At 55.0% G+C, this 57,378-nt stretch carries 53 protein-coding genes and 5 pseudogenes (1 of these 58 only partly in view); 28 read left to right on the top strand and 30 right to left on the bottom strand.

Annotation, left to right across the window (positions count from 1 at the left end; all coding sequences use genetic code 11):
* Positions 1-302: the 5' portion of a DotD/TraH family lipoprotein gene (locus tag KP707_RS14520; protein WP_215751722.1), read on the bottom strand. 151 nt of this gene lie to the left of the window's left edge; only the first 302 of its 453 coding nucleotides appear in the window; the start codon lies at positions 300-302; its stop codon lies beyond the left edge, outside the window.
* 225 nt (positions 303-527) lie between these two features.
* Between KP707_RS14520 and KP707_RS14515 the strand changes: the two genes are divergently transcribed.
* Both KP707_RS14515 and KP707_RS14510 read left to right on the top strand, forming a co-directional pair.
* Positions 528-824, top strand: coding sequence for a type II toxin-antitoxin system RelB/DinJ family antitoxin (locus KP707_RS14515; protein ID WP_077804200.1), 297 nt, complete (start codon positions 528-530; stop codon positions 822-824).
* The gene (locus KP707_RS14510) at positions 781-1,068 is read left to right on the top strand and encodes a type II toxin-antitoxin system RelE/ParE family toxin (RefSeq protein ID WP_252348897.1); all 288 of its coding nucleotides are present in this window, start codon (positions 781-783) and stop codon (positions 1,066-1,068) included. The genes KP707_RS14515 and KP707_RS14510 overlap by 44 nt, the downstream gene beginning before the upstream one ends.
* Before the next feature lie 44 nt (positions 1,069-1,112).
* On the opposite strand, the gene KP707_RS14505 is transcribed toward KP707_RS14510, so the two are convergent.
* The 10 genes from KP707_RS14505 to KP707_RS14460 form a co-directional block, all read right to left on the bottom strand.
* Positions 1,113-4,217, bottom strand: a complete 3,105-nt coding sequence (locus tag KP707_RS14505; protein WP_215751723.1) for an ATP-binding protein — start codon at positions 4,215-4,217, stop codon at positions 1,113-1,115.
* 13 nt (positions 4,218-4,230) lie between these two features.
* On the bottom strand, positions 4,231-4,878 hold the full coding sequence (locus KP707_RS14500; protein WP_252348896.1) for a hypothetical protein: 648 nt from the start codon (positions 4,876-4,878) through the stop codon (positions 4,231-4,233).
* 6 nt (positions 4,879-4,884) lie between these two features.
* Positions 4,885-5,316: a hypothetical protein gene (locus tag KP707_RS14495; RefSeq protein ID WP_099213461.1), complete on the bottom strand. Its 432-nt coding sequence runs from the start codon at positions 5,314-5,316 to the stop codon at positions 4,885-4,887.
* 103 nt (positions 5,317-5,419) lie between these two features.
* On the bottom strand, positions 5,420-5,953 hold the full coding sequence (locus tag KP707_RS14490) for a hypothetical protein (protein ID WP_215751724.1): 534 nt from the start codon (positions 5,951-5,953) through the stop codon (positions 5,420-5,422).
* A 10-nt stretch (positions 5,954-5,963) separates the two neighbouring features.
* The gene (locus tag KP707_RS14485) at positions 5,964-7,157 is read right to left on the bottom strand and encodes a hypothetical protein (protein ID WP_215751725.1); all 1,194 of its coding nucleotides are present in this window, start codon (positions 7,155-7,157) and stop codon (positions 5,964-5,966) included.
* A 67-nt stretch (positions 7,158-7,224) separates the two neighbouring features.
* Positions 7,225-8,511: a DotG/IcmE/VirB10 family protein gene (locus KP707_RS14480; RefSeq protein WP_064272963.1), complete on the bottom strand. Its 1,287-nt coding sequence runs from the start codon at positions 8,509-8,511 to the stop codon at positions 7,225-7,227.
* Entirely contained in the window at positions 8,508-9,485 is a 978-nt protein-coding gene (locus KP707_RS14475; RefSeq protein WP_061500999.1) for a DotH/IcmK family type IV secretion protein, read from the bottom strand. The genes KP707_RS14480 and KP707_RS14475 overlap by 4 nt, the downstream gene beginning before the upstream one ends.
* Positions 9,486-9,496: 11 nt before the next feature.
* Entirely contained in the window at positions 9,497-10,126 is a 630-nt protein-coding gene (locus tag KP707_RS14470) for a DotI/IcmL/TraM family protein (RefSeq protein ID WP_194258202.1), read from the bottom strand.
* 127 nt (positions 10,127-10,253) lie between these two features.
* On the bottom strand, positions 10,254-11,297 hold the full coding sequence (locus KP707_RS14465; protein ID WP_215751726.1) for a hypothetical protein: 1,044 nt from the start codon (positions 11,295-11,297) through the stop codon (positions 10,254-10,256).
* A 98-nt stretch (positions 11,298-11,395) separates the two neighbouring features.
* Entirely contained in the window at positions 11,396-12,172 is a 777-nt protein-coding gene (locus tag KP707_RS14460; RefSeq protein WP_215751727.1) for a helix-turn-helix domain-containing protein, read from the bottom strand.
* A 163-nt stretch (positions 12,173-12,335) separates the two neighbouring features.
* Here KP707_RS14460 and KP707_RS16880 point away from each other — a divergent pair, with 163 nt between their 5' ends.
* From KP707_RS16880 to KP707_RS14440, 4 genes are read left to right on the top strand one after another with little or no spacing between them, the layout of a single operon-like run.
* A complete protein-coding gene (locus tag KP707_RS16880; protein WP_252348895.1) occupies positions 12,336-12,752 on the top strand; it encodes a hypothetical protein in 417 nt (138 codons plus the stop codon).
* A 54-nt stretch (positions 12,753-12,806) separates the two neighbouring features.
* The gene (locus KP707_RS14450; RefSeq protein ID WP_215751728.1) at positions 12,807-13,193 is read left to right on the top strand and encodes a hypothetical protein; all 387 of its coding nucleotides are present in this window, start codon (positions 12,807-12,809) and stop codon (positions 13,191-13,193) included.
* Positions 13,190-13,732, top strand: a complete 543-nt coding sequence (locus KP707_RS14445) for a hypothetical protein (RefSeq protein WP_064272969.1) — start codon at positions 13,190-13,192, stop codon at positions 13,730-13,732. Before KP707_RS14450 ends, KP707_RS14445 begins: the two co-directional genes overlap by 4 nt.
* The gene (locus tag KP707_RS14440) at positions 13,732-14,568 is read left to right on the top strand and encodes a hypothetical protein (RefSeq protein ID WP_252348894.1); all 837 of its coding nucleotides are present in this window, start codon (positions 13,732-13,734) and stop codon (positions 14,566-14,568) included. The genes KP707_RS14445 and KP707_RS14440 overlap by 1 nt, the downstream gene beginning before the upstream one ends.
* A gap of 106 nt (positions 14,569-14,674) precedes the next feature.
* Here the strand turns inward: KP707_RS14440 and KP707_RS14435 are convergent, their stop codons facing one another.
* The gene (locus tag KP707_RS14435; RefSeq protein WP_215769428.1) at positions 14,675-15,757 is read right to left on the bottom strand and encodes an IS5 family transposase; all 1,083 of its coding nucleotides are present in this window, start codon (positions 15,755-15,757) and stop codon (positions 14,675-14,677) included.
* A gap of 236 nt (positions 15,758-15,993) precedes the next feature.
* Between KP707_RS14435 and KP707_RS14430 the strand changes: the two genes are divergently transcribed.
* From KP707_RS14430 to KP707_RS14405, 6 genes are all read left to right on the top strand, one after another.
* On the top strand, positions 15,994-16,524 hold the full coding sequence (locus tag KP707_RS14430; RefSeq protein WP_253490636.1) for a sigma-70 family RNA polymerase sigma factor: 531 nt from the start codon (positions 15,994-15,996) through the stop codon (positions 16,522-16,524).
* Positions 16,514-17,149 carry an NrsF family protein gene (locus KP707_RS14425; protein ID WP_211499417.1) on the top strand — a complete coding sequence of 212 codons (636 nt, stop codon included), beginning with the start codon at positions 16,514-16,516 and terminating at the stop codon, positions 17,147-17,149. Before KP707_RS14430 ends, KP707_RS14425 begins: the two co-directional genes overlap by 11 nt.
* Before the next feature lie 114 nt (positions 17,150-17,263).
* Positions 17,264-17,926 (top strand): hypothetical protein, encoded by a 663-nt coding sequence (locus KP707_RS14420; RefSeq protein WP_211499416.1) that lies wholly within the window; start codon positions 17,264-17,266, stop codon positions 17,924-17,926.
* A gap of 23 nt (positions 17,927-17,949) precedes the next feature.
* On the top strand, positions 17,950-18,609 hold the full coding sequence (locus KP707_RS14415; protein ID WP_211499415.1) for a cytochrome b/b6 domain-containing protein: 660 nt from the start codon (positions 17,950-17,952) through the stop codon (positions 18,607-18,609).
* Positions 18,602-19,384 carry a molybdopterin-dependent oxidoreductase gene (locus KP707_RS14410; RefSeq protein ID WP_211499414.1) on the top strand — a complete coding sequence of 261 codons (783 nt, stop codon included), beginning with the start codon at positions 18,602-18,604 and terminating at the stop codon, positions 19,382-19,384. The genes KP707_RS14415 and KP707_RS14410 overlap by 8 nt, the downstream gene beginning before the upstream one ends.
* A 100-nt stretch (positions 19,385-19,484) precedes the next feature.
* Complete coding sequence (locus KP707_RS14405) at positions 19,485-20,189, top strand: IS6 family transposase (RefSeq protein WP_211499413.1); 705 nt, start codon at positions 19,485-19,487, stop codon at positions 20,187-20,189.
* Positions 20,190-20,357: 168 nt separating this feature from the next.
* On the opposite strand, the gene KP707_RS14400 is transcribed toward KP707_RS14405, so the two are convergent.
* Together KP707_RS14400 and KP707_RS14395 are read right to left on the bottom strand one after the other, a co-directional pair.
* Positions 20,358-20,993 carry an NADPH-dependent F420 reductase gene (locus KP707_RS14400; RefSeq protein WP_211499412.1) on the bottom strand — a complete coding sequence of 212 codons (636 nt, stop codon included), beginning with the start codon at positions 20,991-20,993 and terminating at the stop codon, positions 20,358-20,360.
* Positions 20,994-21,007: 14 nt separating this feature from the next.
* The gene (locus KP707_RS14395; protein WP_063905444.1) at positions 21,008-21,802 is read right to left on the bottom strand and encodes an inositol monophosphatase family protein; all 795 of its coding nucleotides are present in this window, start codon (positions 21,800-21,802) and stop codon (positions 21,008-21,010) included.
* A 69-nt stretch (positions 21,803-21,871) separates the two neighbouring features.
* On the opposite strand from KP707_RS14395, the gene KP707_RS14390 reads away from it, so the two are divergent.
* On the top strand, positions 21,872-22,477 hold the full coding sequence (locus KP707_RS14390; protein WP_063905443.1) for a TetR/AcrR family transcriptional regulator: 606 nt from the start codon (positions 21,872-21,874) through the stop codon (positions 22,475-22,477).
* Between the two features lie 4 nt (positions 22,478-22,481).
* On the opposite strand, the gene KP707_RS14385 is transcribed toward KP707_RS14390, so the two are convergent.
* The 3 genes from KP707_RS14385 to KP707_RS14375 all read right to left on the bottom strand — a co-directional run bounded on the left by KP707_RS14385 (position 22,482) and on the right by KP707_RS14375 (position 27,022).
* Positions 22,482-23,261 carry an MBL fold metallo-hydrolase gene (locus KP707_RS14385; protein ID WP_256445643.1) on the bottom strand — a complete coding sequence of 260 codons (780 nt, stop codon included), beginning with the start codon at positions 23,259-23,261 and terminating at the stop codon, positions 22,482-22,484.
* 208 nt (positions 23,262-23,469) lie between these two features.
* Positions 23,470-23,976 (bottom strand): TetR/AcrR family transcriptional regulator, encoded by a 507-nt coding sequence (locus tag KP707_RS14380; protein ID WP_215769427.1) that lies wholly within the window; start codon positions 23,974-23,976, stop codon positions 23,470-23,472.
* Between the two features lie 88 nt (positions 23,977-24,064).
* The gene (locus tag KP707_RS14375; protein WP_215751729.1) at positions 24,065-27,022 is read right to left on the bottom strand and encodes a Tn3 family transposase; all 2,958 of its coding nucleotides are present in this window, start codon (positions 27,020-27,022) and stop codon (positions 24,065-24,067) included.
* 156 nt (positions 27,023-27,178) lie between these two features.
* Here KP707_RS14375 and KP707_RS14370 point away from each other — a divergent pair, with 156 nt between their 5' ends.
* From KP707_RS14370 to KP707_RS14360, 3 genes are read left to right on the top strand one after another with little or no spacing between them, the layout of a single operon-like run.
* On the top strand, positions 27,179-27,775 hold the full coding sequence (locus KP707_RS14370; protein ID WP_029329811.1) for a recombinase family protein: 597 nt from the start codon (positions 27,179-27,181) through the stop codon (positions 27,773-27,775).
* Between the two features lie 26 nt (positions 27,776-27,801).
* On the top strand, positions 27,802-28,269 hold the full coding sequence (gene repC, locus KP707_RS14365) for a replication initiation protein RepC (protein ID WP_373687808.1): 468 nt from the start codon (positions 27,802-27,804) through the stop codon (positions 28,267-28,269).
* A 52-nt stretch (positions 28,270-28,321) separates the two neighbouring features.
* Entirely contained in the window at positions 28,322-28,606 is a 285-nt protein-coding gene (locus KP707_RS14360; RefSeq protein ID WP_061490889.1) for a DUF2312 domain-containing protein, read from the top strand.
* A 168-nt stretch (positions 28,607-28,774) separates the two neighbouring features.
* Here KP707_RS14360 and KP707_RS14355 read toward each other — a convergent pair whose 3' ends face one another.
* Positions 28,775-29,440: a recombinase family protein gene (locus KP707_RS14355; protein ID WP_082790646.1), complete on the bottom strand. Its 666-nt coding sequence runs from the start codon at positions 29,438-29,440 to the stop codon at positions 28,775-28,777.
* Positions 29,441-29,990: 550 nt separating this feature from the next.
* Between KP707_RS14355 and drt3a the strand changes: the two genes are divergently transcribed.
* Together drt3a and drt3b are read left to right on the top strand one after the other, a co-directional pair.
* Positions 29,991-31,337 (top strand): antiviral reverse transcriptase Drt3a, encoded by a 1,347-nt coding sequence (gene drt3a, locus KP707_RS14350; protein ID WP_215751730.1) that lies wholly within the window; start codon positions 29,991-29,993, stop codon positions 31,335-31,337.
* Positions 31,330-33,402: an antiviral reverse transcriptase Drt3b gene (gene drt3b / locus KP707_RS14345; protein ID WP_215751731.1), complete on the top strand. Its 2,073-nt coding sequence runs from the start codon at positions 31,330-31,332 to the stop codon at positions 33,400-33,402. Before drt3a ends, drt3b begins: the two co-directional genes overlap by 8 nt.
* Before the next feature lie 245 nt (positions 33,403-33,647).
* On the opposite strand, the gene KP707_RS14340 is transcribed toward drt3b, so the two are convergent.
* Both KP707_RS14340 and KP707_RS14335 read right to left on the bottom strand, forming a co-directional pair.
* Entirely contained in the window at positions 33,648-34,037 is a 390-nt protein-coding gene (locus tag KP707_RS14340; RefSeq protein WP_215751732.1) for a PIN domain-containing protein, read from the bottom strand.
* Positions 34,037-34,303, bottom strand: a complete 267-nt coding sequence (locus KP707_RS14335; protein WP_061500426.1) for a hypothetical protein — start codon at positions 34,301-34,303, stop codon at positions 34,037-34,039. The genes KP707_RS14340 and KP707_RS14335 overlap by 1 nt, the downstream gene beginning before the upstream one ends.
* A gap of 268 nt (positions 34,304-34,571) precedes the next feature.
* Here KP707_RS14335 and KP707_RS17090 point away from each other — a divergent pair.
* Both KP707_RS17090 and KP707_RS14325 read left to right on the top strand, forming a co-directional pair.
* Positions 34,572-35,105, top strand: a pseudogene (locus KP707_RS17090) (recombinase family protein).
* Positions 35,106-35,311: 206 nt separating this feature from the next.
* Positions 35,312-35,740 (top strand): annotated as a pseudogene (locus tag KP707_RS14325) (IS6 family transposase); the annotation flags it as partial.
* 97 nt (positions 35,741-35,837) lie between these two features.
* Here KP707_RS14325 and KP707_RS14320 read toward each other — a convergent pair.
* Both KP707_RS14320 and KP707_RS14315 read right to left on the bottom strand, forming a co-directional pair.
* The gene (locus KP707_RS14320; protein WP_211582287.1) at positions 35,838-36,272 is read right to left on the bottom strand and encodes a hypothetical protein; all 435 of its coding nucleotides are present in this window, start codon (positions 36,270-36,272) and stop codon (positions 35,838-35,840) included.
* Positions 36,273-36,355: 83 nt separating this feature from the next.
* Positions 36,356-38,110: a tetratricopeptide repeat protein gene (locus KP707_RS14315; RefSeq protein ID WP_215751733.1), complete on the bottom strand. Its 1,755-nt coding sequence runs from the start codon at positions 38,108-38,110 to the stop codon at positions 36,356-36,358.
* An 863-nt stretch (positions 38,111-38,973) separates the two neighbouring features.
* Between KP707_RS14315 and KP707_RS14310 the strand changes: the two genes are divergently transcribed.
* Both KP707_RS14310 and KP707_RS17085 read left to right on the top strand, forming a co-directional pair.
* Complete coding sequence (locus KP707_RS14310; protein ID WP_211509069.1) at positions 38,974-39,333, top strand: heavy metal-binding domain-containing protein; 360 nt, start codon at positions 38,974-38,976, stop codon at positions 39,331-39,333.
* A 515-nt stretch (positions 39,334-39,848) separates the two neighbouring features.
* Entirely contained in the window at positions 39,849-42,296 is a 2,448-nt protein-coding gene (locus KP707_RS17085; protein ID WP_211582289.1) for an ABC transporter permease, read from the top strand.
* Between the two features lie 234 nt (positions 42,297-42,530).
* Here the strand turns inward: KP707_RS17085 and KP707_RS14300 are convergent.
* Positions 42,531-43,395, bottom strand: a pseudogene (locus tag KP707_RS14300) (IS5 family transposase).
* 222 nt (positions 43,396-43,617) lie between these two features.
* On the opposite strand from KP707_RS14300, the gene KP707_RS14295 reads away from it, so the two are divergent.
* On the top strand, positions 43,618-45,237 hold the full coding sequence (locus KP707_RS14295) for a hypothetical protein (protein WP_215751736.1): 1,620 nt from the start codon (positions 43,618-43,620) through the stop codon (positions 45,235-45,237).
* 668 nt (positions 45,238-45,905) lie between these two features.
* The gene (locus KP707_RS14290; protein ID WP_211509066.1) at positions 45,906-46,475 is read left to right on the top strand and encodes a hypothetical protein; all 570 of its coding nucleotides are present in this window, start codon (positions 45,906-45,908) and stop codon (positions 46,473-46,475) included.
* 109 nt (positions 46,476-46,584) lie between these two features.
* On the opposite strand, the gene KP707_RS14285 is transcribed toward KP707_RS14290, so the two are convergent.
* The gene (locus KP707_RS14285) at positions 46,585-47,184 is read right to left on the bottom strand and encodes a hypothetical protein (RefSeq protein WP_215769426.1); all 600 of its coding nucleotides are present in this window, start codon (positions 47,182-47,184) and stop codon (positions 46,585-46,587) included.
* 1,012 nt (positions 47,185-48,196) lie between these two features.
* A complete protein-coding gene (locus KP707_RS14280) occupies positions 48,197-50,866 on the bottom strand; it encodes a Hint domain-containing protein (protein WP_061509867.1) in 2,670 nt (889 codons plus the stop codon).
* Positions 50,867-51,947: 1,081 nt separating this feature from the next.
* On the opposite strand from KP707_RS14280, the gene KP707_RS16870 reads away from it, so the two are divergent.
* From KP707_RS16870 to KP707_RS14265, 4 genes are all read left to right on the top strand, one after another.
* Positions 51,948-52,370 (top strand): hypothetical protein, encoded by a 423-nt coding sequence (locus tag KP707_RS16870; RefSeq protein ID WP_244974575.1) that lies wholly within the window; start codon positions 51,948-51,950, stop codon positions 52,368-52,370.
* Positions 52,270-52,908 (top strand): transposase, encoded by a 639-nt coding sequence (locus tag KP707_RS14275; protein WP_231875037.1) that lies wholly within the window; start codon positions 52,270-52,272, stop codon positions 52,906-52,908. The genes KP707_RS16870 and KP707_RS14275 overlap by 101 nt, the downstream gene beginning before the upstream one ends.
* 47 nt (positions 52,909-52,955) lie before the next feature.
* Positions 52,956-53,093: a hypothetical protein gene (locus tag KP707_RS14270; RefSeq protein ID WP_156475452.1), complete on the top strand. Its 138-nt coding sequence runs from the start codon at positions 52,956-52,958 to the stop codon at positions 53,091-53,093.
* Between the two features lie 296 nt (positions 53,094-53,389).
* Positions 53,390-54,147, top strand: a protein-coding gene (locus KP707_RS14265) for an IS5 family transposase (protein WP_156475453.1) whose coding sequence is annotated in 2 segments (ribosomal slippage) — positions 53,390-53,711 and positions 53,711-54,147 — 759 coding nt in all. Because the reading frame shifts where the segments join, the coding sequence is not laid out codon by codon here.
* Positions 54,148-54,167: 20 nt separating this feature from the next.
* Here KP707_RS14265 and KP707_RS14260 read toward each other — a convergent pair.
* The 5 genes and pseudogenes from KP707_RS14260 to KP707_RS17225 all read right to left on the bottom strand — a co-directional run.
* Positions 54,168-54,497 carry a HigA family addiction module antitoxin gene (locus tag KP707_RS14260; RefSeq protein ID WP_061509869.1) on the bottom strand — a complete coding sequence of 110 codons (330 nt, stop codon included), beginning with the start codon at positions 54,495-54,497 and terminating at the stop codon, positions 54,168-54,170.
* Positions 54,487-54,777 (bottom strand): type II toxin-antitoxin system RelE/ParE family toxin, encoded by a 291-nt coding sequence (locus KP707_RS14255; protein ID WP_061509870.1) that lies wholly within the window; start codon positions 54,775-54,777, stop codon positions 54,487-54,489. The genes KP707_RS14260 and KP707_RS14255 overlap by 11 nt, the downstream gene beginning before the upstream one ends.
* Before the next feature lie 457 nt (positions 54,778-55,234).
* Complete coding sequence (locus KP707_RS14250; RefSeq protein ID WP_244974574.1) at positions 55,235-55,441, bottom strand: hypothetical protein; 207 nt, start codon at positions 55,439-55,441, stop codon at positions 55,235-55,237.
* A gap of 372 nt (positions 55,442-55,813) precedes the next feature.
* Positions 55,814-56,532: pseudogene (locus tag KP707_RS17230) on the bottom strand (transposase); the annotation flags it as partial.
* Between the two features lie 10 nt (positions 56,533-56,542).
* Positions 56,543-57,145: pseudogene (locus KP707_RS17225) on the bottom strand (transposase); the annotation flags it as partial.
* Between the last annotated feature and the right edge of the window lie 233 nt (positions 57,146-57,378).

The following is a 57,378-nucleotide window of genomic DNA, read 5'->3' as shown; positions in this document are numbered from 1 at the left end:
GCGGTCACGCTGTAGCCGATGTCCTTGCCGAGTTTGCGCACGGCAGGCTCAAGCGGCCCTTGCCAGACAAACCAGACCTGACGCTTGAGGTCAGCGGGCAGGCCGGGATCCGGCGTCATGGGCGGCGGGGTAGGGCGCAACGTGCCGAGCTGGGCCAGATCCGCGTCGGTCGTGGCAATGGCGCGTTGCAGCGCAAGCTCGGGATTGGCCATGCCTGTTGTCGCGACAGGCTCGGGCGGCTTGGTGGCGCAGGCCGAGAGGGCCAGCAGAAGAGCGGGTGTGAGAAGGTAGTGGTGTCGCATGGATCCCTCCAGATGTTGGAAGGATCATCGCGAGCCTATCTGCGACTTTCAGAAAAAAACTTTACGGCGGTTCATCGCCATTCAGGGATGAGTCTTGTTTACCCCGTTTTTTTTGTGTTGCTTTTGTTGGACATATGTTTGACAAATATTTCTAGTAAGTCGGTCCCATAGAGAAGATACGCGAGTGCCAGTGAGTGCCGCAGAGTAAAGAGAGATCCCGACACGATGCCCCAGATCACTGCAAACACAGCCCATTTCGGAATGCGGCTCGAAGCCGATTTCAAAGAAGAGTCCTTCAGGAAGGTCAAGGAACTCGGAACGACGCCTGCTGACCTGTTTCGGGACGTTCTTGAATATGTCGTCAGAAACAACCGTCTGCCGATCCGCAAAGAAGTCGTGAGCGACGATGACGCCGTTCTTCTTGATCTGGTCAAGAAACGCCTGAAGAACCCGGGGGAAATTATGAGGAACGTGAGCCTTGACGATCTACTCTCTGGACATCCCGGAAGTCGTAAGGGATGAACTGTACGCTCTGGATTATAGCGTTGCAGAACGGTTTTTAAAAAAACTTCGCAAGATCCTGCACAACCCCCATGTTCCAAAGAACAAGCTACGCGGTTTGCCGAACTGTTATAAAATCAAACTGCGTGATGATGGCATCCGGGGCGTTTATCAGGTGCATGATCAGGAGATCAGAGTGCTTTTGATCGCTGTCGGCAAGCGCGACAAAAGTGCAGTTTATGAAACTGCAAAAATCCGATTGTGAAAACAGGGGGGCTCTTGCCCCCCTTCTTTTGTCGGTGGTGTGTCCTAGGCCGCCGCCCGTTGTTGCTCGTCCATGGCTTCCAGGCGTTCGTACAAGCCGCCTGCAATGCCCTGACCTGAGAGAATTTCCTCGACCAAAGCGTCCATGACCCCCTGTTGGGCCTGTTCGTCCTGAAGAAACGAGCTTTTCATCGCCAGAGCCTTGCGGCGTGCCAGTTCCTTTTCCGCACTCCCGCCCGGAAACACGATGGCAAGGCACCGCAAGGCGCGGCTTGAGGGCATCCGGGCAAAGAGACGCGAGCGCAGAGCAGTATCGTTTGGCGTGCTGGAGAAGGCCCAGAGTTCAATGGGGCCGAGCACGTTGACCAGAAGCTGCTCATATTTGCCTTCGGCCGCGTTCATCACCACGAAGAACGGCGCACCGTTGCGGCCTGGACCGGGCAGGCGATTGCGGACGACATAGGCGCTGGCAGGCGTGAGCTTGAAGTTTTCGATCATCTCGTTGGCCTCGCGCTCGTCGCCGCATTTCAGGATCCAGCGGGCCGTGGACTGCCCCACGAGATCGGCGCTGAAGTCGCCGCTGCGCTGGCTGATGAACGAAAGCTGGACGTTGTGCTTACGGCCTTCACGAACGTCGCGGATCGCCTGCTTATCGACTTGCGGGGCCTCCTTGGGACGATGCCACTCTTCGAAATCGAGGCGCTTGATTGTCTCTTTCATCTCGGTGAAGCGGCTACGATGGTGCTCCCGCACATTCTCCGGCATGACCGGCAGATCCGCATATTCCGGATGCAGGAAGAAGTTCCGGCCGATCAGGTAACGGCCGAGCATATACATCAGGGCCGTCTGCCGGTTTGCACTCTCTGATCCCTGTGGCGCGACACGGGCCAGATCCAATACGATAATCCGGGCATCACCGAGATCAAGCTGGGTCGGCTCGGAGAGCGTCGGATATTTCTTGATCGCCGCCATGATGTAGCGTTCGAACGCATCAATCAGCGTCTCCTGCGTCGGCAGGATGATCTTGGAATAGCGATTGAAGATTTCCGGCGCACGGGCCGCTGCAATCAGATCCTGAAGAACCGGAACGGCATGACGTTGGGCAATCCCCGCCAGACGATGCTCGCCCGCAGCGATCAGGGCCGTTACCACGTCACGCCACCAGGTCGGATCCGCGCTGTCGAGATCGCCCTCGGCCGCCGCGTGGTGCGGGAGCTGGAGGCCGAGGCGATGGATAGCCTCATCCACACTGGGTTCGATGCCCTCGCGGTAGTGCTTCGGATTGCCGCCTGCAACACCCGTGCACTGACGATAGGCCTCCGCAATCACGTCGCCGACGAGCTGGTCCATCCCTTCGAAAGGCTGACCATCAAGGGGTGTGGCCAGCAGCGACACGAAATTGTCGATCGCGACCTCTTCGAGCGGCAGCGGATATTCAAGGCCGACCTGAAGGTCGAAGATATTGACCTCAAACCCAGGAGCCATCTGCATTTCCACGAAGATGGCCTCATGGGCACGATCCGGCCCGAGCGCGTTGCGGACCATTTCGATAAAGCCGAGAGACGCATGGCCGATGTCCAGCTTCGCCAGCAGCGGCAGCTTGACGCCATTATTGCCCATGGCCGCAGAACTCAGGAGCAGGCCGAGAAGAATGGTGTTTCCGAGCACGGTCTTACCGCTGCCTGGAGGGGCGACGATAATATCCGCGATATGCTCACGGACACCGCCGCCAGTCGGATCGAACGGCCAGATCCCGCCATCGGGCTTGCGAAAGAGGATGGAGCCTTGCGGGAAGGGTGAGGCGCTTCGCATCCACGGCATCATGCTCATGGCATCGCCGAGAGGCGCAAGAGACGGGGTGGCCGTAGAGCCCAGAGAGAGCACGGGAACCGATCCCATGGCGGCCTCAAGCGGATCACCCGGTACCCGGGTCGTTTTGCAGCCGCCCCAGCTTTCAATGCCCTGAGACAGATCGGCCGCACGGCGACGCAGCAGCTTGTCTTCGCCGACTGGTGCCCAGGTGCTGGCGGTCATCCGCATCCGGACGGAATTATGGTTTTCCGTCTCGCGCATACGTTTGATGGCCTGAAAGGCGCGCGTGATGTCCTTGTTGCCCGGAAACATGCCGAGCATGGTGGCCCCCGTTTCCTTGATCGCGAACGCAGCCTTGCCGCCGCCTTCGAGGATCATGGAACTCCGCCAGGGCAGACGCTTGCGGCCCAGAGTGTTGAGCAGTTCGGAGAACGGGCGCGGATCCTCGGGGCCGAGAAGCATGTCCACGGGCGCATAGGTATAATCGCCGACCGTCACGAGCTGACCACCCTGATTTTCGGCGTCTGCGTTAAAGATCTGGTCGCGCAGGGACGGCCAAAGCAGATTTTCGGTCTTTTTGCTCTGTTTTTCGTCATCCGGGAGACGGGGCATGACAGGGTCGCCTACCAGCGTCGGCTTCCAGCCGCTTCCGGCCGTCTCGCGGTAGAGCGTCTCACGCGCCAGCGTGATGGATTCATCGGCGCGCAGCAGCGTCGTGGAAATGCCGAGATTGGACATGCTGTCCTGCACGCGCGCGACAAAGGCGTCGTGACGACCGGCCATCAGTTCAGAGCGTAGGGTGAAGCGCTGACCGCTCCCCGCTTTTGGCCAGGCCTTGACCTGATCTTTCCGCTCCGCCGCCACCTGTTTCTTTTCTTCGCGGGTCAGCACGGCGGGTCGGGTCCACAGGATGTAGCAGGCATCTTCCCACCGCATCACCTGAGGCCACCGCAGGCGGCGCTCATTGATGATGTCGTGGAAGTCGGCGTTCATCATGCGTGAAATCTGCTCGCACCCGTTGAGCGCCAGCAGATCGACGGCCACACGGGCCTGATCGGGGTCGGAGATGTACCAGCCTTCGATCGCATGGCCGGTGCCTTCGAGAAGGCCTTGCAGCTCGATGCGCTGTTGCTCGGCGATGGCCTCAACGTCTGCACGCGAGCACATGGTGCGCAGACCGTTCACGCGCAGAACAGAGACGTACTCGCCCCGCAGCGTTACGAGCCGGTCCTGATGAACGGCATCCGTGTGATTGGTCTCGACATCACAAAAGGATTCGAGGGGCTGACGAAGAAAGAGGCTCGCGCTGGCAAGCAACTCGGTCAAAAAGCCAGACATTGGAAACTCCGCGTCAGGATGGGGTAAGAGCAAGGGCCTTGTCGAGGAAGGCCGGATAAACGTCAGCGCCAGCGTCGAGCAGTCTGCCGGTCGGCAGAATACGAAGGCCTGCGCGGAGCAGATCGAGATTGCGTCGGACGGCTTCATCGGCGCTGCCACACAGGCGCATGGCCGTTGTGACCTGACGGATGGAGCCCGATTGCAGCCGGTGCTCGGCTTCCGCGCGCCGACTTTCGAGCAGACGCAAGAGCGTCATGGGCGTGCGGAAAGAGGGGGAAAACTGCGTGCCGAGCAACGGGTCCGGGATAGCCTTGAGGATGGTTTCCCAGAACTGGCGGTCAGACTGACCCTGCTGGCGGGCCATCAGGCGGAGCGTCTGATGGGCGGTCCGGGCGAGAAACATCAGGCGCGACTGAGACATCTCGGGCCACCAGACGAGCATGGCTTCGGCGTCGATGGCTGCACGCGATGTGTCCTGAAGAAGATTGCACACCTGGCAGACCCTGAGACCGACCCCTGAGGAGGGACCGGTCCATGGGAGACCTGCACCGGGCGACGGCAGGCCGCAGCACGCGCAGGTAAACGCGCCATCCGACCCGTCTTTCCCGGGCCGGATCTCCTGGTCGAGACCAGGCTGGAGGAAGAACGGATCGGAGGTCATGTCGGCTTACTGGAACTGGTAGCTCTTGGCGGTATTGCTGATTTCAGCATTCCCGTTGGAGGCCGTGTTTGCAGAGTTGTTGATCCACTTCGGACCCGTTGCCGCCACACCGGCCAGAACGAAGCAGACGACGCCGGCGATTGCCATGCCAGGGCGCTTCGTCTCTTCCTTCTGGGACTTGTAGAACAGCACGATACCCGTCACGAGGGCGACAATGGCCAGAGCGTAAAGGGTTGCGGCAGACCCGACACCGATGGTGTCCGTGCCTTCCTGCGCCATGTTCTGGATCTGATGGCCAAGACCGTTGCTGGAGGCTGTGCCCCCTGCGGCAGCAAGGGCTGTGCCAGCCATCACCATCGGCAGCATGGTTGCTGTTGCAACGGTTGCGCCGATCTTGGTGAGGGCGCGGGAAGAAGACGGGGCTGTCTGGGATGTCATGAGTTGTTTCTCCGTTGTGAGGGACAATCCCCTCTGCCGACGACTCTGACCGCGTGATCTGCGACTGAGGCGGGAGAGGGGTATTTTTTTTCGTCAGCCCGTTTCAGGGCCAGAAAGAGAGGATCCAGGTCGCGTCCTTGACCGGATTGAGGAGCATGACGCCAAAGACGTACTGAATGCCGCAGCCAAGGCGCTCGCGGTTCGAGCGGCCCCTCTGGATGGCAAACCAGGTCAGGACGGCGAAAAAGCACGTCCAGGCCCCGAACATCTGAAAGAACAGGGCAAAGTCTTTGACAATCGCCATGATCGCGTCTTTGGGGCCGGTGCCGGTGATCAGGCTGTCCGCCGTGCTGTAACTGGTCGCCGCGTCGCCCAGAGTGACCTGCACGTCCGTTCCGGCCGAGGCGGTGCTCTTGGTGAGGATGACATTGAACGAGGCGAAGACACCGCACAGGACGAGGGACAGATAGGGCAGCCAGGGCTTGTCCTGCAGGGCCTGAATGGTCGGGTGGTAATACTGGTAGATCCCGATCAGGCTGAAGATCAGGCAGGACACGGCCGCCGCATAGCAGGCCGTGGGCAGGAGCCAGCCCATGCCAACGGCGATTTCGTGGACGAGATTGACAAGGCCTTCCATGGTGGCCTCCTCAGTTCAGGTCGCCATGAGCCGTGTGCAGAACCCAGGTGGCGCCCTGCTGGCTAATGGTCAGGACCGCGCCGTAGCCCGGGATGACCGTGCCAACACCCACCTCGAACTGGCGGGCCTGCCCGCTTGGGGCCGCACTGTCCTCAATCATGGCGAGTTGCGGCGAGGCCGCGACGATCCGGTAGTGATGGACCCACGCAGGCTTTGGAGCCGGCCCCGCCACGGCGGCCGGAGCGGGTGGGGCGGCTGAAGATGTTGCGGCCACTGTCGCAGGCTTGTTCATGGCGGCGCTCAGGGCCGCACGCGCCTTTTCGGCGGCGGCATGGGCCTGGGCTGCTTCATCCGCACCGGGGTTTTCAGCGCCTGTCACGGCATGGTTGGCTTCGACCAGAGAGACGCGCCGCGTCAGATCGTTCAGCCGGTCTTCTTCGGCCTTGCGCTGTCCGGCAAGGGACTGGCGCAGCTCTTCGACTTCGCCGCGCTCGCGTTCAATCACGCGGGCCTCAGCCGTGACGAGCTGAAGCACGTCGATCTGCTGCTGCGTCGCCATGGACGCGGCCTGAAGGGTCTGGGCTGTCTTGACCGGATCGGCAGGCGGTGCGGGCGGCACAACGGCCGGAGCCTCAGTTCGGGGGGCGTCAGGCTGGGCTGACGCAGACTGCGATGCGGCTGACGGCGTTGCAACGCCGGCCGCAGGCGGCGCTTTCGGGGACGTCGCAGTGTCGGGCGGGCTCGCAGCAGCTTTCGGATGGCCGAGGGTCTGCATTTCTGCAAGATCGGCGGTTGCAGGAGGGGCCGCTACCGGAGCCGGTTCGGGGGCCTGGGCCACGGGCGCTGCCGACTGATCCATGCCGACTTCCTGGCCAGGCGCGGAGACAGCGCGATGGTGGTGCCCACTTGTCGCCAGAATCCCCACGAGGAAAACGGCGCAGATCCCGAGGCCCGAACCGCCGTAGAGTTTCTGGCGGGGTGTCAGTGCCTCGTAGCGCGAGATGATGGGCGTGAGAAAAGAAGCAGAGCCGGACGATGCAGGGGCCGTCGTGTGATTGTCATCATGGCCCGTGGCTTCGGGGGTGTCCCCGTCCGGACCGTCAGACACCGTGTCGTGCTGGTGAGGCGGTGGGGGCGCTGCCGGGACGGGATCCATCCGGCGTGGCGTGACTTCGGTGTTCAGGTGGTGAACTGTGGAACTCATAAAAAAGATCCTTCTGGCTGAGACTGCCAGAAGGATCGGGGAACGATCTGCGACTGAGTGCGAAAAATCAGGGCTTGTCGAGAACAGGATCCATGAACATCACACCTACGTTCACGTTGGCGGCGAGGATGATCCGCGCGCGTGTTGGCGTGTCCTGTGTCAGGGCACTGTTGACGGCCGAGGCGGCACTTCCTGCGGCGACACCGAGCTGCTGACCCATGTTCAGGCGCTGGATATAGTTCATGCCGCCCAGGGCGCTGTAGCTGCCTTGGACATTGGACGTGGTTTCGATGGCCTGCCCAAGGCCCTGCACGAAGGCTGCGGCGGCAGGCATGACAAACCGCTGGAAAATCAGGGGATCAACGCTGGAGGCGACACCCTGCTTCATGGTGTCGGGCGCCATCACCACGCCGTTGGTTGCGAGAGTGCGGCCCTGATGAATGATCTTGTTGACCTGCACGACCAGGAGCTGCTCGTTTCCGGGTGCCCGCGCAACCGTTGCAATCATGCGGTCGCCCGCAATCGGGCCGCTATCGGCTTCCAGCACGATCTGCCCTGACAGGTCGCTGTCGGTCGCTGTGACGGTATGGGCATAAATCCCTCGACCGGCCGGAATGAGCGCTGGCGCGGCGGCTGTATCATGTGAGGCCGTGGCCGCTGCGGAGGCTCCTGCCGCACCACGCGAGGCCATGGCTTTCTCGGCCTGGGGCTGCGCCTCCTGCTCTGGCTTGAAGACGGCTTCCTGAAGATCCGAGACAGGCGGCCGGGTCTGAAGGCCGCTTTCGATGCGCGCGATCTCTGCGACATAGCGGGCACGGCGCTTCTCGCGCTCCTGCTGCTCGGCCTGAGACGTCTCACCATTCCCGGATGCGGAATAGGCGGGATCGGTCTGGACCAGCGGGGCTTCCGGCGCGTTTTCGATGTGTGGAGGCCTCGGTGGTGGAGCTGGCGACGGTATCGGAGCGCTGTATCCGACTTCCTGGGGGTGAGGCGCTTCGGCTTCATGCGGAAGAACCGCATCCGTCCGCTCGCCCTTGGTGTTGCGTGTTACTGCGGGAGCGAGATCCGGGGTGTAGGATTTCCCGTCCCCCTCGGATTGCTGTGCGGCCTCAGTGTTTTGCATCTGGCGCAGGCGATCCTGCTCAGGGTTGGTATTGGTCCCACCGGGCAGAGCGTTCATCTCCACGATCTGCCCTGGATTGGATTTGGGCATCTGCTTGGTCTCATGATGTGAGACGAGAAGCACCAGAGCGATCACGGAGACGGCCGAGGCACCGAGCAGAATCAAGCGGCGGTTTCCTCCGCGTGTTGCGCTCGACAGAACGGATTTGAATTTGGGAAGCTTCGGGATCATGGCGTCATGTCCTTGAGAGACGCGGACACGGTCCGACCGGAATCCGACAGGAGAATGTAGGGGGTCTGGCGGAAGGCATAGAGGGTGTAGCCGTCTTCGCCACGCTCTGAGCTGTCCCAGGCAGGCGTCATGAGCGCCAGCCGCGTGCGGATGTAGAGTTCATTGCCCATGCGCCACGCCCGCACATCATCAGGAGAAAGACCCTCGACGCTCTGGGGAACGGCGGAGGCCGGAGCGATCCCGGACAGCATGGCATTCATGAACGGCTCTGCCGTGCCGGGGGCGGCTTCCGGACCCATTTCCTGCTTTGCATTGGGGCCGTCTTCGTTCACGCGGACCGTCAGGTTGTCATCATAGGTGCCGCGCCCTGCCAGAAGCAGGAAAGAGATCGGCTTGATTGCGCCCTTCAACGTGACGAGCAGGCCGCCACGCGGTGACAGCGACAGTGGCTCGATGTTGATGGTGTTGCTGCCAGCATAAGGAACGCAGGTGTAAAAACCCGTGGTCTGCACGGCAGGGGAACCCCCTTTGCCCCCGTCAGACGAGCAGTTCTTCAGACCATCCGGATTGGCGGACGTGCTGGTCGTGTTCCACGCAATCGGCCAGGGTGCTCCGGAGCGGTCCACGAACGAGACGGCCGTGGGATAGCCCTTGGTCGTGAAAATCAGCGATGTCTGCTGGCCGGGTGCGAAAGACACGCGAATGGCCGGGCGGCTTGTCGGAGCCGCGACTTCCGTAGCGACATCCTCACGCGCTTTCTGGTTCTCCTTGAGACGGTTGCCGAGGCGACGGATCATCTCCGGCGTCAGGGGTATGGCCTCATCTTCGGCGGCCTGCTGATCCTGTTGCTCGGCAGAGAGAGGGGGAGACGCTGGTGGGGTCTCCGGACCAGGGGCGGCCGACTGTGCCAGCGCGGTGAAGGGCATGAAGCCCATGAGGCCAAGAAGGGCTAACGAAAAGGAACGGGTTTTCATGGCACGGATCCTTACTGCGGGCTGGCCACGAGCTGGGTGATGGCAATGCCGTCGGGGTGATCAGCGTCATCGACACGCTCGACATGCACGGTTGCAATCAGGGTCTGGGAGCTTTCCACATTGACGTTCTCGCAGGTCTGAACGAACGGGAACTGCACGACGTAATGGTGATGACCGTTGACCATGTTTTGCTGGCGAATGGTGGCGGCACGCGTCGGCTGCGCGTAGCAGAGCAGCTTGGCCTCTTTCATTTTCGCCAGATTGCCGTCCTGGACGAAGGACTGCGCGAACGTATTCCAGCCATTGATGGTGAAATGCGATCCGGCTGCGTTAAGCTGCGACGGATAATCCCGGTAATTGATGTTGTAGGGCTTGAGCGACCACTTGATGACCCACGACAGGAAATCTTCCTGACTGAGGATTGGGCTGTTTAGTGCGATAGCCGGGCGAGGGGCGTTGATCCCATCCACGAAGAAATACTTCGGGAGTGGATGATACGACCAGGCGCGGGCCAGAAGAACGGCCAGAACGACCACGACAGCCGCGAGGGCGATGGACGTCTGCAAGGAACGCTCAACGATCTTTCCCTGAAAATCAGGATCGGTCAGGCGTCGGCTCAGGGATCCCGAGGAGCGGCTCATGGCGCGATGTCTCCGTGGAACGACAGCGGGGCTGCGGATGGCATTTCAAACCTCATGATGACTGTGTCATCGTCACCGTGACCCGTTGATCTGCGACTGAAGCTGAAAAAATGGAGAAATTTGCGGATTAATCGCCCGAGCGCATGACGGCGGTCTGCTGGTGCAAGCGGCTGATACGGCGGCCGTTACGGCGGGTGGTCCAGAAATAGAACCCGGCCTTACCGAGGCATTCGCGGCGCACGTAATCCATCTTGTTCAGATAGACTTCATACAGGGCCGGTTCGAACGCCTTGCGCATGTCTTTCTTGGAACGGCGAGGCAGGTGCAGCCAGCCGGACTGACTGACGATAGTGCGATCCGTCAGGAGGAAGTCCTCTGCCACGGCATCAGGGGACTGGTGTGCAAAATGTCGCATGGCGAGCTCGTGCTGCATTTCTACGGACCAGCGTGTGGTGCAGGCGTTCCGGCTGAAGCCGATGACCAACCCGGAGGGTGAGCTTCGGACCTGCCATCTGCGGCCCCGACGCTCTTCCGGTGTCAGGCGGGACGCCTGTTCCCAGGTGAGAATGACGGATGGATCAGCGGGAATAGCAGTGGAGGCAGGGGTAGGGCGGAGACTAACGAGCTTACGCTGGAGACTACGGACACTGCGGCCCATCTGTTTCGCAATGCGTTGGAGCCCGATGCGCCGCTCACGGTGGGCCAGAAGAGTGGCAACGTCGGCGTCCGTCCAGACCACCTCGGCATAACGCTCCCGGGCAGGCAGGCCGAGGGCGGCGCGTTTCTTGCGCACGGCCATGACGGTGCGATCGAGGCGCTTTGCGATAGTGGGAAGGTCTTCGCCCTCGGCCCATGCGCGGCTGAGGCGGCTGATATCGAGGAGAGACCATGCCCGAGGGCCATTCCTGAGCGGAGTGCGCTTGAGAACAAGTCCTTCCTCTCGCGCAATGGCCTCTATTTCGAGACGGCTTATGAAAAGTGCAGCCGCGATGTACGCGACGTTCACACCGTTCATCGTCATCTCAATGACGAGTGTCCTGACTTCCTCGGGAGTTTTCCCGAGGGAAATCAGGGGCTGGCCTTTTTCAATTTCAGCATACGACGAATGAAAAATCGCTTCTGCTACAACGCCACAGGCGGGAAGCGAGGAGCGGAGGCTGCGTGCAAACATCGTCGGAAATCCCTATCGCGTTTCAACGTATAAGGACTTATCCAACGATAGATCATCGTTTTCAAGAGTTATAACAACAAACGAAGGAAAGTTTTTTGTTAGTTCATTGATTTTTGAACCGCGCTACCTAATGCGTTAAAGCTGTCGTTAAAAAATTCCACCTGCTCGCGTACGCTCTGGATGTTGCTGTAGAGGCCGAGCGTGCGAAGAGAATTAAAGATCTCTTTCTGATTGGGTAGGCCGGGAAATAAATCGGCTGTAGCCACCTTCAAGGCCGCTGCGATGCGTCGAAGAGACTCAATTGATGGCTTTCGCAGGCCAATTTCGATGAGCTGCATAGCAGGCGTCTGATGGCCGCTAGCTGCGCCCAGTTCAGAGACGCTCATTTGACGGGCAAGCCGGATGTCTCTGATTCTCTCACCAAGCTGCCTCACCACAGGCTCTCGTGGATCGGCTTCTGCAGCCGTAGCCTCTTTGCCGTCGGCAATATCGTGTTCGCTGGCTAGATGAAGCTTGCGGATTAGATGAGACAAAGGCTCAGAAGTTTTCTGGAAGGCGTTGACCAAGTCCAGATATTTCTGAGTCTCATCTTCACTGATTGTAACTTCGATCGGCAATATATCATGATCATCAGGTGGGAGTATTTCATCGGGAGGACTTTTAAGAGCTAGAAGTATCTTATGCAGAGTCACATAAGATACATTTTTTCCTCGTTCGATATTCGAAATTGTCCCGACAGCCAAATCCGTTACGAAACAGATATTTACAACATTCATCCCCTTGCCTTCCCGGACATCCTTAATTCTCTGTCCAAGGTTCACAAGGTATTCGTCAGATTGGCCGTCACTTACCTGCGTCTCTGTTTTCTTGTTCATGGCTAGTTCTCTCTCTCGGCAGGCTTACGCACCGGACTTCGGGTCCGGATACTGCAAAATACCCACGAGAGCGCCCCTGACAACTGAGTTCGAATTTAACATTTCTCGTCAGTCGCATGTCGATCTGCGATTTAGAATATTAAGTTATTTCAGGAGAAACCGAGTGTTTGTAATCTTGCCTCCCGCCCATGTGCAGCCGGCTCCAGCGACGCCTAAGTCTTTGCTGACGGAAGCGGCTTTTGAGATCAGTCATGCGCCCCCGCCCCTTCCTTCGTCAGCCCCTTCGGGACCAGTCTCTCTTGCACCTCCCGCAGAGCCATCCGTGCAGGCCGAACAGCCAAAGGTGGTTCATCACTTCCGCATGACGTCCGGCTATGGCCATCAGGTGCCACTCTCGTTTGCGATCAGGCAGATCGTGCCATCCGGTGTCCGTGTCACTTACGGCGCAGGCGTTGATCCAGGTGAGGCCGTGGACTGGCAGGGCGGCCGGGAATGGAACAAGGTTCTGGCCACCACAGTTGGCCCACTCGGCGAGCGTATTGAGGTCGGGCGTGCACACGTCACTATTTTGAAGAAATAAGCGTTAGTCGCAGATCGACCTGCTTCTCTGCTGGGACTTACCCAGGAGAGAGGCATGTCATCAGACGATCAAACACCGCACAGGGAAACCCCGCCGAGTTCTCTGGCTCCCAATCTCGCTCTCGCACGCCACAATCTGCTTGAGCATTTTCGTGTCCGGAATGGACACACTTCCGGCACCGACGGGGCGGTCGTCGCCTCTCTGGCCGACCTTCTTGCGTCCCTGCCCAATGAGGAGCGACGGACCCTTGTTGCCGAGGTGATCTCAACCGTGGCCGGTGGAGAGGATCTTGTGGCAGCCGCCGTTGCCAGCCGTGCCGACCTTGTCACCTGGACCGACAGTCAGAAGCGGGCAGAACTCTCTGGCCGGGTTTTCTCAGAGGACCGTCTGGCGCTTTTGCGCGATCTTCTCGCCCCTGAAGAAGAAAGGTCGGCCGCATGAAACGGGCACCCTTTCTATTTATCGCGGCTGCCTTGTCGCTTCCCGTAGGTGCCTCTGCCGCAACACAGGGCAGTCAGGCCTGCGCCACCCTGACACAGGCCGCAGCGGACGCCGTCAACGGGCGGATCAAGGCCAACAATGCCTATGAAAAGCAGCCTGAAAGCGTCAGTGGCCTGTCGTGTCTCGACAAATTCTTTAACGGGACCGGCCTCAATCTCCTGACAAACATCGCCAACCCTGCGGCACTGATCAACGATGTTGTCGGGCAGGTCGAAGGAGAGATCTGTTCTGCGGCCCAGAGTGAGTGGAACAACACCGTCGGAGCCGCGCAGCAGTGTGGCCTGAGTCTGAACGGTGTGAATGTCGGTCTTGGCCTGTCAGGCGGGAATGGCCTGATGTGCCCCTCTCTGAATTTTGGCGGCAATGGTCCCCAGCTCGCGGCCGGAAGTCTCGGGAATGGGGATTCCAATGGCTACGTGCGCGGTGAGCCACGCTTACCGACCGGGTACACAAGCACACCGTTGGATGGGGTATTCTGATGAAGATCCGCCTCAAGCCAACAATCGCAACGATGCTCCTCTGCACGACCGTTCTTATCGCGATGCCGAAGCCTGCGAATGCGTTCATCGGTGAAGCCGCCGTGGTCGCGGCCATCAGTGCCCTGCAGAAGTTTACGGGCAGTGCGCTGTCGTCGATGACCAAGACCCTGACTTCTCAGTTGAATAATTCGATGGACAGCCTGACGAACCCGAACTCCGTCAGTTCCATGCTGAACAAGGGATTCACCCAGCTCAGTAACTACGAGAAGGCAGGTGTTGCGGCCGAGCAGCGCATCGCGGATGCGTCCAATACAGCGATGGCGGAGTTCGCTCGCCGCCAGCAGGACACCACGATCCGCGATGAGCACATGATGAACCCCGAGTTCTGCACGGGGATCGACGGGTCGCAGGCCACCCAGGGGGCTTCACAGTCGGCAAGGACGGCGACACGGGCCATTGCGACGATTACGGACAGTCGGGGAGAAGCCGACGCAGGAACGCCGTCTTACTACGGCAAGGGCCAGGGCGTGGCATCGAGCATGGCGCTGCACGGGCGGCGGTATTGCTCACAGGAAGACGTCACGGCCGGTCTCTGCTCGGCTCTCTCTCGACTGCCCAATGCAGACCAGCGGGCCATTTCGCTATTTGGGCAGGACACCCTGTCGGCTGACGGCGGTGTGGACGCTGCCAACGATTACAGCACCACACTCATACAGCCAGTGGCACCGGCCGCACTGCGCGGTGAGCAGCTTACGTCCACGTCCGGCCGCGAAGCCGCGTTGCGTCGTCGTGCCTACAACGCCCGCATGTGGAGGGATCGAAGAACTATTGGTTGATGTACCTTGGTTTTGATTTTGGGCTTTTGGCGTGCTGATTGACGCTATCTGGGACAACACTCGATCTGCGTTTTGAGCAGATCGAGTGTTGTCCCCTGCTGAATGACTACGCGCTCGCGTTCAATCTTTCGAGGAAGAGAAAGCGACGCATGTTGTAGACGATATTGGCCAGCCCGACCCTCATGGTGGCTCGCGTTATGCCTACAGTTCGGACGAACAGTCCTGTCTGCGATTTCTGATCGGCAAAGACATGCTCGACACGCGATCGGATGACCGACTTTCCAGCATTCGATTTCTGGATATGGCGGGGCATGGGKTTAAGGTGCGGCTTTTTCCTGTGAACCTTCGAGACAAAGCCATGCTCCTCCATGAAGTCCTCGTTGGCTTTCGAGCGATAGGCTGTGTCGGCCCAAACCGTTGAGGCTGTGTTGCTTTTATCCAGCAGCCCCTCTCTCAAGCGCGCGCCATCGCTGGCTGCTGCATCCGTCGTCTTCCATTTCCGGATGAACCGGTATTTCCGGTCGATGGAGACATGGGATTTGTAGCCAAAAAATGGAATGGCGAGATCGCTGGGTGGCATGGTTCCATCATCCTGCCGTTTTGCTTTCGTGAACTTCAGTGTCCAGCGCGCATGACGATCCTTGTGCGACAGCTTTCTGGGTTTGTCCTGCCAGTCTTCAGGAATACGTCCTTCCCGAAGATCGGCTTTCTCTGCGTTGGTGTTCCGCTGCTTTGGAGCAGCCACCAGTGTGGCATCCAGGATCTGGCCGGACATCGGTAAATACCCGGCGTTGCGCAGGGTCGCATCAAAGCGGTTGAACAGCCCATCGATCGCACCCGCCTGGGTCAGACGCTCGCGGAACAGCCAGACCGTTTTGGCATCAGGCACCCGATCTGAAAGTCCCAGACCAAGGAAACGCATAAAGGAGAGGCGATCGTTGATCAGATATTCCGTCCGCTCATCAGACAAATTGTTGAGCGTCTGGATCACCAGAATTTTGAACATCAGCACCGGATCAAATGGCGGTCGTCCGCCTTTGCTTCCGTCAGAATACGTCAGAGCCTTCTCCAGGTCAGGGCGGAAGACTTCAAAATCCACAGTCCGGGAAAACGCTTCGAGCTGATCACCAAGTCCGCTCAATCGAGCAAGCCGCTCTTCAACATCAAAGAAACCCGGCTGCTTCATGATCCATACTCCAATCAACGCAAGGAAAATGGAATCACAGAGCAAACCTCAATACCAGAGGGTTTTTCGAACCCTCCATCTTGATCGGGATAAGAAGCCAAATAGTAAAACTGTGAGCTCATAAAATCGGAGTCAAATGCGTCGCACAATTGCTGGAAATTGATGAGGCGTGTAACCAAACCGCTTGGGCGAGCGAATATCCCACCATGAGCAATTGGGTGTAGGGCGAATTCTTGGATGTGAGGCAGGATAATTGGGGACGCCTGATGGGGGCTGCTCAGACAGGAAATAGCGCTGCTTACACCCGTTTGCTCAGCGAAGTGGACCTGTGGCTGCAGGCCTACTTCAGACGGCGTCTGCCCGCTGATCTCGTGAATGATGCGACGCAGGACACCTTGTTGGCTATCCACGAAAAGCGCCACACCTACGACCCACAAAAGGCCTTTGGTCCATGGCTTGCCGCAATTGCGCGCTACAAATGGATCGATCGTCTTAGGGCCATGGGTCGTGATCTAACGGAGCCTTTGTCGGACTACGTGGCGGCCCCAGATCAGGAAGAGGCTCATCTGAGTGCTCTGACACTCGAAGATCTGATGCGTGACGTAAAACCGGCCCAAGCCGCAGCCATAGGGATGGTCAAACTTGAAGGTTATTCGGTCGAAGAAACGGCCAACCGCACTGGACAATCTGCCTCGTTGGTAAAGATCAACATCCACAGAGGCCTAGCGCGCCTCATGGCGCGCGTTAGGGATCGTAGCGATGACACATAACAGCCTGATCGAGAGCCTTGCCGCGGACCTCCAACCTGTCCGGCATCGCAGTATCGGTCGTGAAGCCGCGCTGTTTGGCATTCTGGTGACAGTGGAATTCCTGCTCGTGCTCGCTTTCCTGATGCGACCTGACATGCGCCGCGTTATCCATGAGCCCTTTATGTGGTGGAAAATGGGCAGCTTATTAGCAATTGCGATCCCCAGCCTATGGGGTGCGCTTGAATCGTTTTCTCCCACAGGTTCCGCGCGTCGTGCGTTGCGTTGGGCATCGTTGCTTGTTGGGGCCGCACTTTTTCTTGGGCTCAGCATAGGATCAGGACGGGACGATGCTTCATTGATTGCGCGCCTGGCATGGCCGAACGGCCTGATCTGCGCGGGAAGTATGATCGTCTTGTCAATTCCTGTGGTTGTCATGCTCGGCATACTGATGAAGCGTGCAGCCCCCACCAACAGACAACAAAGTGGCCTTGCCGTTGGGCTGGCAGGCGCAACGTGGGGGGCATTTGTCTACACACTCGCCTGTCGTGCCGATGATCCTTTGTATATTGCTGTCTGGTATCTCGTCGGGTGTGCAATTGTGACAGCGACTGCGCGGCTGATCCTGCCTCGAATGTCGCGCTGGTGATTGCGACTAACTGAATTTTTCTTGTCTGTTGTGTAACCCGATCCGCGTCAGCCGCGAATGAATGAACACGGGGCCGCCATCACGGTGTTCCGTTCAGATTGGGAAATTACAAATATGCGTATCCATGCTCTCGCTTCCATAGCGGCTGTAGGCGCTATGGTCATATCCTCGGTAGCCATCGCACAAGTGCCGCAGCGCACACGCGGAACGGTGGTCTCCGTAGGTGATGCTTCTGCGGTGGTTCGCACACCGATGGGTCGCGTGACCGTGGCCCTCGCGCCCGACACAGGCTTTGTTGGCGCCAAAAAAGCCAGTCTCGACGACATCAAGTCTAACACATTTATCGGCACGGCGGCTGTTCCGGGAGCCGATGGTTCCCTGCGCGCGCTGGAGGTCACAATTTTCCCTGAATCCATGCGTGGCGCGGGTGAAGGCAGTTACCCATGGGATCTGGGTAAATCCGGTTCCATGACCAATGGTGCGGTCAGCTCAATGACGAACGGTACGGTAGCAGCGGCCGTAGGTGGCAGTTCAATGACCAACGGAACAGTCACTGGTATGAGCGACGCCCAGGGGCGCACCATCAAAGTCACATACAAGGGAGGAGTCCAGACCGTGGCACTTCCAGAAACAATTCCTGTTGTGATGCTTGAACCAGGCGAAAAGAGTTTGCTCAAGGCAGGCGCGAAAGTCGTCGTATTCGGGCCTGTGTCTGGCACCAACGTCGAAGCAAAGCGCATTATCATTGGCGAAGACGGCGTAAAACCACCGATGTGATCTCGATCGTAGGGGAGCACATAATGTCGGGTCCATCCCAGTCTGTCCGCTCGGCAGACCGAAAAATTCTCGTTCATCCACTGGTGGTCAGAATCACTCATTGGATCAATGCTGTGGCGATTTTGATAATGGTTGGAAGTGGATGGGGCATCTATAATGCCTCTCCGCTCCTGCCTTTTCGTTTCCCGCCTTGGGCGACCCTGGGCGGATGGCTGGGTGGTGCCATTGCCTGGCACCTGGCCGCAATGTGGCTGCTGTGCGCCAATGCACTTATCTATTTCGGATATGGGATTTTCCGAAAGCATTTTCGGGATCATTTCCTGCCGCTGTCGCCCCGCTTCGTGCTGTCCGACCTGCGTCAGGCGATGGCTTTTCGACTTCGCCACACGCTCGGGGCGTATAATGCGATCCAGAAGCTTCTGTATATTGTCGTTCTCTTTTTAGGGATTGCGGCCGTTTTATCAGGGCTCGCTCTTTGGAAACCAGTTCAATTGCAAGTTCTGGACACAGTGATGGGTGGTTATCCCGCAGTCCGTTGGATTCATTTTCTATCCATGAGCGGCATTGTTGGGTTTCTGATCGTTCACCTCACTCTGGTCGCGATCGTTCCCAAAACCCTGCCATCAATGTTCACTGGCCGTACCCGTGTTATCTCCGATGGACTCAAGGCACACTATGACTGATGAAATCAAACGCCCCTCACGGGCCGGGAAAGAAATTCTGAACGCAAGCAAACCTCAGATTGAACGTTTGCAACGTCGGTTATTCTTGCGGCAGGGACTTTCCCTTGGGGCATTGGTCATGTTGACGGGCTGTGACTACGGATCCCTGGCCGAGAACGATGGGTTAGACCGCCTGCTTCGCGCCATGTCGGGATTTAACGACCGCGTGCAGGCACTACTTTTCAATCCGCATCGTCTTGCACCAACATATGCTGCAAGCCAAATTACAAAGCCCTTTCCTTTCAACGCTTTTTACGGAATCGATGACGCACCAGATATCGACCCCGATGCATGGAAGCTGGAAGTTTCCGGCTTAGTCTCTGATAAAACCCCGTGGACAGTACAACGCTTACGCGGCTTGCCGCAGGAAAGTCAGATCACACGTCTAATCTGTGTCGAAGGATGGAGTGCTATTGGACAATGGAGCGGTGTGCCCTTTAGAGCTTTTCTGGAACGGATTGGCGCTGACACCACTGCGAAATACGTGGGCTTGAAATGCGCGGACAAATACTATTCCAGCATCGATATGGCGACAGCACTGCATCCCCAAACGATCATGACACTCGACTTTGGGGGGGAGCCCCTACCCGGTGCTTATGGTGCCCCCATGCGCTTGCGCGTACCAACAAAACTTGGATTTAAAAACCCAAAATATATACAGGCTTTATATGTCACAAACACATATCCTGGAGGATATTGGGAAGATCAGGGCTATAACTGGTTCAGTGGATCGTAGTGCAATTTCCAGGACGTTTCTTGGTGCTATCACGTGAACTGACGTGGGGTATTTTGAAGCGGTGCTGTCACATTAACTCCTGGGTTGTAGACTGCTCTGCATGAGAGTTGCCCCTGCCAGCTACAAACGCCATCGATTTCCGCGCGAACTGATAGCGCATGCGGTGTGGCTGTATTACCGGTTTCCATTGAGCTTCAGGTTGATTGAGGAAATGCTGCTCGAGCGCGGGATCTTTATATCGTATGAGACAATCCGCCGCTGGAGTCAGAAATTCGGGACCGCATTTGCACGCAGACTGCGCCGCAAGCGTGCGTCAGCGGGTGACGTGTGGCATCTCGACGAAGTCAGGATCGTGATTCGTGGTCAGCCTCACTGGCTGTGGCGTGCGGTTGATCAGGATGGCTACATTCTCGATGAAATCCTGCAGACGCGGCGCAACACGAAAGCGACAAGACGGTTGCTAACGCGGCTTCTCAACAAGCAGGGCGCCAGGCCAAAACGCATCATCACCGACAAACTGAAATCATACGGAGCAGCGAAGCGCCAGCTCATGGCGTGTGTGGAACACCGCTCTCATAAAGGCCTGAACAACAGGGAGGAGAACTCACATCTGCCGCTGCGAAAACGCGAGCGTGTCCTGCAAAAGTTTCGATCACCCGGAGTTTGTCCGCGCTTCATCTCTGTCTTCTCCGCCGTGCGCAACCTGTTTGTCCCACCAGCCTCCATCGATAATGCCTTATCCCGACATCTGCACCGTCTCAGGGCTTTCGCCCAATGGAATAACGCGACCGATCTTCTTGCCTGATAAGTTCGACAAAGACCTTAAAATACCCCAAGCTAATTAACGTGACAGCACCCCTTCCTCTGACGAAGATGAGGTAGGGGTGTAGTCTCTTCAGGTAAGCCAACAATTTTAAGGGTACTATCCCTTGGGACGCGGAGGAATGGCGATATCCGAGGTCATGCCCATTATTCAGGTCGCGATGGAGATGGCAAAGGGCGCGAAGCCACGGGCCCGGACGATATCACCCACGATCAGCATCATGGCTTCAGGACCGCGTGCACTGGCGATGCTTCCCAGATCGACGATGCTTTTCGGAGACCAGCCCATGTCGAGAAGCAAGGTGGCCACCAGTTTCCGGGAATCATCGTCTTCGCCAGAGATGAAGGCGGTGCCGCCCTTGACGACGGCAGGGTCGGCCATCACAGAAAATAGCATGGTGTTGAGCGTCTTGACGACGCGCGTGGCCGGAAGCGCGGCTTGCAGCCGCTCGGCGAGACTGTCGGAAGGGTAGAGCAGGCCCGCCGGTCGCCCATTAGCGTCTCGGGAGGTCGCGTTGGCGACATCGATCAGAATCTTGCCTGACAGCGGACCGGCTAGTGCCGCGAGCCGCTCGACGCTGCTGTCGCCCGGCGTGGCATTGAAGATCATGTTGGCAGCGGCGATCGCTTGCGCCGTATCGGCCAGAGTGACGGCGGGGCCTTGCCAGCGAGCCTTCGTCGCTGCGAGGTCGCGCGAGCCGATGGTGACGCGATGGCCGCCGCGAACCAACGCCGTGGCAAGCGCCCCGGCAACCCGGCCCGAACCCAGAATGGCAATATCAGACATAGGATACTCAACTTTTAGAGGGGGAGGATGGATATCGATAGATTGGCAAGTTCTGCTGGACCGGCGACGAAGCCGGATGCCGCCGAGGTCCAGCGTTCGCCCGCAAGGTTGATCGCGACCCCGCCCGCCTCGCGGATCAGAAGCGCGCCGCCAATCAGACCTGCGGCTACATGGCCATATTGCCAGAAGAGATCGAGCTGTCCCGCTGCCACATCGACCAGTTCTAGCCCTGTCGGAACTGAGGCCCTGACCAGCAACGCTGCGTCGAGCATCACTGCTGTAGATTGGGCCATGCGCTTTTTGATCGCCGCCGTCTCGCCTGGTCGCGCCTGACCGGTAGCAACGATGGCCGCGTCCAGCCCCCGCTTGCCGGAGACGTGCAACGGCTTGCCGTTCACAAAAGCGCCGCAACCGGCTATCGCGGTATAGGTTTCGCCCTTGAGCGGCTCATGGATGACGGTCAGCCACGGCTCTCCATCTCGTACCAGCGTCGCGGTCACGCCCCAGCCGTCGCGGCCGTGCAGATGATTGACGTTGCCTTCGACCGGATCCACCGCCCACCATTCACCGGCGGGCAGCGGACCCTCGCCGTCTTCGTCCTCCAGCCAGTGCGAGCCGGGCCGGGCTGCTAGCAGAATCTGTCGCAGGTCAGCGGTCACGGCCTTGTCATTATCGGCGATGCCTTGCAGCAATGTCGCCAGATCGGTCGGCGGGGGCTGAATCCGGAAGCGGTCGAGCAGGATATCCCCGGCTGCTTTCACAGCGCCAACCGCGATCTCCAGCAGCGCATTTTCTGAATTGTCGGTCACGCTTTCGTCTCACTTGATGATGGACATAAGCTATGATCTCGGCCTCATTACCGCTACTCGCCTTCCATCATGACGACATCGCACGACATCACCAGCACGAATCCCCGAAAAGCCGCGCGTCAGCGCCGGTCGGAGGCGACGGTGGATGCCGTGGTGGAGGCGGCTGCTCGCATTCTGGAGGGAAAGGGCGCGCCCGGCTACACCACCAACGCCATCGCCAGAACGGCCGGGGTCAGCATTGGCTCGCTGTACCAATATTTCCCGAACAAGGACGCGATCACCCGCGCGCTGATCCGCCGTGAACTGCGATCGCTGGAGGATGATCTCGGCCCCGTTTTCGCAGCACCCATGGCGCCCGGTGCGCTGGCTGACTTCGCGTTCGCCGCTGCCACCTATCAGATGCGACGGCCAGCTCTCGCGCGGCGCCTTGACGAGCAGGAGGAGCAGGTTGCGGCACCGGACGACCTCGCCCCGGCGCGCGCGCGCATCATGGCGCTGTTATCTGCCGTGATGCTGGGCCACGGGATCGATGCCGACACAGCATTGCTGGACGATCTCATGGCCGTCGCCAGATCATTGACCGATGCGGCCGGGCATCGCGGCGAGACGGACATCGCGCCGCTGGCGCGCAGGATCGAGTTTGCCATGATGGCGGTCGCGACGGCCGGGCGATGAACGCTCAACCCGGAACGCGCACGACATCCCCGGGCAACATGGCCCGGAAGCGTTCGGGTGCAATTCCATCCGCCGCGAGCCCAACCGCCAATCGTTCGGCAGGATCGTCACGCGCCTCGTCGGTCAACTTGAACACGCCCCAATGCATGCCGATTGCCATGCGCGCGTCCAGATCGCGCATGATCTGGATCGCCTCCTCTGGGTCGACATGCTGGGCAGCCATGAACCAGCGGGGATCATAAGCGCCGATTGGCAGAATGGCGAGGTCGGGCGGCCCGAACTTTTGTCGCAGCGCGCGGAAAATTGTGCCGGTGCCATATCCCGTGTCGCCGGCGAAATAGATCAGCTTTCCGCCCGCCCGAATCATGAAGCCACCCCAGAGCGCCATGCGGCGGTCGGCCGGTCCCCGAGAGGACCAGTGAAGGGCCGGGACGATGTGGATCTCTGCCTGCTGACCAATGGCGACCATATCGCCCCAATCGCCTGTTTCGACCCGTGCCGTGGAAATATGTCGCCGGATAATTGCGTCATTCCCGAGCGGCGTCACGATCAGTGGCGATTGACGGGCATGGATGTCACGCAACGCGGCGATGTCGAGATGGTCATAATGGTTGTGGGACAACAAAATGGCATTGATTGGTGGTAGGTCGTCTAGTCGGATGCCCGGCTGCATGACCCGCTTGGGGCCTGCAAACCGAACGGGGCTTGCCCGGTGCGACCATAAGGGGTCGGTCAATAGGTTGATGCCCGCAATCTGGATAAGGACGGTCGCGTGGCCGACCATTGTGACGGTCAAGCCTTCAACGTGCGGTTCGGGCACGACCGGGGCGATCTCGACATGCTTCGGCCATGGATTGTTGGGGGCAGAACGCCGCCAGCGCACGATGTCGCTCAGCCCCCGGTCCGTGTCGGGTTCACCGGGATTGAAGAAGCGCGCTCCATCGAAATGGTCGCTGACAGGGCCCCGATACCAAGGGTTTTGGCGCGGCATCTCAGACCCCTTTCATGCTTCCATAGTGCACGCCGCTCTCGAATGCGCGGGCAAGTGTGGTGACGGTCGCGTGCAACATGGCTTCGACCGGGGCGTTTGCCGTGACGAGTTGCGCCACAAAGGCAGGATGCACATAGACCGTCACCGCGTCGCGAACGACGCCCGCTGCGACATCGATGTCGTCGATATCCCACTCGCCCCGCCGTACCGCCTTTTCGATCAACTTCGCGACGAGATTGGTGATCCGTGCGGCATAAGTGTTGATCATGTCGGGTCGATCTACGACGATGCGTCGATACAGATCGTGTATTTCGCGGTCGCCGACAAAACGATCACGCTTGCGTCGGTGCAGGTCGAGAATCATCGCCGTCAGTCGCTCGGCGGCCGGGCCATCGGTTTCGATATACTGCGCTGCCAACTGAGCTTCGTCGTCCATCGCCTCCTGGACGATCGCATCCATCATGGCGCTCTTGGAGCGATAGAAGCGGTAAAGTGCGGCATGGCTCACACCCAAGTCACGCGCATGGGGTCACGACACGAAAGTGTATTTTACGTACGCTTAGGGTGAACACCTACAGAACCGCCAGCATTGGGGTTCAAGCGACAAGCAGGGATGCAGGCACCCGAAGCGGACGTAACGCGCCCGCTTCGGGCTGCTCATCGACATTCCAGCGATAGTCCCCTGTCAGAGAGATATGCTCCCAGCCGAGGGGTGCAATATGCCGCGCCAGGTCATCGGAAATGCCGAGCGTTGCGATGGCAGACTGAAGATAGCGCGTATTCCATAGGATAACCGCTGCCACCAGCAGGTTTAAACCTGACGCTCGATAAGCCTGATTTTCAAAACGCCGATCCCGCAGTTCACCAAGCTGGTTGAAGAAGAGCGCCCGAGCCAGCGCATTCCGGGCTTCTCCCTTGTTGAGCCCTGCCTGGGTTCGCCTGCGCAAATCCAGATCCTGTATCCAGTCGAGCATGAAAACCGACCGCTCGATCCGGCCAACTTCACGCAAGGCCACAGCCAGACCATTCTGACGGGGATAAGATCCGAGCTTCCGCAGCATGGCCGAGGCCGTCACGGTTCCACTCCGAATGGATGTGACCAGACGCAGCAGGTCGTCCCAGTGGGCCGCAACATGATCGGTATTGATCGGGTCACCGGCCATTTCACTCAGGAGATCACCGGGGCTTTGATCTGGAAACAGGTGAAGTTTCCGCTCTTTCAGATCCCGTATCCTGGGCGCAAATCGATAACCGAAGAATGGCATCAGCCCGAAAACATGATCCGATGCCCCACCCGTGTCGGTATAATGCTCTTCAATGGAAAGCCCGTTGGCATGATACAGCAGCCCATCCAGAACATAGGGTGCTTCACCGGCCGTCGCCGCAATCACCCGGGTCGAAAACGGATCATACTGATCGGAGATGTGGGTGTAGAAACTGACGCCCGGTTCACTGCCATTGCGCGCATTGATATCGCTGATCGCAGCGCCTCTGCCACCTGCATGAAACAATTGACCATCACTTGAGGACGATGTGCCGTCTCCCCAGAGTGACGCCAGGGGCAGCCCACGATGGGCTGCAACCATACGGCCAAGGGCTTCGGCGTATCCGGCCTCGCTGATATGCCAGTCATGCAGATGCGCCAACTGGCGCAGGGTGGCACCCTGACAGGTGTCGGCCATGCGTGTCAGACCAAGATTAATCCCATCCGCTAGGATCACCGTCAGCAGGGCGTTTTTGTCATCCGCGACACGGCTGGAACGGCGATGGGTAAAGCAGTCGGTGAAGCTGATCCAGCGGTCCACTTCCAGCAGAAGATCAGTAATCTTGATGCGTGGCAGCCGGTCGTAAGCCGCCCGCCTCAACTCTTCCACAGCAGGGGGTGTAATTGCTTTCAGAGGCGAAATCACAAGACCATGTGCATCAAGCCGGACCTGTGACAACTCGCCCTTCCTGGCAAGAGCCGTCACCCGGTTCAGCGCGGTTTCCAGCACTGCACGCCGTTGAGAAAGGAACGTGTCAGCCGTAGCATTGATCGCCAGAGGCAACGGTCCTTGCGCGCGCATCGCTGCAAACGTGGCTTCCGGAAGAAGGTAGGTGTCGAATGCGCGGTATTGGCGACTTTCCGTTACCCAGATGTCTCCGGAACGCAGACGCTCGCGCAGCTGGGTCAGAACACAGAGTTCGTAAGCCTGTCGTATGACTGTTCCCTCTGGCCTGACAAAGCTGTGCCAGGAAGGCGGAATGAAACGGATCGGACAGGAGTCAGGCAAGCGGCGTTTACCGGTCCGATAGAGGTCTCCAATGATCTGCACCGCCTTCAGTAATCCCTGTACCGTGCGACCACCCTGAAACTGGAACGCGTTCAGGAATGGACCAATGGCAGGACGAAGAGAGCGATGCCGGTTGATCAGTTCGGCCGTGCGATCAATGGTCTCTGGAGCTGTCAGGGTTTCAGCCCTGCCGATGGCGTCCTGGAGGCGGGGCCAGTCAATTCCCGTAATGGCAGACAGTGAATCAACGCCCTGATCACGCGCCTCAATCAGATGACGGCAGGAGGTTGTCAGCAGACGAAGCTGGGCCTGCAACGATCGCATGGTGACAATCGCTTTGTCACGGATCCGGTGTTCGGCACGGCGCATCATGCTTCCGAGGAGTTTGTCCATCATTGTGAGGGTCGCGTCGGTTAGAACCTCCTCAAGTCGGACCCCGGCTGCCACCAGAATGGCGTAACGACGGGATGACCGAAGCTCGGCCAGATGCTGGGGCGTAATCCGGGCAGCTTCTTCGCTCAAACGGTCAAAGGCCACACGCGGTATGGTCGTGGCGCGAGCGCTGTCGAGGTTCAGGGATCGTACATACTCCAGGCGTTCCAGCAATCGCAGGATATTGCGCGCGGCTGGTGACAAGGGCGGGTTACGCAGCCACGAGAGCCAGGAGGCACTGCGATCGCCACGACGCTCCAGCATTTTGTCCAAACGACAACGGGTTTCCGGCGGCAGATCCCCTGCAAGGACGTCATGGACAAGGTGATCGGCCTGCTGGCGAGCATGGCGCACCAAGGCTTCAATGACAGTGACCGACGGCAGGAGAATGCTTCGGCGACGCATCTCGTCAATCAGGATCGCAGCCATGCGGGATGGCTGGGTCACATGATGTGCAATTGGCATCGCGAAACCGGTCATGTCATGAAATGCCGACCGATCGAAGGTTCGGTAGCCATAACGCTTCATCAGGTGGGCCAGATGGGATCGACGGGTTTCGTCACGACGTCCGTAATGGGACCAGAGCCCAGGGGACAGGTCGAGCTGCCGCGCAACAAATGACAGAATGGGAGCCGGTGGTGTTTCACCAGATTCCAGCACCCGTCCCGGCCAGCGCATGTAGAGCATGACCATCGTGAAACCCAATCGGGAGGTTTCTCCGCGGCGGGTTGCGATCAGATTGAAGTCATCCTGGCTGAGTGTAAAATGTCTCGTGATCTCGCGATCATCGACAGAAGGCTCGTAATGTCGGGCGAGAGCTTCACGGGTCAGAAGACGGCGCCGCGCCATGATCGGATGTCTCCTTCATGTGTCCGGAAGGGGATCGTTGGACGGACTGTCCCGGACAAGTGCAACACGTCATGGAATACAGCCGTGTGCTGTGTCTCATAAAGGTGGTACCATATGTTTTGCAGTCATGGGGCCTTATACGTTACACTTTCCCGTATGACACACATAATGATCGGCTATGCCCGCTGCTCGACGGACAAACAGGATCTCGCGGCCCAGCATCAGGAACTGCTCAAACTCGGTGTTTCTGCCGATCGTATTTACACCGACAAGGGCTTCACCGGCACGAACCGGGAAAGGGCCGGCCTTGACCAGGCACTGGCGGCTGTTCGTAGTGGCGATACTTTGGTCGTACCAAAGCTTGATCGACTGGCCCGCTCTGTCCCTGATGCACGGCTTATTGGCGACAGCCTGGCATCCCGTGGCGTGAAGCTTCAACTTGGGAACAGTATTCACGATCCGTCTGATCCAATGGGCAAGTTGTTCTTCAACATCCTTGCGACTTTCGCGGAGTTTGAAGCCGATCTGATCCGGATGCGTACTCGTGAAGGGATGGCCGTTGCACGCGACAAAGGTAAACTACGCGGAAAGAAACCCAAGCTTTCTGAACGTCAGCAAAAAGAGCTTCGCCGGATGTATGATACCGGCGATTACTCCATCAGCGATCTTTCAGAACTGTTTTCTATTTCTCGGCCAACTGTCTATCGAACTCTCAGCAGAACAGCCTCAACGTTCTTGTTGGGTTCACTCTAAGCGTACGTAAAGTACACTTTCGTGTCGTGACCCCAAATACTATAACTAAAGTTACTGTAAGCGGAGCCGGCTACGCCGGCGTTGGCATAGAGGAAGGAGTAGTTGGGTCTGACAGTGTCTCCCGTTCCAAGGCCTCACCGCTTCGGGGCTTCAAGGCCGGACCGAATTTCCTTCTTCAGCTTGTTCCTGACTTGCGAGACCTGTGCACCAGCAGTCGCCCACATGAGGCCGAGCTGATCGAGGCCGTCGAGATGCTCACAGGTTCTCTGGGAATTTCCTCTCATGCCTGGCGCCAGGCGTGCAGCGTCATGGGCCGATACGAGGCCGCCGTCGCCGTCTGTGTGATTTCCGCGAAGTCCCGCAAAGGGAAAGTGCGGTCGGCTGGTGGCCTGCTTCGGGCCATGATCGAACGTCACCTTGACGGAACGCTGGCTCTGGACCGGACCCTCTATGGGCTGGCCTCGGATCTTTCGACCGACCGAACCTACCATTGACGCCTCAGTCGCAGACTGAGGTGGCAGATTGGGCGAGTGAAAGGAGAACTGTATGTTGGCACATGAAGAACAGGACACAGCATCTGCTGAGACCACCGTTCAGACCGGAGGAATTGCAGCGGATCGCCTGAGATCCATCATTGAGCGGGTTGAACGCCTGGAAGAAGAACGAAAGGCGTTGGCCGGAGACATCAAGGACATCTTCAGCGAAGCCAAGTCGGCCGGGTTCGACGTTAAGATCATTAAGCAGATCCTGAAGCTTCGGAAAATGGAGCCTGCCCAGGTTGAGGAACAGGAAACCCTTCTGGACATCTATCGTCGTGCTTTGGGAATGTGACTTACTGGTGTGTCCATTGCGGACACACCTTGAAGGAGAAGCCAGATTTCTACGCCAGCAATGACGGCATTGTCCTACCGTGTGGCCATGGTATCCGGGATTGTTGGGATCAGTCTGATCTTGGCCGGGTATGCGCGGGTGAAGTATCTGCGGTCTAACCCATCCTCATCAGGCCTGTCGTCTGCGGCGGTTGAGCGGCTTCTTCTCATTGTTTTCTGCGGTACGCTCGTCAACATCACCGTCGCCTTCCTCACTCTCTGAGCGTGGTTGCCAGCCTATCCGCTCAAGAGTGTTCAAGAGGGTTGTGCGTGGAATTGTGAGACGTCGCGCAACGGAGAGCTTACTCTCACCCTTGTTGAGGTAGTCGAGCGCCATGTCCAAACGCTCCTGACTGATTGACGGAGGCCGTCCGCCTATTCGGCCTCGACGTTTTGCGGCCGCAAGCCCTGCCATGACACGCTCATGAATCAGAGCGCGTTCGTATTGAGCCAAGGCGCCAAACAAGGAGAACATCAGCTCGCCATGAGACGTTGTTGTGTCCATCTGTTCGGTTAAGGAACGGAAAGATACGGATCTCGCCTTAAGATCTTCTATGATCGTCAGGAGATGCGGAAGAGATCGACCCAGCCGATCCAGCTTCCAGACAACGAGTGTGTCACCACTCTTTATATAAGAGAGGCATTTTTTAAGACCGGGTCTGTCATCGCGTGCTCCAGAGGCCTTGTCCTGGAAGATGTGTCGCTCATCGACGCCCGCCTGCACCAGAGCATCGCGCTGCAAATCCACTGACTGGCGCTCATCGACAGAAGAAACGCGCATATAGCCGATAAGCATGTCGGAAAACCCTAATTTTGCCGTTTCCGTCACTTATACCAATCCGACAGGGTTTGTCGCCACACCTCATGGAAATTTTGTCCAGGAAACATGCTAGTGCGCCAGACTGGCGTTCCCCCCTGTCGGGAATCATCTGCTTCCCGACACGGGGAATGTTCACGCTGAATGGCCGATTTGTAGTGACGGTATATGGCCATCTGAGTGCAGCAAGGGGGGGGTGAACGGAAGGTCTGTTTACGGAAGGCGCGGTCAAAAAAGTGGCCATTCATTTGGCCGACGCTTACAACAGCTTTGCGACCATAGCTGTGGTTTATGCTGTGCTGATGACGGGAAATTAGCGACATATATCGCAACATCTGGATAAACCTTGCGGCCAGGAACCCGCATCCAGATGAGGCTTCTGTGACAATATCCACGGTGTTCAGTAGCACCATCAAAGCTACCAACCCGTTGTGCTAGCGGCCATTACGTTTCAAGATGCGGGCACGCCCGATGTTGCACCACATTGCGCGTAGCTGCTGCCTGAGCCAATTGGAACGAACCGCCTGTAATGCTCGACCAGATGTTCACCGCGGAAAATTTCCGTCGCATTTACGATGCTGAAAACCGCAAGGGTATCGACTTGGCAACCCGATATTTCCCGACGCTCAATCCTTTCACGCTCGCTGTGCGCGATAAGGTGCAGGATATTCGTGATCTGCGGAAAATCGAAGCCACGATGGCCGCCGATGATTTCGAGGCACAGTTGCTTGCGTTGAAGACTACACTAGCCACCTTAAAGGCAGCTAAGTCATCCGCCGTAGATTCTTTGATGGATGACATTAGCCAACGGGTTCTCAAGTCGAGCTTCAAGATCAAACTTTCCCAAAAGACCGGGCCGAAGGGAAAGCCGGTTTTCTGCATCGACGCGGACCCTGAGACCTTCTTCGTCATCAAGCAGCTCCAGCGTAACATCCATCGCATCTATGGCGTTAAACAGGCGAACCGGCACGACCTAGTCTGCCAGCTCCGTGACATGCTTGGCAGCAAGTTTCCTTTTGAATTAGTCCGCACGGACATCTCATCATTTTATGAGAGCATCGACCGCAAGCGTTTAATCGAGAAGCTGGATCGCGACCAGTTATTGAGCCCCGCCTCGAGGAAATACATCAAACAGGTACTGGATTCCTACGGCGCGATCTCCAGCACGCCGACTGGCGTTCCCAGAGGTGTTGGCATCAGCGCGTATCTAGCAGAGTTGTATCTGAGACCGGTGGACAAGGCGATTCGGGCGATCCCCGGCTTAGTTCTATATTGCAGGTTTGTCGATGACATTGTGGCCGTGTTCGCACGACCGCCCGCTGGCAAAAGCCTAGGCTCATTCAAGGATCGGATTATCTCCATCTTCGGCGATAACGGTCTCACGCACAACACAGCGAAAACGTCGGAATTCATTCTGGCCGACCTTAATCCCAAAGATTTCGAATATCTCGGCTATCGTTTTATCTTGAGTGGCAGCCAATTTAAGATCGGACCGAGCGCTTCAAAGGTGGAAAAATATCGTGCTCGGATGAACGCCGCATTCGATGCTTACTGGCAGGTGCGGCCGATTAGTCCGAGAGGTGCTTACCGGGAGTTAGTCGGCCGCATCAAGTTTTTGACGGGCAACACTCGTCTATCAAATAGTAAGTCGCATGCGGTGACCGGTATCTATTACAATAATTCGATCGCGACAGATCTGTCGAGCTTGGAGCAGCTCGATAAAGAACTCAAGGTACTGATCAAGGCACTCAAGAGTAGCTCCCTACAAAGACAGTTGAAGAAGCTTAAATTTACCACGGGTTTTGAGCAACGTCGGTATCATAATTTCAGCACGAAAGAGTTGCAGATGATTGTGAGAGCCTGGAAACATGGCTAAGCGACGCATCTCACTCACCCACCGAAAGCAACGGTCTATCCTTACGGATATGCTGCCGTTCGAGGTGCCGCCGACCTTTTCCAATCGTGGCTATTACTGTTTCCTGCGGGACAATAGTGTCGAGATCGAAAAGGGGCAACTGCGCTGGATATGCGAAACTGATGCTCTTGATCGCACGATGCGGCTCCTGTTCGGCATCAATCCCACGATCGGAATCACCACCGAGGTAGTGACCGAGTGGGGTAAGAGAAAAACTCGTAGATTGGTCCCCATTAACAAATGTCAGATGGCAACCATCCCGTTCAATTTCCGCGTTGCTCACAATCTCGACGGCCGCACCTTGAGCGTTGTCCATCCGCGCAATCAGGTCGAGGTGGCGAGTTTCTACGCGACCCACAGTTCGCTGATTATATATCACACCTCTGTTAGCGAGCTCTCGATCCGCCGGCCGGTGTCGGTATCGCGCTATGCCTACTTCAAGGACAAGCTCCATGAAGAGAGGCTGGATGCACTGGCTGGCCTGGAGGAGGAGGACCGGGAATACGAGCAACTCGGCTCATATTTCGTGTACCGAGAATATCGGAACATCCACAAGTTTTTTGAATCGTACAAATATCACCGCAGCGAGAAAAAATACGATGCGATGGTGCAGATTGACGTAAGCAAGTGCTTCGATAGCATCTACACTCATTCGCTGCCTTGGGCCGTTTTGGGAAAGGACCAGACGAAATTCAGTCTAGATGAGTCGAAGGCTACCTTCGGTGGGCGCTTCGATGCCCTCATGCAAAACCTGAATCATAAAGAGACTAACGGTATCGTTATTGGACCGGAGTTCTCACGGGTCTTCGCCGAGATCATCTTACAGTCCGTCGATGCAGAACTGCTCACGCAGTTGGCCAAAGTTGCCAATCTAACTCATAAAGTCGATTATGAGATTTTTCGATACGTTGATGACTTCTTCGTTTTCTACAATGAAGAGTCGGCACAGGTAAAGATTTTCGAGACGCTTCAGGACATTCTCAAAACCAAGAAGCTGAGTATTAATACAGCGAAGATCAAGCACTACAAAAAGCCGATCATCACCGAGATCACGATCGCCAAAGAGCGCATTTCGGCTCTACTGAATGACGAGATTGATCCGGTTTCCGAAAACGAGCTGCTGACCGATCCTACAAAACCGCCGAAGCAAAATCTGGTTTGTGCGATTAACGCAAACCGCCTGATTACCCGCTACAAGGCCGCTCTCAAGGAAGCAAACGTCACTTATGGCGACTTGCTGAATTATACGTTCGCCATCGCAGAGAACAAGATTGAAAAACTCTTCAAGGTCTATGTCGCGAGCGACAAGTCGGACCGTGATCGCAAGCGACTTTCCAACGCCTTGTTGGCGATCATGGAATTCGTTTTTTTCGCTTACTCGGCGAGCCCGAAGGTCAATCACACGATCCGTATCTGCCGGATGATCGCAACTTCCGTGGACTTTCTCCACGCCCAGGGTTTGCCCTACGAGCAGAAACATCTACTTTTTAAGTACATCCACGATAATGTGATGCAGCAGCTTGAAAAGAGTACGATGAGCGTTCATCTCGAGGTCGAGAGCCTTTATCTGCTCATTTCCTTGTCGCAGATCGGTCGTGAATACTGGCTACCGGTTTCTGCCCTTCTTCGGCATTTCCTGATCAAGGAGGAGAATGATACAGGGAACTATATTCGCCTGTCGGGCTTCATGAACCATTTTTCGATCACGATCCTGCTGTCCTATATCAAGGACAAAATCCGGTATGCGAAGCTGAAAGCTTTCGTCGAGGCGCACATTATCGACAAGCTCGGATATATGAAGGCGCATTGTCCCCATGACGCCGAGACGCTGATGATGCTCCTCGATCTCATTGTTTGCCCTTATATCAGCACCACCACCAAAGACGCTATCGGTCAGATTTTCGGGCTGGACGCACCGGGGCTCGCGTCAGTCCAGGCCGTTAACGACTATTGGTTCACCGCGTGGGGCGATAAATTCGATCTTGGGAAAGAGCTTGATGCTAAGCGCAGCCAGGAGGTATACTAGGGTTGGCGTTCCGCTCTACCCTTAATGGCTGTTGGCAGCCCACACACAAGCGCCCTCTCTTCTCCTATATCAATTGGGGGTTGGGTAATTAGACGGTAGGAGCGGGCCGTCTCACCACCCGTTGTGATCGAATGCGGAACGGTGCCTTTTGGTCGAAATAGGAATGTCCGCTTTTTCTAGCAGCTCACCACGGGTTTGAGTGGCTGCGGAAAAGAAAACTTACGCAAGATTTACACCGAGTAAGTCTATCGAATGAGAACCACTTCGACGCCGATTGCTTCAGCAATTTCAGCCCATGCTCGATCTGCCGTGACCGCAGGGAGATCCAATTTTTTAGCTAATGCCAGACAGGCTCGGTCTCCGTGACTGAGACCGAGCCGCTTAGCCGCATCGCGCATCAATCCGGCCGCGAGAGCCAGGTTGTGATCTAGAGGCCGCACGTCTAGGCGCAGAGCCGCGATCAGTTCGGATATTCCTTCGGCCGGGACGCCTTTATCAACGGCCTTAGAAACGATCTCCTGCAGGTTAAGGGCGGAGATGGCTGCATCGCGCAGCCAGCGCCGAGCTTCTTCAGATCCCGTTTCCTCGTTCAAATCCGCAAAGACAGCGGACGTGTCGATAACGCAAATCGGCATCAGCGCTGCGCCTTGTTGTCATGGCTATCGAGCGTATTTTCTGCGCGTCGTTCAGCAATGATTTCGTCGGCAATCGATGCGGCGGCCGGGACATATTTTCGGAACAATGCTCTGGCTCGATCAAGCGAGGCATCCGGCGTTATCAACCGAACCTCCCCGTCCACGATCTCTGCCATGACTTGGCCGCCTTTTTCGACGCCGAGTGACTTACGAAGGCCAACCGGCAGGACAAGTCGGCCATTCGGCATAACATTGACACGAATCATATAACTGATCTCCAGCACCACGAGGTTAAGACTTTGATCGAGGTCATATTTATAACATAGGTCATTTTATGAGATGATGCCATAAGTTCTCCCTGTCCGAAAACGATCGTTTTCGGACAGGGGAAAAGCGTTCTTTCCGTAAATTACCTTTACAGTGTTACGGACATGGTAAATATTTCGGACATCCTATTCGGACAAAATGAACCCTATGCCACGCACTTTTGCCTATGTCCGCGTTTCAACAGTCGGGTAGACGACCGAAAACCAGATTCAGGAAATTGAAGCCGCCGGTTTTCGGGTCTAGCCTCGTCGGGTTGTAACCGAAACGATTTTTGGGAGTACTTCCATCGCGCAGCGGCGTGGCTTTGCCCGTCTCATAAATCGGCTGGAGGCTGGAGATATTCTGATCGTGACAAAGCTTGATCGTCTTGGCCGCGATGCCATGGATGTCAGCATCACAGTAAAAATGCTGGGGGCCATGGGAGTAAAGGTTTATTGCCTCGCACTTGGCGGTGCGGACCTGACCAGTTCCTCCGGCACAATGACAATGCAGGTTTTGAATGCTGTTGCACAGTTTGAGCGGGATCTGCTGATCGAGCGCACACAGTCTGGTCTCAGGCGGGCAAAGTCAGAGGGAAAAACTTTGGGACGACCTTCCACACTGTCAGCAGGTGAGAAGCAAAGCGTTCTCAAACACCTAGCGGAAGGTATAAGTGTGTCCGCGCTTGCCAGAAAATTTTCTACAAGTATGCAGACCATTATGCGGGTTCGGAGTGAAGGCTTTCTACCCGGTTCCGTCTAGTGTTAGCTCCGCTCCCCGCTTCAAGTCGAATTATCAATCAACACTCTGCACTGCCAAAAAGCGGACGTTCATCCTCGAGCCCATCGGCAACATCACGCCGGCCGAGGCCGAGCAACAGTTTTACGCCGTTATGGACCACGTCCCACTGGCAGCTTAACTGAAGAAAACCGGTCTCCGCCAATCCCGGAGCGGTTCAGAAATGAGCGTATCTGTACCGCGCTGTCAACAAAGGCGGCGATACGATTGATTTTTATCTGTCTCCAACCCGAAATGCCAAGGCCGCCAAACGGTTTCTGGGTAAAGCCCTAAATGGCCTTAAAGAATGGCAGAAACCTGAAACCATCAACACAGACAAGGCTTCGACCTATGGGACCGCGATTAGGGAACTCCAGAAAGAGGGTAAGCTTCCGAACACGATGGAGCACCGTCAGGTGAAATATTTGAACGATGTGATCGATGCCGATCACGGCAAACTCAAGCAGTTGATCAAACCGGTGCGTGGTTTCAAGAGCCTGAAAACAGCCTATGCGACGATCAAGGGTTTCGAGGTCATGCGGACCTTGAAAAAAGGGCAAGCCAAATTCTTCCAGCTTCAGGAGGGCAACATGGGAGAAGTGCGTCTGATCGCACGGTAGTTCGGGGTCTTCAGCCGCTGAAAAACAATAAGTCAGGAAATTCTCAGCTCATTCAAAACTTTGCAACAGAGCCCTTTAAAGGCACTGAGTATTTCATTCAGTGATGAGGATGAAACACTGTATATTGCGCACGACAAATCTTAACGCCCTCACCATCCTCTTTTCCATAGAAGCTTCCAATGAGAACTGATTCCCTATTTTTTGTACCCATGGTAAATGAATAATGTAGCTTTTCCACCAAAAAGGGAATGCTCCCTATATACCCTTGGTCAACAATCGATGACGCCAAAGTGACCTCAACTTTGTTCTTGGGGTCGTAAAATGACAACACATGCTGTCTATCGTCTAAATCTCCCACTGGAGACACCTCTAAGTATTCACGACACATTTCGGTCTCCATTGCTTCAGGATCGAAATGCATTTCAGCAGCCAAAAATTTTCTGACAGCATTTGATAGATCCCCAGCCTGCGCGTTCGCATCCGTAGTGCAAAGGAGTGATACAAGGATACAAAATTTCAAAAGACGACCCATCAACCTCAACTCCTAGGCGAGACGTAAGCAATATATTGCAATCAGTGGCAAAAGTGAGTATCGCAGTACCTCGTACTCTCCTGTCATGCTGCGACATAGCGAGCCGCCTCAGCAACTTCGGGATCTCCAGGAAAGTTTTCATCATACTCGCTAAGCAACTGCATAGCCTGCATAACTTTTCCTTCATCTTTCAGAATAGATACGCAGTTCAGTAGCGCAGGCTTTCGTAACTCTCCATTTGCTCGAGACGCGCGAGAATAATATTCTGTAGCTCCCGACGTATCACCTTTCGAGTGTAGCGCTTCACCAATCATGAATAACGCAGCGGGCTGTGCAGGATCAAGCTCTAGAGATCGCTCAAAATGCGTGACAGCGTCGTCGAAAGATCCGGCGCGTAACAGACAAATGGCAAGATTGAAATGCACTTCAGGGTATGGCGCGCTTAGAAGTATCGCCCTCTCATAAGACTCTATTGCTTTCGAAAAGTCCTCTAGAGCCGAATAAATATTCCCGATTTCATTGTGATATTCAGAATAATTCGGATCCATATCTATCGCCATACGATAAAAAGACACCGATTCTGAAAACTCTCCGAGAAAATACAAAACCTGTGCAGTATTGTACTGAAGTACAGACCTGTGCAAACGGTGCATAGTTTCGCCAAGGTTGCTGGTAAGTAATTCGTACCCGTTTTGGCAAAGCGCTATGGCCCGATCAGCGCGCCCTTCACGTGCGCGGATAAATGCGGATCCGTTGCCGAGAAATACTTTAAGAAACAAATACTCTTCAGTATCGCCGTGGAACCCATAGCTACGAAGAGCCCATAGCGCTTTTGTTAGGTATTTCTTTCCCGTGAATAAATTACGTTGAGGCGAATAGCGAAGCTCGATCATCGATAGCATATAAAACATCCGAGATCGCAAGTTTTGTTCGGTTAATAGCGGATTTATTCGATGCAACATAAAATCACGTGCTAGTTCAGCCTTCCCTGTGACCATTAAAGCGTGACATACGCTTCCCGCAAAATTCCACACATAGTACTGACCGCTATCAAGAAAATTATCGAAAAATCGGACCACATAATCCACGTAATGTGCCGCCTCATGATAATAACCCATGTGATTGTATATGCCGACCACACGTATCGCAGCCCTTGCGATTTTTCTTTCTTCATTGAGGCCGATATACTTATTTAGTAAAGGCAGAGCATACAATTCAACTAAATCTGGATTTTTGCCTTCCAGCAATGTCTCGACTTCTTGTACACACAAATCTCTGCTCTGGTGATTTGGACTATTGTTGAATGCCTGCAGAATCTCGTTAGCTAGAGGCGATTTTTTTTGCATTACCTGGCCTGAATGGAGGTCAGTCCAAACTTCAGGTGCAGTTTCAGCAATAATGGATATAGCAGGGTTTCCTCGGCGAGAGAGTTCAGAAAAAGTGCGTTGGGCGAGATGTTCCGCTTTGAAATAATTAACTACATATATTTCTCTGAATTTCCGAGATCTGACCTTTTCGTTATGCGTCAGTAGGGCATCGCATATGGCATGAACCGTTCGATAAGCGCGATCCATCGCGTAGTTGCGTGTTCTCTCAACTCCCCCGGCGGCGATATCAGTGAGAGTCGGAAACGGGAGTGAGATGGCATCCCTACACTCAATTAATACCGCCCAAAACGCGCGCCCGTGTTTTAATAAATTAGCTTCATCCTGCATGGAAACTAAGGATTCGTAGCACTCACTTAATAGTGGCTGAATTCCTGCCCAAACGCCAAATCTCGAAAAATCCGCATCTACAACTACAATATTGTCGCGATTGTAAGGAAGGTCGTTGCGCATAATCAGTCTCCTTCATTTCATTTTTGAGCTGATGCAGGGAGGTAATCGTCATGCGTGCGACGGACAGAATTTTTTATCCATAAAAACATTCCGACGACGATTGGCGATAAGCACAAAACAATGAAAACCATGGCGTCCGCTTTTTCATAAATGCTATGGCGATTTTCACGAACCATACTGATTGAAAGCGCAAAGTATTTGTACAGTATGGGTATTATCAGAAATACCAGTGTGTACAGAGCCCACATTCTTCCGAATACCCAAAATGCACCATATATTAGGGATGGGAGATTTGTTTTACACAACTCTATGCATTCCGCTATCGGAATATTATTCTGCCATATGCCCGATATTATTTCTTTATAAAGTGTTAGACTGCTTCTTTCGAGATCAGGGTTCCGAAAGAAATTACACAAAATAAAATAAACGTCTGTTTTCATAAATACGCTGAACTGCCACGCAATTCCGAGTAGTATCTGGAATTGTAAGGCGTACAGCGTTGACTCTAGGAATAGGTTTGTTTTGAATTTTATTGCAAAATTCAGAGAGATGGTTGACAGACAAAATATTAAACCGTCGGATAGCATGCCGGCCATCAAAGGCAAATATCGTTTCGGTCTAGATATGGACCATAAACCACTCATGTCGACCAATGCGACGAGGTGCCACATCCTATTCCCAAAGCCCATCGTCGTTGCGACTCCGGCACGTCGGGCCGCAAAAAGATAGTTTTTGGATTGGCTCAGCCGTCTGCCTTGCTTGCGGCGGGGTGCTTTTGAGTCGCGACGTCCGTGCGTTGCAATCATGAGCGCAGCCCTTGCTCCTGACAGACTACGTTTCTCCAGATTGAGAAGGTGTGTTCAATGCTTGTTGTGACCACAGAGAATGTCGCTGGTTTTCGCACAAAGAAGCTTCTCGGGCTTTGCTTCGGTATCGCCGTCAGAAGCCAGGACATCGGCTCGAACCTCACCGCCGCGCTCAGGACGCTGCGTGGTGGTGACATCGTCGAGCTGCGCACGATGTTGGAAGAGGCACGCCAGGAAGCGCTTGACCGGCTTATCGAGAACGCGGCGGCGATGGGCGCCAATGCTATTGTAATGACGCGTTTCGATAGCGGCGGATACCTGCAGACGGCTGGCGATATCGTCGCCTACGGCACCGCTGCCTTCGTTACGAACGATGACGGCACCGTTCCATCGGTACTGTCCGACGCTCCTTTATAAACCGGCAATTGATGCGCAATGCAGGAGGGCTCACGGTGGCCGCGGTTCTTCTAAAGGCAACCAAAATTCGGTCGCCGCGCCATACTACAGATGGTCAAATGGACCGGCCCGGGACCAAGCTGGGAAAGAAGCAAGCCGTTACGCGAAGCCGCGTCCTGCTTGCGTTTTTCTTCTTGCGTGGTCTGGTGGGCTGGGAGCCCACATCTGCGCACGAAACCCTCATCGGCAGCCATGACCAGCTCGCCAGCGCTTCCGTTCAGCTTATAGCCTCCGGTTGCTACGTACCGGTGTGCGCAACCTTTATACCCTTGCACAATAACTCCACTGGAAACCTCGATAATCGCAATGGGATCCAGATGATATAAAACCTACGCGACCTCGATGCGGGCGGCTCCACTATCATGATGTTCATGCACTCTCCATTGCATATGCACGTCGCCGAGAAGCACGTTGGCATGCTCGATGGTGGGAAAGTTCAGACAGAGCCCAGTCGGGCCTAGCAGTGGGAGACGACGATGCTAAGACTATCCCTCGTAAGCTTATGGCGCAGTATCCAGAAGCGTCCCCTCTTTGCCGCCCTTAACATCCTAGGCCTCGGTTTCGGCCTCGCGGTGTTTCTCACACTCGCGACAGTGGGCCGTTACGAGTTTTCCTTCGACCACAGCTTCCCCGGTGCCAGCACCGTCTACCGCCTCGACCAAGTGTTCAACGTGCCCGGACAGCCCGCGTTCGAGACGGACGCGTCCAGCTTCGCAGCCTATGGGGCTTTACGTCGGGACTATCACGGCATCGTCTCGGGCTCGCGGCTCATGCAGAAGTCGATCATGTTTCAGAACGGCAACAGCCTTTTCACTGAGACTGTTAGCTTTGTCGATCCCGAATTTCTCTTGCTTCTACCGCTTTCCATAGCCTGGACTGATGGGACGCCGCATGCGCTGGCGCCCGGGGATCTGCTCATCTCAAAGCGTCTGGCGCTTAAATACTTTGGTGCGCAGGACGCCGCTGGCCGTTCGCTGACGCTAAAGAGCGATGGTAAGAGCGCCGCGTTCCGAATCGCGGGCGTTTTTCAGCCCCTTCCAAGCAACACTACCCTCGACCTTGATGCCGTGACCGCTTTCGACAGCACCATGCTGAGTGTCTCGACGTTCAAATCGTGGGGCGCAACACCGGGCGTCTCCTACCTTAGAATACCCAGCGCTGCCTACCTGCACCTGATTGCCGCGTCTATGCCCGCCTTTGTTGACAAGAATGCGGGCCCCTTACTGCCGGGCACGCCTACCAGCCGCGTTATCGGTTTCAGACTGGTACCCTTCGAGGCCCAGCACTTTCACGATGCCACGGTCATAGGCGACGACAAAGCTGGCGATGAAAGCGTCGTTCTCGGCTTAGTCCTTGTCGGAGCTCTTGCGCTTGGGGCGGCGGCAATCAACTACGTCAATCTGGCCACAGCCCAAGCCCTGCTGCGCGCCAGGGAGGTAGCTATCAGGAAGGTCCTAGGCGCCTCGCGGCGAGAGCTAATTGGGCAATACCTCTTCGAATCAACGGCTTTGGTAGTTGTCGCTGGATTGTTCGGCTTGGCTCTGACAGACAGTGCAGTGCCGTTCGTGGCCGAGCTGGGAGGCTGGCAGCTCGGCATCGACTGGGCGTTCGTTCTACCGATTCTGGCCGTCATGGTGCTCGTCGTTGGCATTGGCTCGGGGCTCTATCCGGCGCTCATCCTCGCCGGGTACGAACCAGCGATCGTTCTTGCCGCTGCGTCCTATACCTCCGCTGGACGGATGGGTAGCCGCGTGCGTTCCGTCTTAGTAACGGTGCAGTTGGCGTTCGCCATCACCTTGGCCATCTGCACCTCAGTCATGTACTTCGAATCAGTTCACCTCCGAGTGGCGTCGCGCGGATATGACCGGAGCGGGTTGGTGGAGATAACGAGCGCGCGCGATCCGGGTGCTCTCCCGATGCAAGCCAGTTTGTTAGACGCGTTCCGATCTGCCCCAGGCGTGGAATCGGTAACCATCGCCTCTGTGGCGCCCGGCACGGATCAGGCGCGGGAGTCGAGTGTTATTCGCCCGGGATTGCTCGGTCGCCCTCCCGTAATGGGAGTAGCCTCCGTCGGCCGGGACTTCTTTTCCACTTATCGCGTGTCGCTTCTGGCGGGCCGACCTTTTGACGACGCCCATGGTGCAGACGCCGCCCCCGAGCCGATGCCGCCCGGTCGCACCTACGTGGCTATGCTGGACAAGACAGCTGCCGCAGCTCTTGGTTACGGCACGCCCGGAGCGGCTGTTGGACAGGTCATCACATTCGCAAACGCTTCCAACCAAAAAGTGCAGGCTGAGGTCGTTGGCGTGATTCCCTCGCTGCGCATGGACTCCGAGAAGGGGGCAGCACGTTCCACCGTGTATATCTATCAGCCCAACGCGATGGCTGGGGCCGTCATCGTTGCGCGCTACAGGGGCGTCTCGGCTCAGTACATTGCCGGCGAGCTGGAGCAGAAGTGGCGGACGTTAGTTCCGAATGTTCCTTGGCAAGAAACGACGGTGGAAGAAGCATTGGCCTCCTTCTACCTGCCGGACCTGCGTAGAGACGAGCTTTTCACCGCCGGAACAGGCTGTGCGCTGCTCGTGGCCTGCATGGGGTTATATGGACTAGCCGCCTTCAATGCGACGCGGCGGCTACGCGAGGTCGGTTTGAGAAAGGCACTGGGAGCCACGGGGATGCAGACGTTGCTGCTCCTCGTCGGGCAAATCCTCCGCCCCGTTATCATCGGCTCGGTCATCGCGTGGCCTGTGTCGTGGATACTCATGCGGCGCTGGCTGGATCGCTTCGACGAGCGCATCAACCTCTCGCCGACGTTCTTCGTAGTCGTTACCGTTCTTGCCATCGCCCTGTGCGTGCTGACGGTACTGGGCCAAACGATGCGTCTCGCATTCGCGGAGCCCGCCAGTGCCTTAAGGATGGACTGAATCCTCTCGGGAGTTCTTAAAGTATCCGTTGTGATCAAGCGTTTTTTTGCGTCCAGACCCGATCTTTGCGGAGCAGCGCGTTGGCAAGGACGACGAGCTTTTACAGGGTTGCGGTGATGGCGATTAGAGGTGGACTGAGGTGGAGCCGTCCGTTCGGACAGTTTTGTGGGCTTGATGGCTCTGTTGCACAATTCCTGCTGTCGACGTACCGAGGTCATATAAAGACATTTTTGGTTATGCGACGGCTTGAGTGATGGGTGTTCCGAGTGCTGTGAAGCGATTGAGGATGGCGGCGCGGACATAAACTTCGGTGAGTTGACGGTCAAAATTCCGCGCCGTCAGGCGCTGTCCCAGAAGCTTGATGCAGTGCATTTTTGTCTCGACGCGGCTTCGTCGATGATATCCGCTCCATCGTCTCCAGTTGGCCCGCCCGAGATGCTCGCAGGCCTGCAGAGTTTCATTTCGGGCAATGGCTCCTGCTGATGTGGGGCGCCATGGCTTTGCGTTTTTTCGTGGAGGTATGACAGCCTGTGCCCCACGACTGGCGATGGTTTCATAAGATCGCCTCGTGTCATACACGCCATCAGCCGTGACACTGGCAATGTCTTCATCTTCAGGGATCTGCTCAAGAAGCATGGGCAGGACCGGAGCATCACCGACAGTGTTTCTTGTCATGTCTACGGCTCTGATTTCCATTGATCTTTCGTCGATCCCGATATGAAGTTTACGCCAGATCCGACGCTTCGAACCGCCATGTTTGCGGGTGTGCCATTCACCTTCTCCCTCGACCTTGATCCCGGTGCTGTCGATCAAAAGATGAAGTGGGCCGTTCGAACCACGATAGGGGATATCGACCGTCAGGCTTTCCTGTCTGCGGCTCAGCGTACTGAAATCTGGAACAGACCACGGCAGTCCCGCCAGGCGTAGGAGACTTTCAACAAAACCCGTCGTCTGCCGTAGTGCAAAACCGAACAGGACTTTCAGTGTCAGGTAGGTCTGTATCGCAGCATCGCTATAACTCTGCCGCCGTCCCCGTCGCCAGGCCCTCCCAAAGCATGGATGGGTCAAACCACACCGTCCGAGAGCCACGCTTCTTCAGCGCCGCATTATAGGAGGACCAGTTCGTCGTGCGGTAGCGCGTGGGGTCACTTCACTCATCCCCCCAGATAATAAACTCAAGGCAAAACCAAAATCCCCGCACGCCATTAACCAAAATCCCCGCACGCCATTTACGCAACAAAGCCTCTAAAACGGGAGAAATTTTTGACACACGATAGCAATATATGGTTACATAAAGAAACAAATTAGGAGAATTAATTTTATGTCAGACTCAAAATACTCCCAAGCCGTACTCAATAGGCTGCAGGACGATTATAATAAAATAGAACAATTAAAGAATAATTCTTCCAGTATGAATCTTCCTTTATATCAAGCTATAACCGATTATTACGAAGATCAGGCTAGCGTCGGTATTTCTGCCTATCCAGCGGAAGCCGCAACCATAAATTTTTCGTCTGATTTTAGTTCTTTTGTGGCGCGTCTTAATATGTGGTCAGGATTAAGTGTATTTGAAAGAGGTACTGTACAGCAAAGTATAGCAGTAGGTTTAGCAGAGAGAAATTGGAGTGACATAGGAGTCAATCAAGGTGCTCCTGAAACTGTAACACAAATAGTTCAATCTCACTTAGACACCTTTAATAGTGTGGGTGTTTCTCCTACTCACTGGGGTGGGTATGCGTTTGCGGCTATGAATCTTCCCTGGATTATAAACGGTACCTCGTATGATTATAATCAGTCCGGGACGCAAAGCTCGGTAGTGAACGCAAGTATAATTGACCGCGTAAAAGCTATTGCAAATGTTAGTTTAGCTGGTGCTCATGCAATAACTACAGGTATACAATTTGGAGAAGGCAATGAAAATGCTGTATCAGAAATAGGCTCCATTATTACAAATGGGCTGTCTTCAAAGCTGTGTTCTCTGTTTAACGGACCTAAAGATGTTACTTACGATAGAGTGCATATCACTATAACTGGATCTTCTACAAACTGTAAAACAGTCATTGAAAATTCTCAAAATGGAACAATCATTCCAATTAATTATATGGAGACATTTGATAGTGGAAATGGAGCTCATTCGACATGCTTTGACAAAAATGGTTGCTATGTAATTACAAAAGGAAATAATAACGTAGGTTATACACATTTTTTAAATAATGGGGGAAATGACACTGCCTCAACAATTAAAAATGATGGAAATTTTTACGAAGCGATTAATGACTATGACAATTCACACAGTTGGTCTTCAATATTTTTGAACGTATCTCCTGACGGTTCTCATAATATAACACAGCAGAACAGAGATGGAAGTACAGATCAAACAGATACTGATTCAGAAGGCCATATAGTCTCCTCACTTCACCATAATAAAGACGGTTCGCAGTATAACAACTCGTCTTCAACTCCTGTGATAACTTATAATGTACCTTCAGGAGGTACTACAACAATGATACCTACTATAGCTCCATCTAATCCGCAAACGAGTGTTTCTGATCAAACTGGAAGTATTGGAGGAGGAGGAAGTTCTGGTGGAGGCGGACATAAAATGGAGATGAAATCAGTTATTATATCTCCTAGTTTTATCTCTTCCGATGTAGAATCAAATAAATTAAATTTACAGATAAAAGCCAGTAACGCATTGGATATATTAAGAAGTAATTTACAAAAAATTGCACCGAATGATAATTTTTCGTATGTAAAACCTTATGATGCTCTCAGGGATTATCAAAATGCCTTAGGAAGCACGGCATTATTTTCTCCTGCAAAAAACTCAGATTTTTATAAAATAGAAAATAATAATACCAAAATGGGTGTGAAAGATCTGATATCAACAGATCATAAGGTAGATATTGTTGCAACAGACAATGGAAATACATTCAAATGACTAGGTTATATAATATTTTTCTTATATCATTATTATTGTTTGTTTTTAATGGGAAATATGCGCGTGCTGAAAATTCAGATATCCTGCAGTGCAGTAATTATATGAGTAAAAATATGATAAATTATGATAATAGCGAACCTGAAGGATCTAAATTTCTCATTCCGATAACGAGATCCATGGCGCCGTATCTAAATATACTATCTGTATATATCGTTTCTAAACCTCAGCTTTATGAAACTTTGTTTCAGCAGTTAGATAAGGAGTGTAAAACGCACCCGGAAGAGAGTTTATCCGATGCGGTCGATCATAGCGGGAGAGCGGTAATAGATATCGTTAACGATATTGTAAAAAAGAGTGGAAATAATAGTGTCCATATAAATTATCCGGAATCCATACGCCCCTGACGCCTATATTCGGTAGAATACGTTTTTTCAAGATGTGATATTTTTTGCGTATGGAGCCAAATTAAAGAATATTATTTTTCAATGTAGTGGAGATTTTTTTGGGATGCATCTTGCGTTTGATGGAGCCATGATTTTTGGTGCATAGTCTAGCCAGACGCAGCAAAATTCTTCTCGGCCTGGGGGGGGCTTTTGCCTTTCTCCTCGCGGGGACGGCCTATCGGATTTCCCACAACGTTCCCACCTATATGAAGCCGGGACGCTACCTTGTTGCAGGGCGATGCTACGATATTCCTGCCGGATACGTTGCCATGTATTCGCCCTGGACTGGAGAAGCGCTCCACCGTTATGCTGCTGGAGCGACTGCCCGACCTCAGACCCGATGTCTGGTCACTTTTCCATCCGGCGAAGGTCAGAACTGATGTCGAAGGCGGCGCATTTTATCGCGGCGCTGTCGATGTCACGGTCAACACGAACTTCGACGACAATGTCTCGGGGCAGGCCGCGTGGGACCGATTGAGTAAATATCATGCAATTGAACGGCAGGTAGAAAACGTTGGAGACTATAAGGTCTTTCTCACCTCTTGGGGGCATCTCTATGTCAAAAAAGAGAATGGCCGTCTTTTCGTTCTCGACTGTATGGACCTTGATGGACCAAAGACTGCAAGATGTGCGGCGAAAGTCCTCCTGGATCCGGCTGATCAGGGTCAATACCTGTATTCGGATACCCTGATCGTCACTTTCGGCACGCCCCAGCTCCAGACTGTTGATCAGCTGGTGGATCGGGTTCGTCGACAACTGGCATCCTGGCAGACATGCTCGGTCGGGAAACGTTAGAGAAGCCGTTGCATCAGCTGATCAACAGTCTCCTGCAGCAGCGGCGCTCCTTCCCAGACAACTCGAAAACAGACTCCCCTCGAGAGCAGACCTGATGATCGCGTGACACTCAAGGCTTGTTTCTGCGCGAAGTCGTTTTTCTGAGGAGGTGATCTGCTTCTCTCATCGCGGCCTCAAGCTCGGTAAAGTCGGGCTTCCAGATCACGGCCTGTTGTCCGGAGAGCGTTGACAACAGATCTGACGGACGCAGTTCGTCAGGCAGAGCAGGATCCGTGTTTTTCAGGGTATAAGCCGCGAGCCGACGCGGCGGCATCAGAGCCTCGCGCAGGGGCTCAAAGCCCCGCAAGGCGAACAAGCGTCGCGCGGACCGATGCGTCACTTCAATAACCAACCCCTTGCTTTCGAACCGTTCAAGAAGGTCCAGAGCGGCGTTGACAGACATCTTGAGGAGGTCTGCCAGCGTCGTCGCGGACGTCAGAGGCCGAGCGGCCAGGATGTCGATGGCCGCAGGGGCTCGCGAATGCCGACGCTGTGCCCCTGCTTCTCTGCGGGCCATGACCCACTGGCGTTCCATGCCACGCAGCATCTCGGTCATGGAGTGGGCTTCTGCCGTAACGGCTCTGAGGAAGACCGGAACCCATCGCACAGAATCATGAGGCGCTCCGGCACGAAGCGCAGCAGGACCTGTAAGGGGAAGGGCGCTGCGCATGACGTCTCGTTTGCGCCACAGAACGCCAAGGGCCGCCCGAAACGGAGCTCTTTGTCCTCCCTGATGCAGCCAGTCATGGAACGCGATCGCCGCACCGAGGAGGGGTCCACACGTTCGGATGAAAGGCCGGAGATGAGAGAGAGCCTAGGTCGACCGCCATGTCAGAGACCTGAAGCGTGTTACGCGTCGGGAAGAGCATCACGGCATTGCCGGCGCAGGACCAGGGCGCATCCGTGCTGTCACATCACAAGGCTTGAAGGTGGCCTTTAGTGTGAGCAGAGACAGGCGTGGAGAGACAGCGAAGAAAAGCATGAAGTCATGTTAAATCGGTCTTAGGTTAAATTTGCAAATTTTTCCAAAACGCGCCCCCTCTTCACCCCCTATGTCCGTTAATTCTTATTATCGGACATAGGGGTTTTTCCATCAGGCCATGAAATTTGTGGGAATTCCTCACCGAAGTGAATGACGGTTCAGCGGGATTTTCCAACCTAAATGGCATTCTGTCAGCGGCCTGAGTACTCAGGCCCCAGTCCCGCGACGCCTATCTCGCACTCTGAATCACGATAAAAAACTTCTAGATCGCAACATAGATTCACCCAAGATCACAGGAAGCCGCATCTCAAAACCAGGCCCCCAGATCTAGCGGTTGGATGTTAGCAGGCTCGTCATCTGATCTCGCGTGGAACATGTTTTCGCCAACTAGAAATCATAGATAGGACTGTTTACCCGCACTGCCGATATCATGCGGGCTACCATGAGGGTCGGGTTGGTCAATATCATCCCCAATATGCACTGCTTCCTGTTCCTGGAGCGGATCCGCACCATCGCGTAACAATCCAGAGCACGGAATCGCCCATTTTTCTCCAGACACAAGCCGGAACTCGTCACGCAGAAACCGAAATTATCGTCCATGACGCCCGAAATCAGATCTCCAAGGCTTCAATCAATGGCTCTTCGAAGTTCTCATGTGATGGGGAGGCAGTCGCCTCCCCATCATCATCTAACAGCGTGTTTATCCGACCTGGCGCAGATCAGAGCGCACAGTGTGATCTTCCATAAGGTATGGTCCGCCGGACACAACCTGAATGGAGAGAATGCTTGGCTCCCTGCTAACGATATCTCCGTTCTGTAGCGACAGAGCTGCATCACCGTCTGTCCAGCGGTATCTGGAAGATTCCAGCCCATGCCATCCTGACAGGTGAGACAGGGAAAGATGCGCTGTCAGACTGATTGTCTGACGGGAAGCAAAGAGTGAAACATCCCCGACAAGAACGCCCAGATTACGACGATCATCCACGAACGGTCCGATCGTGTCGCTCGGACGGCTGGTCCGGGAGACCAGACGCACTGTCGCAACATTCGCGGGGATCATGAACATGACCCGATCGTTTGCCTGACGCAGCGGACGGATAACCTGACCAAAGTTGGTGACCAGATGCAGGTCCGGGTCTGTGGTCAGTTCAGGCTGAGGCGCAGCACTGGGGGCGCGTGCCGCAATGGCTGCATGGATCGGCTCAACGAAGGCCCGGGAGGTCTCAAGCGGCAGCGTTGATGAACCGCCCGTTTTTCTGGAACCACCAAAGAGGGCCGTCACGGTGTGATTGTCGAACTGGTCACGGTTGCCCGTGTCGAGATAGCTCTCGGTTAGTGCATTTTCAGCCCAAACCGCTTCATGGCTGTCCAGTTCAACGTGATAGTACGTGTAGCTGTTGATCGTGCGATCAATCAGGATTGAAGCGCCATTGACCAGCATACGGGCCGGAACAAGCTTGCCCTCGAAGACCATGCAGTGTTCCTGCGTCACCAGCAGGTCACGGGACGGAACACCCTCTGCAAGCGCGCCCTCGCGAATGCGGACGAGCCAGTTTTCTTCCGGCACAGGCTGGCTGGAGACGGTGATGGAACGATGACCCAGCCATTTGACAGGCATGGCCCCCTTCGGCGTCATGACCAGCGTACCCGGCACGAGCGTTTCGACCGTGGCTTCGCCATCCGGCGTCATCAGCGAGGTGCCTTCTGCAAAGCACGTCGTGTAAATCAGGCCACCATTGCTGTCAGACGACAGGGTGTAACCGTAACTGCTGGCGCCTGGTACATTGAGCGAGTATGTGCCGCCGGAAGTATAGAACGTGATGCCAGTGGATGTTGTGGTGACGCTGGTGACACTGGCAGCTGGAACTGATGCTAGTTCGATCGTATCCGTGGGTGACCAACCCGAAATTGTATTGGTTGGCATTGTCGTGCCGCTGATGACAAGACCGGCACCATCCCCAGAAAGCAGGATACTGTTGCTTCCGACTGTGCCGTTAACGACAAGTGTACCACCAGAGGAGACGACAGCCTGGCCAGAAATGATGCCGCCAGAGGCTACACTAACTGTACCACCATTCTTGATCGACGGCGTAGAAATAGACGCGCCACTTAAAACATTAAATGTAACGTTATTGGATACAGTCCAAGTTCTGGTATCTTTGAATCCGCTCTCGAAATTAATTATACCGCCATTTGAAGTGAAGGATGTATTATTAGTCCCGCTTGTTGGTGTGTAAACATCCATGGTTCCACCATCAAGCACAACGTTAGACGTTGTACCGCCGCTGACCACGACCGTCCCTCCGGACAAGATGTGTCCGCCGCTTAACAGGGCACCTGACTTAACAATATAGTTGCCGCCGGAGGAGACCCAGTACGATGAAGATGTATTTGTGAATGTTACACCGCTTTCGAGAGTAATTGTTCCTCCGTTGCCACCCGATGTAAATCCTACCGAAGCTCCACCGGACGTCTTGATGACATCGACGGATCCACCGTCTACGAACATGTCCTTGGCAAGGCCATTGTTTATAACCGCACTTCCTCCAGTCTCAATCACCGTACTGGAAGCTGTTCCGCCTAGAACATTGAGAATACCACCGCTGCCGATTGTCTGGTTAATAACCGTACCACCACGCTGTGTAATGGTATTCCCATCCGTCACCGCAGAAGTATTAGATCCATTTAGAGTGCCACTGGAGATCGTAATAAGACCGTCTGATCCCTGGAACTGATAACCTGAAATCGTATTACCGTTGAGGTTAAGGGTACCACCACTGATGGTAATGTCAGACGAATAGGTGCTTCCGTAAAAATTGGCGACACCGCCGCTGGCAATGGTCTGGTTTGTTGCGGATGCATAATAGGAGATATTTTCAACAACCCCAGAGCCGATTGTTCCTCCCGACACGGTTGCAGACTGCGTTGCGCTAATCGTGCCACTCAAGATTGCCGCATTATCGAGAATGATACTGGCGTTGGCGCCCGAGGCATAGGCGCTGTTTACGATGGCCCCAGCTTGCGCACTCAGAACACCGCCGACGCCATTTGCGCTTGTTACAAGGCCGCCCGATGAAACGACAATTGTGCCGCCGTTGCGAAGATATGGGTTGATTGCGGTACCGCCTGACTCGACATAGCGCGTACCACCACTGCTAATGGCAGTCTGGTATGATGATCCACCAGCCTCGATATAGTCTACACCGGTGCCTGACAAGACACCACCCGTAACTATTCCCCCTGATTGTACATAGCGCGTACCATAATTAGTTTGACCCGCAGCAGTACCGCCGTTCTGGACGTATTCAACGTTTCCCGCGTTAACCTGACTACTAGTAGTTTGTCCGGAAGTAACAGATGTCGTCGCCATTTGATCAAGCTCCAGCTTTTCGGGGGTAGTTAATAACAAACCAACATTACCCTCCTATCGCCTGTAGACAGCAACGATATGAAATAAAAGGAAATTGTTTTTTGGAACTTTTTAACCAAATGGAAACCAGTATCATTTTCGTGAAAAAAACCCTGTTTTCAGTATGTTAAAAAAATATCACACCTAATATAAAATAAATTCTAAAATTATTCTTTTGGATTCTTACAACAAGAATTTCGTCAAGAACTGGATAATTTGGAGTCCAATCTGGAAACCTAGGAAATCCAATACATTCGCTGCAACGTATCCCTAAGAAAATTGTCGGACTGATTATTTTCTCAGGCCCTTACAACTCATATTTTTAGTGATTATATTTTCGGGTTTTCGAGAAAAATCCATTTTATGCGAAACTTTTGGTAATGATTTATTTTCGGTACTTTCTGGATGGTAAATTTAAAATTTCTTGATTATTTCTCAGGTTTTTCCAATTAGACTTCGAGTAATCCGCAGAACATTTTCTGACTGGTCCACGGACTTATTTATCAGAGATTAATGATAGTGTTTAATACTCTACGCATGACACAAAGGCTTCGCATTGAACGAAGTGAGAAGCCGTTTTTGTAGGATGCCGGAGTAATCCGGCCGGAAGCTGCTTTATTCTGCCCCCAAAAGTACCGCTTCTTTTGTCAGGCACCCGCTACTTCAACAAAGATGCACAGACTTCTGGGGATCTTCCTCTGCCCCTGTTCTTGGAAAAGAAGCAGAGGAAGTTATTCAGCTCAGGCCTGACGGATGTCTGAGCGCTTCGAGGGCTCGGCAAAATATGGACTTCAGAGCCAGAAAGATTCATCATCAATCCAACCCATCAAACCCCGGGACTAAACACCTTATGTGTTTCCAGCCTGTTATGATGACCTCATGAACGCCCCTGGCCAGGGGCGTTCATGAGGTGAGATACAGCGCTTAACACCTGGTAGCCTGACCACGTTTTCTAGCAGGCTGATCTCGCCTCTCTTCACCGTCTCGAACAGTTGACGGCGGCCCGCTTTCGGGACCGCGAACATAAGAAAGAGAGAGTGATATGTGTTCGGAAACCGTCATTGGAATAGATGTGTCCCGAGACTGGCTTGATGGCTTTTGCCTGCCAGAAAAGCAGAGATTTCGTTTTCAGAATTCACCTGATGGCCATGCCAGATTACTGGAAATTCTTCAGAGTATGCCGGACGGTCTTAAGGTTGGGTTTGAAGCCACCGGTGGACAGGAATGGGCACTCTGGCGTGTTCTCATCAGTATGGGACTCAATGCAGTCCAGTTGCCCCCTGCACAGATCAAAGCTTTCGCACTCTCCATAGGGGAAACGCGCGAAAACCGATCAGATCGATGCGGAATTGATTGCGCGCTTTATGGCTTTTCGTCCAGAAGCAGGACGAACACTGCCGGATGTAAAACTCCAGTTTCTGCGGGCACTGACGGTGCGCAGAGCTCAGATGGTGGAGGCACGTAAACGGCTTTCTGCCCAGATTTCGGCGCGCCGCAAGCAGGGTGTGAGCGCTGAACTGGAGGATATGGACAGCAGTCTCAAAGCATTTCTCGAAAGCCAGATCAGCGAGCTTGAACAACGGATTGAAAGCGTTATCGCAGAGGCAGAGGAACTCTCCGCCAAAGCAGAACTTCTCCGTTCCATTCCTGGTATCGGCCCGGTATCAGTCGCCATGCTTCTCGCAGAAATGCCGGAACTCGGCCGTATGACGGCGACAGAAGCTGCTGCCATGGCCGGACTTGCACCAATGGCTCACGATAGCGGCGCGGTGCGTGGGAAACGTGTCATTTCAGGGGGAAGAAGATCTCTCCGCCACGTTCTGTTCCAGGCAGGATTGGCAGCTGCCTGCCATAATCCAGTTCTGAAAGCTGTTGCCAAGCGCATGAAAGAGCGGGGTAAACCACATAAATTGGTGATCGTCGCTATCGCACGGCGTCTCGTCACAATCGCCAACGCTGTCCTCAAAACCGGAGTGCCATGGCGCATTAGCTCCGCCGCTTAAACACAGTTGCTAGCCCGCGACATCGGCAGGGATTTCTGTGACTCGATATGCGTGATGGGAATCTCGAAGATCCGGGAGGCAGCAAGACGTCACCGTGGCAGGGCTATGGCGAAAACGTAGTGCTCATCGCTATCGGGTATGGCCCGCCATCAAGCTGTAGCGTGCCGAAGGTGACGGGATCATAAATCGGCGTTTCTATGCCGTCTGCTGACGGACGGCTTATGGCACCTCTTTAAGTTTTTGCTTTGCAGATCGCTGAGACAACCAATAAATGGAAAGACTTGGAGCGTCTGCTCGGATTTCTTCGAGCTTGTTGGCAGCCTGTGCACGCCATGCAAGATCACCCGGCTCGACAAATTCGCGCCGTAGAGTTCGCACTTGCCTCAAGTGCCGTGTCTGCCCAACGTCGAAAATCATCTAGGCTCAGGACCTATTGATTTTTGTAGGGAATTTTGATTCAGGCTCTGTAAGGAGACTGAAGATGAGCGACCTGTTTTGGCTGACGGACGATCAGATGGAGCGCCTGCGACCGTTTTTTCCCAAGAGCCACGGCAAACCTCGTGTTGATGACCGCCGCGTGCTGAGCGGCATCATTTTCGTGAACCGCAATGGTCTGCGCTGGCGGGATGCGCCCCGGGAATACGGCCCACACAAGACGCTCTACAACCGCTGGAAGCGTTGGGGCGACATGGGCATTTTCATGCGGATGATGGATGGCCTGTCTGCCGAAAAGGCAGAGCCCCAGACCATTATGATTGATGCGACCTATCTCAAAGCACATCGCACGGCTTCAAGCCTGCGGCTAAAAAAGGGGATCCAGGGCGTCTGATCGGACGGACAAAAGGTGGCATGAATACGAAGCTGCATGCGATCACGGATCAGAACGGACGACCGCTGAGCTTCTTCATGACGGCGGGACAGGTCAGTGATTACACCGGTGCCGCTGCTCTGCTGGACAGCCTGCCCATGGCACAGTGGATGCTGGCGGACCGGGGTTATGATGCTGACTGGTTCCGGGATGCCTTGGAGGAAACAGGGATCAGGCCCTGCATTCCGGGACGGAGATCCCGCGGAAAGCCAGTCAAATACGACAAGCGAAAATACAAAAGACGCAACCGCATCGAAATCATGTTCGGCCCCCTCAAGGACTGGCGGCGGGTCGCAAAACGCTATGACAGATGCGGCACCGTCTTCTTCTCAGCCATCTGCCTCGCCGCAACCGTCATCTTCTGGCTATGAGTCCTGAGCCTAAGCAGACCTTAAATCGTCCGTTGTTCAGTACTGGAAGGTGCGACGAGATTGAAATGCTGGACGTTCAAATTGGCTTCATGCGTTCGTGCCTGAGCCAACTCGAAAGCACTCTGCATACGCATCAGGGTATCGGCGCGTACTCCAAAGGCCTTTTCAAACCGAATGGCCATGTCTGCGGACAGGTTGGACCGTCCATTCAGAAGAGCACTGATCGACTGGCGCGAGACGCCAAAATGTTCTGCAACGGTGTTCACCTTGATATTATAAGGTTCCAGGATCTCCGTTTTGAGCCAGTCACCCACATGAACGGCCAGTGAGGCATGCATTTTAAGCGCCATGATAATCCTCCAGTGTCATATCGCAGAGTGAACCCTGCTCGTTCAGGCGAAACGTCAGACGCCAGTTTTTGGTGACCGTCATTGACCAAGTGCCTGCGCGATCCCCCGTCAATGGGTGCAACCCATAATTTGGAGGAACAGCAAGTTCGTCTAATGACGCTGCGGCATCAATGAATGCCAACATCTTCCGAAGCCGGGTCACATCGCCAACCAGACCTTTAGCATTACCTGTTTCAAAAAATCGGCGCAGGCCTTTGTGACTGATGCTGTCGATCTCCATAGATGTAACCTACAGCTTTACGTTGCTAATGTAAACGGATGCTTTACATGGTAGAATTTCTATTGCCTTGAACTTACCTAAGAGGCCCTTCCCTGTCTCATTGGGCCGACCGTTCTCAGCAAGCCTGACAAGGTAAATTTACATCCGTTAATCTACATTATCGGACATAGGGGGCGGGGCACAAAAAAGACCCGCAAAGGTCTTTTCGAGGCATGTTCCACAGACGCTCGTCTACGGCAAAGGCGGCCCCTGGAAAGACAGTCCGATCGTTTCTGGCGCTCTCTGCGAGAGACATTTCAGCTCACCCAGGCTTGTAACCATTTCTCGATGTCGCGGCTGGTTGGGGGGGGGAAAGCGGAATATCTGTTCTCCGACGAATATCACAGAAAGCTGCCATTCGTCAGGAATGGCAAAGGTCATTTTCAGAACTGTGTTAAATTCAAATTCTGGTCGAGCTTTACGATAACCGTTCGAAATGTCGGATGATCCACGAAATCTCGTAAAGCAGGCCAAGGCTCACAAACCCGATATGAAACCGACGACTGGTCGAGGCGATCGCGATACCACATAACACGAGATAGACCGGCACACGGAACCAGTATTCGATCGAGAATAAGGCATAATGTACCGGCCCTTTGATGAGCGTATCGATCAGATCGAACACGACCGTCAGTGCAAAAAAGGAAAAAAACCACTTGGAGGGATCGAAGAACCCTTGATTGATGTGCTTGGCCGGTAATTTCTGGGTTTTGGCGATTTGATTGACGGTTTTTGCGATGGCGTCCAGTCTGCGTTTTGAGCAGATTGGGAGTTGTCTCTCGCTGGATGGCTATGCGCTCGCGTTCAATCTTTCGAGGAAGAGGAGGCGGCGCATATTGTAGACGATATTGGCGAGCCCGATCCTCATGGTGGCTCGACTGATACCGACAGTCCGGACAAACAGCCCTTTCTGGGTTTTGGCGATTTGATTGACGGTTTTTGCGATGGCGTCCAGTCTGCGTTTTGAGCAGATTGGGAGTTGTCTCTCGCTGGATGGCTATGCGCTCGCGTTCAATCTTTCGAGGAAGAGGAGGCGGCGCATATTGTAGACGATATTGGCGAGCCCGATCCTCATGGTGGCTCGACTGATACCGACAGTCCGGACAAACAGCCCCGTCTGTGACTTCTGATCGGCAAAGACATGCTCGACACGCGAGCGGATGACCGACTTTCCAGCATTTGATTTCTGGATATGCCGGGGCATAGGCTTGAGATGCGGCTTTTTGCGATGAACCTTGGAGACCAAGCCCTGCTTTTCCATGAAGTCTTCGTTGGCTTTTGAGCGATAGGCCGTGTCGGCCCAGACACTTGAGGCCGTATTGGTTTTATCCAGAAGCCCCTCTCTCAATCGCGCGCCATCACTGGCAGCGGCATGCGTTGTTTTCCATTTGCGGATGAACCGGTATTTCCGATCGATGGAAACATGCGATTTATAGCCAAAAAGAACGGGATGGCGAGATCGCTGGATGGCATGGTTCCATCATCCTGCCGCTTCGCCTTCGTGAACTTCAGTGTCCAGCGCGCATGACGATCCTTGTGCGACAGCTTTGCGGGTTTGTCCTGCCAGTCTTCAGGAATACGGCCTGCTCGCAGATCCGCTTTCTCTGCATTGGTGTTCCGCTGCTTCGGAGCCGCTACCAGCGTGGCATCCAGGATCTGGCCTGACATCGGCAAATACCCGGCGTTACGCAGGGTCGCATCAAAGCGGTTGAACAGCNGGCATGGTTCCATCATCCTGCCGCTTCGCCTTCGTGAACTTCAGTGTCCAGCGCGCATGACGATCCTTGTGCGACAGCTTTGCGGGTTTGTCCTGCCAGTCTTCAGGAATACGGCCTGCTCGCAGATCCGCTTTCTCTGCATTGGTGTTCCGCTGCTTCGGAGCCGCTACCAGCGTGGCATCCAGGATCTGGCCTGACATCGGCAAATACCCGGCGTTACGCAGGGTCGCATCAAAGCGGTTGAACAGCCCATCGATCGCACTCGCCTGGGTCAGACGCTCGCGAAACAGCCAGACCGTTTTGGCATCCGGCACCCGATCTGAAAGTCCCAGCCCAAGGAAACGCATAAAGGAGAGGCGATCGTTGATCAGATATTCCGTCCGCTCATCAGACAAATTGTTGAGCGTCTGGATCACCAGGATCTTGAACATCAGCACAGGATCAAATGGCGGTCGTCCGCCCTTGCTTCCATCGGAATACGCCAGGGCCTTGTCCAGATCAGGACGGAACGCTTCAAAATCCACAGTCCGGGAAAACGCTTCGAGCTGATCGCCAAGCCCACTCAGCCGGGCAAGACGCTCTTCAACATCAAAGAAACCAGACTGCTTCATATCGCCATTCCCTCAATCAACGCAGAAGAAATAGAATCATACAGAAGACCTCAAAACCAGGGGGTTTTTAGAACCCTCCAGGTGCAATGTTTTGATGAATGAGGCTATTACGTAGTAATACTGACTCGCCTTGGCGAGGTCGTTCGCCGACCATTCGGTGAGGAGAACGTCATTGAGGGACTTTTGGGATCTGCCGCCTCAAGAGACCGGTGCGCTGGCACGCCATCGCAGTT

The organism is Gluconobacter sp. P5E10 (genome assembly GCF_018812145.1).
GTDB lineage: Bacteria > Pseudomonadota > Alphaproteobacteria > Acetobacterales > Acetobacteraceae > Gluconobacter > Gluconobacter cerinus.
This window is presented reverse-complemented; position numbering and strand designations above follow the sequence as displayed.

Excerpts from the sequence above, each read along its gene's own strand:
- KP707_RS14440 (WP_252348894.1), top strand. The coding sequence starts at position 13,732 with ATGAAGATCCGCCTCAAGCCAACAATCGCAACGATGCTCCTCTGCACG.
- drt3a (WP_215751730.1), top strand. The coding sequence starts at position 29,991 with ATGCTCGACCAGATGTTCACCGCGGAAAATTTCCGTCGCATTTACGAT.
- KP707_RS14270 (WP_156475452.1), top strand. The coding sequence starts at position 52,956 with ATGCGTGATGGGAATCTCGAAGATCCGGGAGGCAGCAAGACGTCACCG.
- KP707_RS14410 (WP_211499414.1), top strand. The coding sequence starts at position 18,602 with ATGACTGATGAAATCAAACGCCCCTCACGGGCCGGGAAAGAAATTCTG.
- KP707_RS14400 (WP_211499412.1), bottom strand. The coding sequence starts at position 20,993 with ATGTCTGATATTGCCATTCTGGGTTCGGGCCGGGTTGCCGGGGCGCTT.
- KP707_RS14275 (WP_231875037.1), top strand. The coding sequence starts at position 52,270 with ATGGCTTTTCGTCCAGAAGCAGGACGAACACTGCCGGATGTAAAACTC.
- drt3b (WP_215751731.1), top strand. The coding sequence starts at position 31,330 with ATGGCTAAGCGACGCATCTCACTCACCCACCGAAAGCAACGGTCTATC.
- KP707_RS14415 (WP_211499415.1), top strand. The coding sequence starts at position 17,950 with ATGTCGGGTCCATCCCAGTCTGTCCGCTCGGCAGACCGAAAAATTCTC.
- KP707_RS14490 (WP_215751724.1), bottom strand. The coding sequence starts at position 5,953 with ATGGAAGGCCTTGTCAATCTCGTCCACGAAATCGCCGTTGGCATGGGC.
- KP707_RS14480 (WP_064272963.1), bottom strand. The coding sequence starts at position 8,511 with ATGATCCCGAAGCTTCCCAAATTCAAATCCGTTCTGTCGAGCGCAACA.
- KP707_RS14255 (WP_061509870.1), bottom strand. The coding sequence starts at position 54,777 with ATGGAGATCGACAGCATCAGTCACAAAGGCCTGCGCCGATTTTTTGAA.
- KP707_RS14360 (WP_061490889.1), top strand. The coding sequence starts at position 28,322 with ATGTTGGCACATGAAGAACAGGACACAGCATCTGCTGAGACCACCGTT.
- KP707_RS14505 (WP_215751723.1), bottom strand. The coding sequence starts at position 4,217 with ATGTCTGGCTTTTTGACCGAGTTGCTTGCCAGCGCGAGCCTCTTTCTT.
- KP707_RS14310 (WP_211509069.1), top strand. The coding sequence starts at position 38,974 with ATGCTTGTTGTGACCACAGAGAATGTCGCTGGTTTTCGCACAAAGAAG.
- KP707_RS14425 (WP_211499417.1), top strand. The coding sequence starts at position 16,514 with ATGACACATAACAGCCTGATCGAGAGCCTTGCCGCGGACCTCCAACCT.
- KP707_RS14370 (WP_029329811.1), top strand. The coding sequence starts at position 27,179 with ATGACACACATAATGATCGGCTATGCCCGCTGCTCGACGGACAAACAG.
- KP707_RS17085 (WP_211582289.1), top strand. The coding sequence starts at position 39,849 with ATGCTAAGACTATCCCTCGTAAGCTTATGGCGCAGTATCCAGAAGCGT.
- KP707_RS14445 (WP_064272969.1), top strand. The coding sequence starts at position 13,190 with ATGAAACGGGCACCCTTTCTATTTATCGCGGCTGCCTTGTCGCTTCCC.
- KP707_RS14405 (WP_211499413.1), top strand. The coding sequence starts at position 19,485 with ATGAGAGTTGCCCCTGCCAGCTACAAACGCCATCGATTTCCGCGCGAA.
- KP707_RS14485 (WP_215751725.1), bottom strand. The coding sequence starts at position 7,157 with ATGAGTTCCACAGTTCACCACCTGAACACCGAAGTCACGCCACGCCGG.
- KP707_RS16870 (WP_244974575.1), top strand. The coding sequence starts at position 51,948 with ATGTGTTCGGAAACCGTCATTGGAATAGATGTGTCCCGAGACTGGCTT.
- KP707_RS14335 (WP_061500426.1), bottom strand. The coding sequence starts at position 34,303 with ATGATTCGTGTCAATGTTATGCCGAATGGCCGACTTGTCCTGCCGGTT.
- KP707_RS14375 (WP_215751729.1), bottom strand. The coding sequence starts at position 27,022 with ATGGCGCGGCGCCGTCTTCTGACCCGTGAAGCTCTCGCCCGACATTAC.
- KP707_RS14475 (WP_061500999.1), bottom strand. The coding sequence starts at position 9,485 with ATGAAAACCCGTTCCTTTTCGTTAGCCCTTCTTGGCCTCATGGGCTTC.
- KP707_RS14260 (WP_061509869.1), bottom strand. The coding sequence starts at position 54,497 with ATGGCGCTTAAAATGCATGCCTCACTGGCCGTTCATGTGGGTGACTGG.
- KP707_RS14315 (WP_215751733.1), bottom strand. The coding sequence starts at position 38,110 with ATGCGCAACGACCTTCCTTACAATCGCGACAATATTGTAGTTGTAGAT.
- KP707_RS14355 (WP_082790646.1), bottom strand. The coding sequence starts at position 29,440 with ATGCTTATCGGCTATATGCGCGTTTCTTCTGTCGATGAGCGCCAGTCA.
- KP707_RS14470 (WP_194258202.1), bottom strand. The coding sequence starts at position 10,126 with ATGAGCCGCTCCTCGGGATCCCTGAGCCGACGCCTGACCGATCCTGAT.
- KP707_RS14340 (WP_215751732.1), bottom strand. The coding sequence starts at position 34,037 with ATGCCGATTTGCGTTATCGACACGTCCGCTGTCTTTGCGGATTTGAAC.
- KP707_RS14460 (WP_215751727.1), bottom strand. The coding sequence starts at position 12,172 with ATGAACAAGAAAACAGAGACGCAGGTAAGTGACGGCCAATCTGACGAA.
- KP707_RS14390 (WP_063905443.1), top strand. The coding sequence starts at position 21,872 with ATGACGACATCGCACGACATCACCAGCACGAATCCCCGAAAAGCCGCG.
- KP707_RS14320 (WP_211582287.1), bottom strand. The coding sequence starts at position 36,272 with ATGGGTCGTCTTTTGAAATTTTGTATCCTTGTATCACTCCTTTGCACT.
- KP707_RS14280 (WP_061509867.1), bottom strand. The coding sequence starts at position 50,866 with ATGGCGACGACATCTGTTACTTCCGGACAAACTACTAGTAGTCAGGTT.
- KP707_RS14500 (WP_252348896.1), bottom strand. The coding sequence starts at position 4,878 with ATGACCTCCGATCCGTTCTTCCTCCAGCCTGGTCTCGACCAGGAGATC.
- KP707_RS14385 (WP_256445643.1), bottom strand. The coding sequence starts at position 23,261 with ATGGTCGGCCACGCGACCGTCCTTATCCAGATTGCGGGCATCAACCTA.
- KP707_RS14465 (WP_215751726.1), bottom strand. The coding sequence starts at position 11,297 with ATGTTTGCACGCAGCCTCCGCTCCTCGCTTCCCGCCTGTGGCGTTGTA.
- KP707_RS14295 (WP_215751736.1), top strand. The coding sequence starts at position 43,618 with ATGTCAGACTCAAAATACTCCCAAGCCGTACTCAATAGGCTGCAGGAC.
- KP707_RS14420 (WP_211499416.1), top strand. The coding sequence starts at position 17,264 with ATGCGTATCCATGCTCTCGCTTCCATAGCGGCTGTAGGCGCTATGGTC.
- KP707_RS14450 (WP_215751728.1), top strand. The coding sequence starts at position 12,807 with ATGTCATCAGACGATCAAACACCGCACAGGGAAACCCCGCCGAGTTCT.
- KP707_RS14495 (WP_099213461.1), bottom strand. The coding sequence starts at position 5,316 with ATGACATCCCAGACAGCCCCGTCTTCTTCCCGCGCCCTCACCAAGATC.
- KP707_RS14285 (WP_215769426.1), bottom strand. The coding sequence starts at position 47,184 with ATGCGCAGCGCCCTTCCCCTTACAGGTCCTGCTGCGCTTCGTGCCGGA.
- KP707_RS14515 (WP_077804200.1), top strand. The coding sequence starts at position 528 with ATGCCCCAGATCACTGCAAACACAGCCCATTTCGGAATGCGGCTCGAA.